The 57,123-nt window shown below is 47.2% G+C and carries 54 protein-coding genes, 1 tRNA gene and 2 pseudogenes; 22 read left to right on the forward strand and 35 right to left on the reverse strand.

The window, feature by feature from the left end:
- Window positions 1-130 precede the first annotated feature (130 nt).
- The 3 genes from PSHG_RS31175 to PSHG_RS08600 all read right to left on the reverse strand — a co-directional run bounded on the left by PSHG_RS31175 (window position 131) and on the right by PSHG_RS08600 (window position 2,358).
- Entirely contained in the window at window positions 131-817 is a 687-nt protein-coding gene (locus tag PSHG_RS31175; RefSeq protein WP_235782038.1) for a tyrosine-type recombinase/integrase, read from the reverse strand.
- Window positions 818-888: 71 nt separating this feature from the next.
- Window positions 889-1,236 carry a hypothetical protein gene (locus PSHG_RS31180; protein ID WP_210436465.1) on the reverse strand — a complete coding sequence of 116 codons (348 nt, stop codon included), beginning with the start codon at window positions 1,234-1,236 and terminating at the stop codon, window positions 889-891.
- Between the two features lie 543 nt (window positions 1,237-1,779).
- Window positions 1,780-2,358, reverse strand: coding sequence for an NAD(P)H oxidoreductase (locus PSHG_RS08600; protein WP_010271891.1), 579 nt, complete (start codon window positions 2,356-2,358; stop codon window positions 1,780-1,782).
- 244 nt (window positions 2,359-2,602) lie between these two features.
- On the opposite strand from PSHG_RS08600, the pseudogene PSHG_RS27010 reads away from it, so the two are divergent.
- Window positions 2,603-2,994: pseudogene (locus PSHG_RS27010) on the forward strand (winged helix-turn-helix transcriptional regulator).
- Window positions 2,995-3,123: 129 nt separating this feature from the next.
- Here PSHG_RS27010 and PSHG_RS08610 read toward each other — a convergent pair.
- Complete coding sequence (locus tag PSHG_RS08610) at window positions 3,124-3,693, reverse strand: GrpB family protein (protein WP_026021265.1); 570 nt, start codon at window positions 3,691-3,693, stop codon at window positions 3,124-3,126.
- A gap of 253 nt (window positions 3,694-3,946) precedes the next feature.
- Here PSHG_RS08610 and PSHG_RS08615 point away from each other — a divergent pair, with 253 nt between their 5' ends.
- Window positions 3,947-4,273: a TipAS antibiotic-recognition domain-containing protein gene (locus PSHG_RS08615; RefSeq protein ID WP_148497516.1), complete on the forward strand. Its 327-nt coding sequence runs from the start codon at window positions 3,947-3,949 to the stop codon at window positions 4,271-4,273.
- Between the two features lie 169 nt (window positions 4,274-4,442).
- Complete coding sequence (locus PSHG_RS27015) at window positions 4,443-5,255, forward strand: CPBP family intramembrane glutamic endopeptidase (protein ID WP_010271898.1); 813 nt, start codon at window positions 4,443-4,445, stop codon at window positions 5,253-5,255.
- Between the two features lie 22 nt (window positions 5,256-5,277).
- Here PSHG_RS27015 and PSHG_RS08625 read toward each other — a convergent pair whose 3' ends face one another.
- The 6 genes from PSHG_RS08625 to PSHG_RS08650 form a co-directional block, all read right to left on the reverse strand.
- Window positions 5,278-5,862, reverse strand: a complete 585-nt coding sequence (locus tag PSHG_RS08625) for a TetR/AcrR family transcriptional regulator (protein WP_010271900.1) — start codon at window positions 5,860-5,862, stop codon at window positions 5,278-5,280.
- Window positions 5,849-6,622, reverse strand: coding sequence for an alpha/beta fold hydrolase (locus PSHG_RS08630; RefSeq protein WP_010271903.1), 774 nt, complete (start codon window positions 6,620-6,622; stop codon window positions 5,849-5,851). Before PSHG_RS08630 ends, PSHG_RS08625 begins: the two co-directional genes overlap by 14 nt.
- A gap of 313 nt (window positions 6,623-6,935) precedes the next feature.
- Complete coding sequence (locus PSHG_RS27020; protein ID WP_010271906.1) at window positions 6,936-7,172, reverse strand: hypothetical protein; 237 nt, start codon at window positions 7,170-7,172, stop codon at window positions 6,936-6,938.
- 17 nt (window positions 7,173-7,189) lie between these two features.
- Complete coding sequence (locus tag PSHG_RS08640; protein WP_010271908.1) at window positions 7,190-7,717, reverse strand: hypothetical protein; 528 nt, start codon at window positions 7,715-7,717, stop codon at window positions 7,190-7,192.
- Window positions 7,714-8,583, reverse strand: coding sequence for an ATP-binding cassette domain-containing protein (locus PSHG_RS08645; RefSeq protein ID WP_010271911.1), 870 nt, complete (start codon window positions 8,581-8,583; stop codon window positions 7,714-7,716). The genes PSHG_RS08640 and PSHG_RS08645 overlap by 4 nt, the downstream gene beginning before the upstream one ends.
- The gene (locus PSHG_RS08650; RefSeq protein WP_010271913.1) at window positions 8,580-8,957 is read right to left on the reverse strand and encodes a GntR family transcriptional regulator; all 378 of its coding nucleotides are present in this window, start codon (window positions 8,955-8,957) and stop codon (window positions 8,580-8,582) included. Before PSHG_RS08650 ends, PSHG_RS08645 begins: the two co-directional genes overlap by 4 nt.
- Before the next feature lie 1,597 nt (window positions 8,958-10,554).
- Here PSHG_RS08650 and PSHG_RS27025 point away from each other — a divergent pair.
- Entirely contained in the window at window positions 10,555-10,881 is a 327-nt protein-coding gene (locus tag PSHG_RS27025; protein WP_010271914.1) for a hypothetical protein, read from the forward strand.
- Window positions 10,882-11,564: 683 nt separating this feature from the next.
- On the opposite strand, the pseudogene cydC reads toward PSHG_RS27025, so the two are convergent.
- The 4 genes and pseudogenes from cydC to PSHG_RS08680 form a co-directional block, all read right to left on the reverse strand.
- A pseudogene (gene cydC, locus PSHG_RS27030) lies at window positions 11,565-13,293 on the reverse strand (thiol reductant ABC exporter subunit CydC).
- Entirely contained in the window at window positions 13,290-15,308 is a 2,019-nt protein-coding gene (locus PSHG_RS31430; RefSeq protein WP_042121727.1) for an ABC transporter ATP-binding protein/permease, read from the reverse strand. Before PSHG_RS31430 ends, cydC begins: the two are co-directional and overlap by 4 nt.
- 154 nt (window positions 15,309-15,462) lie before the next feature.
- A complete protein-coding gene (locus PSHG_RS08675) occupies window positions 15,463-16,479 on the reverse strand; it encodes a cytochrome d ubiquinol oxidase subunit II (RefSeq protein ID WP_042121635.1) in 1,017 nt (338 codons plus the stop codon).
- A complete protein-coding gene (locus PSHG_RS08680; protein WP_010271924.1) occupies window positions 16,476-17,840 on the reverse strand; it encodes a cytochrome ubiquinol oxidase subunit I in 1,365 nt (454 codons plus the stop codon). Before PSHG_RS08680 ends, PSHG_RS08675 begins: the two co-directional genes overlap by 4 nt.
- A 481-nt stretch (window positions 17,841-18,321) precedes the next feature.
- Here PSHG_RS08680 and PSHG_RS08685 point away from each other — a divergent pair, with 481 nt between their 5' ends.
- The 3 genes from PSHG_RS08685 to PSHG_RS08695 all read left to right on the forward strand — a co-directional run bounded on the left by PSHG_RS08685 (window position 18,322) and on the right by PSHG_RS08695 (window position 21,005).
- A complete protein-coding gene (locus PSHG_RS08685) occupies window positions 18,322-19,389 on the forward strand; it encodes a fumarylacetoacetate hydrolase family protein (RefSeq protein ID WP_010271926.1) in 1,068 nt (355 codons plus the stop codon).
- A gap of 20 nt (window positions 19,390-19,409) precedes the next feature.
- Window positions 19,410-20,276, forward strand: a complete 867-nt coding sequence (locus PSHG_RS08690) for an MBL fold metallo-hydrolase (RefSeq protein ID WP_010271928.1) — start codon at window positions 19,410-19,412, stop codon at window positions 20,274-20,276.
- 153 nt (window positions 20,277-20,429) lie between these two features.
- On the forward strand, window positions 20,430-21,005 hold the full coding sequence (locus tag PSHG_RS08695; RefSeq protein ID WP_010271929.1) for a TetR/AcrR family transcriptional regulator: 576 nt from the start codon (window positions 20,430-20,432) through the stop codon (window positions 21,003-21,005).
- A 66-nt stretch (window positions 21,006-21,071) separates the two neighbouring features.
- On the opposite strand, the gene PSHG_RS29255 is transcribed toward PSHG_RS08695, so the two are convergent.
- Both PSHG_RS29255 and PSHG_RS08705 read right to left on the reverse strand, forming a co-directional pair.
- The gene (locus tag PSHG_RS29255) at window positions 21,072-22,892 is read right to left on the reverse strand and encodes an alpha/beta hydrolase (protein ID WP_010271930.1); all 1,821 of its coding nucleotides are present in this window, start codon (window positions 22,890-22,892) and stop codon (window positions 21,072-21,074) included.
- Between the two features lie 215 nt (window positions 22,893-23,107).
- Window positions 23,108-24,052 carry an LLM class flavin-dependent oxidoreductase gene (locus PSHG_RS08705; protein ID WP_010271933.1) on the reverse strand — a complete coding sequence of 315 codons (945 nt, stop codon included), beginning with the start codon at window positions 24,050-24,052 and terminating at the stop codon, window positions 23,108-23,110.
- A 468-nt stretch (window positions 24,053-24,520) separates the two neighbouring features.
- On the opposite strand from PSHG_RS08705, the gene PSHG_RS08710 reads away from it, so the two are divergent.
- Genes PSHG_RS08710 through PSHG_RS08720 form a run of 3 tightly spaced genes read left to right on the forward strand, consistent with a single transcriptional unit; the run spans window position 24,521 to window position 28,222 of the window.
- Window positions 24,521-25,240 (forward strand): ABC transporter ATP-binding protein, encoded by a 720-nt coding sequence (locus tag PSHG_RS08710; protein ID WP_010271935.1) that lies wholly within the window; start codon window positions 24,521-24,523, stop codon window positions 25,238-25,240.
- Window positions 25,209-27,689 (forward strand): ABC transporter permease, encoded by a 2,481-nt coding sequence (locus PSHG_RS08715; protein WP_010271936.1) that lies wholly within the window; start codon window positions 25,209-25,211, stop codon window positions 27,687-27,689. Before PSHG_RS08710 ends, PSHG_RS08715 begins: the two co-directional genes overlap by 32 nt.
- Window positions 27,690-27,703: 14 nt before the next feature.
- Window positions 27,704-28,222, forward strand: a complete 519-nt coding sequence (locus PSHG_RS08720) for a PadR family transcriptional regulator (RefSeq protein WP_010271937.1) — start codon at window positions 27,704-27,706, stop codon at window positions 28,220-28,222.
- 103 nt (window positions 28,223-28,325) lie between these two features.
- Here PSHG_RS08720 and PSHG_RS08725 read toward each other — a convergent pair whose 3' ends face one another.
- Complete coding sequence (locus PSHG_RS08725; protein ID WP_010271939.1) at window positions 28,326-28,805, reverse strand: spore coat protein; 480 nt, start codon at window positions 28,803-28,805, stop codon at window positions 28,326-28,328.
- A gap of 424 nt (window positions 28,806-29,229) precedes the next feature.
- Here PSHG_RS08725 and PSHG_RS08735 point away from each other — a divergent pair, with 424 nt between their 5' ends.
- On the forward strand, window positions 29,230-29,661 hold the full coding sequence (locus tag PSHG_RS08735; RefSeq protein ID WP_010271943.1) for an SRPBCC family protein: 432 nt from the start codon (window positions 29,230-29,232) through the stop codon (window positions 29,659-29,661).
- A gap of 231 nt (window positions 29,662-29,892) precedes the next feature.
- Here the strand turns inward: PSHG_RS08735 and PSHG_RS27040 are convergent, their stop codons facing one another.
- Together PSHG_RS27040 and PSHG_RS08745 are read right to left on the reverse strand one after the other, a co-directional pair.
- Window positions 29,893-31,185: a stalk domain-containing protein gene (locus PSHG_RS27040; protein ID WP_010271945.1), complete on the reverse strand. Its 1,293-nt coding sequence runs from the start codon at window positions 31,183-31,185 to the stop codon at window positions 29,893-29,895.
- Window positions 31,186-31,618: 433 nt separating this feature from the next.
- Window positions 31,619-32,425: a helix-turn-helix domain-containing protein gene (locus PSHG_RS08745; RefSeq protein WP_010271949.1), complete on the reverse strand. Its 807-nt coding sequence runs from the start codon at window positions 32,423-32,425 to the stop codon at window positions 31,619-31,621.
- A gap of 114 nt (window positions 32,426-32,539) precedes the next feature.
- On the opposite strand from PSHG_RS08745, the gene PSHG_RS08750 reads away from it, so the two are divergent.
- Window positions 32,540-33,754 (forward strand): MFS transporter, encoded by a 1,215-nt coding sequence (locus PSHG_RS08750; RefSeq protein WP_010271952.1) that lies wholly within the window; start codon window positions 32,540-32,542, stop codon window positions 33,752-33,754.
- A 395-nt stretch (window positions 33,755-34,149) separates the two neighbouring features.
- Window positions 34,150-35,262 (forward strand): MupG family TIM beta-alpha barrel fold protein, encoded by a 1,113-nt coding sequence (locus PSHG_RS27045; protein WP_010271957.1) that lies wholly within the window; start codon window positions 34,150-34,152, stop codon window positions 35,260-35,262.
- A gap of 359 nt (window positions 35,263-35,621) precedes the next feature.
- Here the strand turns inward: PSHG_RS27045 and PSHG_RS08770 are convergent, their stop codons facing one another.
- Both PSHG_RS08770 and PSHG_RS08775 read right to left on the reverse strand, forming a co-directional pair.
- Window positions 35,622-36,017 carry a hypothetical protein gene (locus PSHG_RS08770; protein ID WP_010271960.1) on the reverse strand — a complete coding sequence of 132 codons (396 nt, stop codon included), beginning with the start codon at window positions 36,015-36,017 and terminating at the stop codon, window positions 35,622-35,624.
- Window positions 36,018-36,381: 364 nt separating this feature from the next.
- Entirely contained in the window at window positions 36,382-36,897 is a 516-nt protein-coding gene (locus PSHG_RS08775; protein ID WP_010271962.1) for a hypothetical protein, read from the reverse strand.
- A gap of 267 nt (window positions 36,898-37,164) precedes the next feature.
- On the opposite strand from PSHG_RS08775, the gene PSHG_RS08780 reads away from it, so the two are divergent.
- Window positions 37,165-37,737, forward strand: a complete 573-nt coding sequence (locus PSHG_RS08780; protein WP_010271964.1) for a PadR family transcriptional regulator — start codon at window positions 37,165-37,167, stop codon at window positions 37,735-37,737.
- Window positions 37,721-38,701 carry a BtrH N-terminal domain-containing protein gene (locus PSHG_RS08785; RefSeq protein ID WP_010271966.1) on the forward strand — a complete coding sequence of 327 codons (981 nt, stop codon included), beginning with the start codon at window positions 37,721-37,723 and terminating at the stop codon, window positions 38,699-38,701. The genes PSHG_RS08780 and PSHG_RS08785 overlap by 17 nt, the downstream gene beginning before the upstream one ends.
- A 110-nt stretch (window positions 38,702-38,811) precedes the next feature.
- Here PSHG_RS08785 and PSHG_RS08790 read toward each other — a convergent pair whose 3' ends face one another.
- A complete protein-coding gene (locus tag PSHG_RS08790) occupies window positions 38,812-39,276 on the reverse strand; it encodes a GNAT family N-acetyltransferase (RefSeq protein ID WP_235782039.1) in 465 nt (154 codons plus the stop codon).
- 534 nt (window positions 39,277-39,810) lie between these two features.
- Entirely contained in the window at window positions 39,811-40,020 is a 210-nt protein-coding gene (locus PSHG_RS08800; protein WP_010271972.1) for a helix-turn-helix transcriptional regulator, read from the reverse strand.
- Between the two features lie 180 nt (window positions 40,021-40,200).
- Here PSHG_RS08800 and PSHG_RS08805 point away from each other — a divergent pair, with 180 nt between their 5' ends.
- From PSHG_RS08805 to PSHG_RS08815, 3 genes are read left to right on the forward strand one after another with little or no spacing between them, the layout of a single operon-like run.
- The gene (locus PSHG_RS08805; protein WP_010271974.1) at window positions 40,201-41,055 is read left to right on the forward strand and encodes an ABC transporter ATP-binding protein; all 855 of its coding nucleotides are present in this window, start codon (window positions 40,201-40,203) and stop codon (window positions 41,053-41,055) included.
- On the forward strand, window positions 41,048-41,701 hold the full coding sequence (locus PSHG_RS08810) for an ABC-2 transporter permease (protein ID WP_010271976.1): 654 nt from the start codon (window positions 41,048-41,050) through the stop codon (window positions 41,699-41,701). Before PSHG_RS08805 ends, PSHG_RS08810 begins: the two co-directional genes overlap by 8 nt.
- Window positions 41,701-42,066, forward strand: a complete 366-nt coding sequence (locus PSHG_RS08815; protein WP_010271978.1) for a GntR family transcriptional regulator — start codon at window positions 41,701-41,703, stop codon at window positions 42,064-42,066. The genes PSHG_RS08810 and PSHG_RS08815 overlap by 1 nt, the downstream gene beginning before the upstream one ends.
- A 229-nt stretch (window positions 42,067-42,295) precedes the next feature.
- Here PSHG_RS08815 and PSHG_RS08820 read toward each other — a convergent pair whose 3' ends face one another.
- Together PSHG_RS08820 and PSHG_RS08825 are read right to left on the reverse strand one after the other, a co-directional pair.
- Window positions 42,296-42,871, reverse strand: a complete 576-nt coding sequence (locus tag PSHG_RS08820) for a TetR/AcrR family transcriptional regulator (protein WP_010271979.1) — start codon at window positions 42,869-42,871, stop codon at window positions 42,296-42,298.
- An 89-nt stretch (window positions 42,872-42,960) separates the two neighbouring features.
- Window positions 42,961-44,955: a serine hydrolase domain-containing protein gene (locus tag PSHG_RS08825; RefSeq protein WP_235782048.1), complete on the reverse strand. Its 1,995-nt coding sequence runs from the start codon at window positions 44,953-44,955 to the stop codon at window positions 42,961-42,963.
- A gap of 603 nt (window positions 44,956-45,558) precedes the next feature.
- On the opposite strand from PSHG_RS08825, the gene PSHG_RS29260 reads away from it, so the two are divergent.
- Window positions 45,559-46,428, forward strand: coding sequence for a stalk domain-containing protein (locus tag PSHG_RS29260; protein WP_052310057.1), 870 nt, complete (start codon window positions 45,559-45,561; stop codon window positions 46,426-46,428).
- Between the two features lie 254 nt (window positions 46,429-46,682).
- Here PSHG_RS29260 and PSHG_RS08835 read toward each other — a convergent pair whose 3' ends face one another.
- The gene (locus tag PSHG_RS08835; RefSeq protein WP_010271984.1) at window positions 46,683-47,339 is read right to left on the reverse strand and encodes a TetR/AcrR family transcriptional regulator; all 657 of its coding nucleotides are present in this window, start codon (window positions 47,337-47,339) and stop codon (window positions 46,683-46,685) included.
- Window positions 47,340-47,469: 130 nt separating this feature from the next.
- Between PSHG_RS08835 and PSHG_RS08840 the strand changes: the two genes are divergently transcribed.
- Window positions 47,470-48,291, forward strand: a complete 822-nt coding sequence (locus PSHG_RS08840) for an oxidoreductase (RefSeq protein ID WP_010271986.1) — start codon at window positions 47,470-47,472, stop codon at window positions 48,289-48,291.
- 88 nt (window positions 48,292-48,379) lie between these two features.
- On the opposite strand, the gene PSHG_RS08845 is transcribed toward PSHG_RS08840, so the two are convergent.
- The 6 genes from PSHG_RS08845 to PSHG_RS08870 form a co-directional block, all read right to left on the reverse strand.
- A complete protein-coding gene (locus PSHG_RS08845) occupies window positions 48,380-49,543 on the reverse strand; it encodes a sensor histidine kinase (RefSeq protein ID WP_162137282.1) in 1,164 nt (387 codons plus the stop codon).
- A gap of 144 nt (window positions 49,544-49,687) precedes the next feature.
- The gene (locus tag PSHG_RS08850) at window positions 49,688-50,368 is read right to left on the reverse strand and encodes a response regulator transcription factor (protein WP_026021266.1); all 681 of its coding nucleotides are present in this window, start codon (window positions 50,366-50,368) and stop codon (window positions 49,688-49,690) included.
- Between the two features lie 141 nt (window positions 50,369-50,509).
- Window positions 50,510-51,184 carry a WD40/YVTN/BNR-like repeat-containing protein gene (locus PSHG_RS08855; RefSeq protein WP_010271992.1) on the reverse strand — a complete coding sequence of 225 codons (675 nt, stop codon included), beginning with the start codon at window positions 51,182-51,184 and terminating at the stop codon, window positions 50,510-50,512.
- Between the two features lie 618 nt (window positions 51,185-51,802).
- Window positions 51,803-52,165, reverse strand: coding sequence for a hypothetical protein (locus tag PSHG_RS31435; RefSeq protein WP_235782040.1), 363 nt, complete (start codon window positions 52,163-52,165; stop codon window positions 51,803-51,805).
- A gap of 585 nt (window positions 52,166-52,750) precedes the next feature.
- Window positions 52,751-52,823 (reverse strand) — tRNA-Ala (locus tag PSHG_RS08865).
- A gap of 445 nt (window positions 52,824-53,268) precedes the next feature.
- A complete protein-coding gene (locus PSHG_RS08870) occupies window positions 53,269-53,988 on the reverse strand; it encodes a carbon-nitrogen hydrolase family protein (RefSeq protein WP_010272002.1) in 720 nt (239 codons plus the stop codon).
- A gap of 572 nt (window positions 53,989-54,560) precedes the next feature.
- Here PSHG_RS08870 and PSHG_RS08875 point away from each other — a divergent pair.
- Entirely contained in the window at window positions 54,561-54,851 is a 291-nt protein-coding gene (locus tag PSHG_RS08875) for an alpha/beta-type small acid-soluble spore protein (protein WP_010272006.1), read from the forward strand.
- 176 nt (window positions 54,852-55,027) lie between these two features.
- On the opposite strand, the gene nrdR is transcribed toward PSHG_RS08875, so the two are convergent.
- A complete protein-coding gene (nrdR, locus tag PSHG_RS08880) occupies window positions 55,028-55,501 on the reverse strand; it encodes a transcriptional regulator NrdR (RefSeq protein WP_010272009.1) in 474 nt (157 codons plus the stop codon).
- A 107-nt stretch (window positions 55,502-55,608) separates the two neighbouring features.
- Between nrdR and PSHG_RS08885 the strand changes: the two genes are divergently transcribed.
- Window positions 55,609-55,827 (forward strand): alpha/beta-type small acid-soluble spore protein, encoded by a 219-nt coding sequence (locus PSHG_RS08885; protein WP_010272012.1) that lies wholly within the window; start codon window positions 55,609-55,611, stop codon window positions 55,825-55,827.
- An 84-nt stretch (window positions 55,828-55,911) separates the two neighbouring features.
- Here the strand turns inward: PSHG_RS08885 and PSHG_RS08890 are convergent, their stop codons facing one another.
- Entirely contained in the window at window positions 55,912-56,484 is a 573-nt protein-coding gene (locus PSHG_RS08890; RefSeq protein WP_010272014.1) for a lytic transglycosylase domain-containing protein, read from the reverse strand.
- A complete protein-coding gene (gene coaE, locus PSHG_RS08895) occupies window positions 56,481-57,077 on the reverse strand; it encodes a dephospho-CoA kinase (RefSeq protein WP_010272016.1) in 597 nt (198 codons plus the stop codon). The genes PSHG_RS08890 and coaE overlap by 4 nt, the downstream gene beginning before the upstream one ends.
- Window positions 57,078-57,123: the final 46 nt, after the last annotated feature.

The raw sequence follows: 57,123 nt of genomic DNA on the forward strand, positions 1-57,123 counted from the left end.
TATTTGCGAACTTCGCTAATACTCGCCAACCAAAACATATTACTGCACTTCGTAAATACCCTTGTATAACTAGTGTTCCGGCCGGCAGCTTTCGCGAATACTGTTCAGGTGTCGGGCTTCACGCCCCCTCCTACATTCGGTCCAGCGGACTCAAAATATGACGAATATCCTTTACACTAACGTGCGTGTAAAGCTCGGTCGTGGAAGTACTCTTATGACCAAGCAGCTCTTGAATGTAGCGAATATCTACCCCGCTCTCAAGCAAATGAGTGGCAAATGAGTGACGGAGAGTATGGACGCTCGCCTTTCTTTGAATTCCCGCTGCATGAAGTGTTTGCTCAAACACTTTTTGCACCGTGCGTTCAGTCAAATGGTTATTGGCCGCCTGGCCCGGGAATAGCCATTTTTCCGGTCTATACTGCTTTATATACTCCAACACAATGGCCATCGCGGTATCGGACAAAATCGAAAGACGATCCTTTCTCCCTTTCCCTTGGCGAATCACTATCGTTTTTCGTGCACTATGAAGATCCTCAGGGCGCAAACGAACCACTTCGCTAACTCGGAGTCCGGCGGAATAGGTAAGATACAATAGTGCCTTGTGTTTCAAATTTTGGGCAGCTTGCAGCAATTGGATGACCTCGCTCCGGGAGAGCACATTAGGCAGCTTTTTTTCCTTCCTGGGCCTGACATAAGCAACCGATTCACTCTGCCCCGCTATCTTCTGCATAAAGAACTTTACGGCACTAATGGCCTGATTGACGTAGGAGTGCGAACATCCTTTTTCAAGTAAAAACAAGCTGTACTCTTGCATCATCTGGCCATTTCCTGTTAAAGACTCCGTTGTACACCGGTTAAAAAACCGTTCCACATGACCGCAATAAGCCTTTACCGTTTTTTACTGTAGCCCCTTGCCACCAAAGCGTCACATAATCGCTTTTTCTGATCTTCGCCCCAGATTAGTTTTACTTCTACACTGTCTGACTCGGAGTTATCCTCCAACCAATCCTGCAAAAGCGTACATTCTTCAAGGAGGTGCGAGTCGAATCGGATTTGCTTTTCCCTAAATGTACTCACAAATGATTCAAGACCTGCTAAAGTGTACGGAATCAGCCATGCCTTCAGTTCAGGGTTCCACCAGCCTCCGCGAAGCTTTCGCATTTGCTCAACATCTTCCCATAGGAACTTATCGAAACGGATCCCTATTTCATTTTCATTCTGTTTGAATACAAACACACCCACAATACCACCTCAATTATACCATCAATGGTAATTTTTAATAACAAAAAAAGAGAACATCAGGTCTTTTTTACAGACCTGTGTCCTCCGATGCTTTCGGATGATTGACGTTTACATGCTAGATGAATAACTACATTCGCCCTTAATTCAATATTCCACTTTAATTCAATTTTCGCACTTTAATTCAACATTCACACATTAATTACGACACTCACACTTTATTACGACACTTGCACTTCATTTCTACGTTCATGCCCTACACTAGGAAGCGCAGGCGACAATACATACCTATATGGTACCACAACCATTCAAATTGTTGGTGAAAATACTAATCATTTCTCTATTATCTATATCTATCCATACACAATTCCATACACAATCATTTATCCGATTTCCCTTACCCGCCTTCGCGCCGTGCCCCGCAGACTTCGCTTCTGAGCTGCTGTGCAGATAAATGCTCAATCGCAATTTCGGCAAATCTCACTCATAGTGTTTTCTAGTGCAGACTTCCAGCATTTTATCTCGCAAACTGCTTGAAGCTTAAGCTTCCTTGGCAAAGTTCAAACCTAAGCGATAGGCTTGGTCCAGCAGCATGTCGTAATGATCAGGCTGCGAATCCAGTGTCTCATACAAAAATTCCACCTTGGAATGGGGAATCCCGCAATAATCTGCAATACCCGCATTGAGCAGATGAGTGATTGTTTCATCATAGCTGCGTTTTTGCATCTGCTCTTTCGAAACTCCTGCCAAACCCAGCCACAACACATGCTGATGATGAAGGTGATTCGCACCATAGGCAAACCCGTTGTTCCATACACGGTCAATATACCCCTTGAGCATAGCCGGCAAATGCCACCACCATAGCGGAAAAATAAATGCCAAAGCATCATGCTCCTTCATCCGCTTGATTTCCATCTCGACTTCAGGGGAAAAGGTCTGTTCCGCCACTGACCAATCCGGTTCATCTGCCCCTTGTAAAACAGGATCAAAACCAATCCCGTGCAAATCCAATATTTCATAGTCGTGGCCAGCCTCCGCAAGACCTTGTACGAAGCGGCCGGCCGCCTTAAAGGTTAAGGAATCTTTTCTCGGATGTGAAACAACGACTAGTACTTTCATCTGTATCTTCACTACCTTTCTTGTGCTGCTCATTTGTAGCCAGGATCCATGGCTGATGCTATTATAAACAGTAAGAAAATGATCTGGAAGTACGCACTTTGAAGTGCTATAGGAGGATACAGGTGCCATAGGAACATGGAAGTACCTTAGTGTACCTTTCCCCATAAACGGACCTGAATAACGAATAGAAGTGACGGTTGCCCTCGGTCCGGGCAAACTCGGCCTTGTAACGGAGGATGAAGAGATGACTGAACAGAGGAAAGATAAAAAAAGCGTTCCAAAGAAGTATCAAGTTGGAGTAGAGGCGGCATTAGAGGTAATGGGAGGAAAATGGAAGCCTTTAATCATTTATCATTTGATGACTGGACGGAAAAGAACGTCTGAACTTCGTCGCATAATTCCCGGTATTACTCAAAAAATGCTGACCACCCAGCTTAGAGCCCTGGAAAAAGATGAGATCGTGGCACGAAACGTTTATAACGAAATCCCACCCAGGGTAGAATATGAATTAACGGCCTACGGCTGGGGACTAAAGCCTGCACTCGATCATTTATGTTATTGGGGAGAGGAGCACCGGACAAGATTTATGGTGACAAATCGAAGGTTTTGGAGGAATTTCAAAGCTGTCCAGAGTAAATTTAAACACTTACCTCCGGCAAGGCATCATAACAACGAGCTTGATCCTTCCCGAAGCTTTTAGCTTACTTGCTATTCGCATGAGTCACATGAGTTTTGCGTGAGTATCGCATGAGTGTTTTGCGTGATTTATGGTCGATATCTTCCGTCATATTCTTTTCTAGCCAGGGCTGTATATTTTTGAACAAACGCTCCCTTTGCCCGCGTATATCCGTCTCTGTCATGCGAATACTGTTCTTTTAGTAAAAGTTTGAGCCTGGCATATTGTGCGGCTGCGTCGGGATGAGCGCTCAAATAATCCCGAAAATACAGCTCGCCCCAATCCCCACTATGACGGACATGAATGTGAACAGCTTGTCCGCGAAAACCTTCCGGGGTATAACCCTTCAAATACATGATCACATCATTCTCGGGCATATTGACGACATAACCGGCCTCTTGCATCGTTTCCGTTATGCTCTCGATATCCGTATCACCTTTCACTTCAACCAGAATGTCAATGGTCGGCTTCGCAAGAAGTCCGTTAACAGCGGAGCTCCCGATGTGATTGATTCTAATTATTTTATCGCCGAAGATGTGCTGCAAGTAAGTCTTCTCTTCGAAAAAATACTCCCTCCACTGTGGATTATGTTGTTCAAGCAAAACAGGAAACAGCTTGGCTAGCTGCTCACCTGTAACATTAGAGAAATCCTGCTTCATAATCAATACCTGCTTTCCACTCCTGAATTCTTCCCTTACGATTCATTTAAATTGAACTCCCCTTATCCTGTTAATTAAAGCGAGTAGTACGAGAATAATAAAATATATATAAGACAAACAAAATTAGCTTGCGACCCGGAGATATATACTTATAACCGAGTTACATATAGATAGACTGCTTTACAAATGAAAATGTTACTTTGCAGCCGATAAGTTCTTCATAATGGTTAGCTGAAATAATGCAAAATTACGGTTGACCCTGCCCTTAGGTTGGGGACTTTCCATAGACGATGCCGCAGTCGAAGAACTGGATGAATCCGCGAAGGAAGCTCAGGAATTTATGGGCAAAATGACTTTTGCCTTACAAGAAGGCTGGAGCGTTGATGACCAGAGTATTCAACAGCTCGTTGCTGACCATATCCGCTATATTAATGATAAGATTATGACTTTGGATGCGAAGGGCTTTGTGGAGTCTGCGTGGTTCTTTATTACAGACGAGTTTCACAAAACGATACTGGAGGAGCAGCAGATTGGATTAACCTATTATCTGTATGCGGCGGCAGTCCATCACGCACAATAACGGGCCATGTTTAACGGGCACCACTTCAAAAAGTTACATTTGTAACTACTCCCATCATTTCCCCATTTCTATAATAGAAATAGTTGTGTGGCAGCCGTGATATTACTCAGCTGTGGTAGTGGATATTTAGAAATAGCTAACAGACTATTAGGAATGGGGATTTTTTCAAATGACGAATACTTCGCAAAGCCGGCTCCATCTGGTATGGAGAGTCATCATCGTTATGGCCGCAGCATCACTCGTCTGGATCGCAAACGGTCTATTGTTTAGCGTGGAGGAATACAGCAGACTGTGGCATTTTCTTTCTGCAGGCTTCGTGCTGCTTTTGGTGGTGCCAATTGTTGTTATAGCCCGCCGTTATCTCGACCGGCGCCTGTGGGAAGGGCTGCGGCTCACCTCACTCGCAAAAGGCTGGAAGGCTTTGATCGTGGGGGCGCTGTGCTATCTGCTGCCTGCTTTTGCAGGTCTCCTTATTTTTATTCTGATGGGCTGGATTCAGGTCAGTATCCAGATGGCAGCAGGCGATTGGCTTATTGCGGTGCTGACGGTGACGGCGCTTGTTTTCATTTATGAGGCATTGCCGGAAGAGCTGTTGTTTCGCGGGTATCTCTACCGCAATCTGAACAGCGTGCTCCCTCATTGGCAGGCAGTCATTGGGCAAGCTTTTCTTTTTTTACTATTCGCTTGGATAATAGGAGCCGCCCCGAGCTGGAATCGCATCGTGTTCTTTTTTGGGTTTGGCATCGTGGTTGGCATTATTCGAGTGGTAACCGATAATGTATGGTCGGCTATCGGTTTTCATCTTGCTTTCCAGACGATGCAGCAGTTTTTTTCCAATCGGGGAGGCTATGAGATCTCTTCGAGTAATTCCGCTCTTATGGAAATGGTCATTCTAGGCGCCATTCCGTTTACGTTCGCCATCCTGACTCTTAATATTCTAGTGCGTAAACAGCCTGACTGGAAGGCCGTTAATCCCGAGTAAGAGGCATAAAAATTCAGCAGCATCAAGAACAGAATTGCTCTATGATCTGCTTCTTCATTTGCTCGACCGGATAATGCTCCGTATAAGTAGCGATCATCAGCATCATGCCATGCAGCGCGGAGGAAAAATATAACGATCTGATCCGCGGTTCATCAGCCCCGAGCTCTGTAAACATTTGGCACTGTGCTTCGAATTGCTCGGACATCGCATCCTTCAGCTGCTGACTATACTTGAACAATACCTTATCTTCCTCCGGCTGCGTCTGCAGATGCAAATAAAAACGGTACACATCCGGCCGCCGCCGCACGCCGTCAAGCGCCCCTTCAACAATATACCTCAGCTGTTCGGAGGGAGAGCTTAAAGCAGCCGCAGCTTCCATCACCTCGCTGATTTCAGCAATCCGGTGCTGCACCATTTTCGCGAGGAGATCTTCCTTACCTTTATAATAGTTGTATAATAATCCTTTTGAAACGCCCGCTCGAGACGCGATATCGTCTATCGAAGCGTCATGATAACCGCGTTCGATGAATATTTCCATGGCAGCTGTGCGGATCTTGTCTCTGGCTGCTTGGCGGATGCGGTTATTTTCTTCTTTAGTCCGTGGCAATTTCCTGTTCTCCTTGCATAAATTTGTGAATGTAACCGGCAAGCTCTGCTCCATGGGTCAGGGTGAGATAATGATCTCCGCCTTCAATCTCCACAAATCGAATTGCCGGAACCCGTCTATAATGCTCTGCAATATTCAGCATGTCCGGCCATTCTATTGTACCATGAATAAACAGGGTGTTCACCGCTATATCCTCTAATCGGCGGATCGCCGGGGGATCAGGCCAGATCACGTCAAAGCTTTTCCACTCTGTAAATACTCTCGTCATATACCGGGTTGTCATTTCACGTACAAAATCAGCATGGGAACTGGCCATCGTTACGCGATAATTCAGCCCGGACAACGATTGGTCAACCAGCTTTTCGACATCCGGGGCATAGGAATTGACCTCCGCCATCCACTCGTTGAATTCCTGTGAGTACGTATAGCCCGTCAAAGCCGGAGCAATCACGACTAGCCGCTCAACCATCGAAGGATAGGTTAATGTAAAATCAGTTACCGCCTGCCCGCCCATGGAATGGCCTACCAGTGTGACCCGCTTTAGGCCAAGATGTTCAAGCAAATGACGCAAATCCTCCACCAGGCTGGTCGGTGCTTGTGGGGCCGGTGAACGTCCTATTCCCCGCGCATCATAAGTGATGACCTTCCACGATTTAGCCAAAACCGGCACGATCTCCCTCCACTCCCTTGAATCGATGCCAGGACTGTGAAGCATAACGATAGGCGGGCCTTCCCCTTGAATTTCATAATAAAGATCCATGAATCCATCCTCCTCATCGAAAGTTCGCTAATTATTCCTTTCTTCGCCATTATATTTTATGACTGAACGTACAGTCAATACAAAATTTCATCTCATCTTACCTTACCTTCAAATCACCAACCCGTATCCCGATCTAGCAAAAAACCACCAGGTCCGTCGTGCGGAGCCTGATAGTTATAGGAGACTGCTCATACGCTAACTTGATAGTTATAGGAGACTGCTCATACGCTAACTTGATAGTTATAGGAGACTGCTCATGCGGAAATTTGAAGGTTATGAAGACAACTCAATGAGCTAAGCAGAACAGCAAAGACTACATGCGGATAGGCATTCTTTTTGTCAGGAGGCGGATGACCGCAAGAGGAATCACGATTAGCAGAAAGATTCCTATTCCGGCTGCACTTAACGGGAAGCCCTCCAACAATGCAAACCTCTGAAGCACAGGTAAATCCAATGATATTCTTAATAAAGTATCCTGCAGCATGAGAATCAGAATGGCCAAGAGAGTGAACCCGACACCAATAACCGTACTGAACCGGTAAAAAGACACACTGACGAACCAGCCAATCAGTAATAGATAAGCATATTCAGGCCAAATACGATCACGGCCAATCCCCCATTGCTTCCGGGATCAACATAGGGCGACAGAATGATCGACTGAACTAATTCAGCAACGACATGACTATCGATCTCTAACAAAATGGAATTCAAATCCGTTACTTTAAAACTAAAAGTAGTAAAAGAATGGACGATCCATTGCTGCAATACATAGATCCCGATTGTCAAAATGGGAATCACAGCAGATATTCCTATGGCTGCAATAAGCGTACCCTTGAAATAAACTTTCCTGGTCACACCCAGGCTCACATAATGCGGCAGAAAAAACACCGAAATAATGCCGATTACCACCATGAAAAGATTCGCGGGGATAAACACAGCAGCAAAATAATGATCGGTCGTGCCGTCTTGAAAAAAGGCCCTGGCCATCTTAACAACATTTACGATCAATAAAAAGCCGAGAAACCATAAGGCCCAAGACATTTGAACAAAAAACATATCCTTAACAACTTTAGGAAATTGCGTTGGCATCTTCATAAGTGCGTCTCCTCTGTAAGATGAATAAACAGTTCCTGAAGCGACACAGGGGCCAGGTCAAGTCCTTTTTCCCGTGCAGCCCTGCGTTCGTCATCATGAAGCTCTCCATATACCATAACGGATTTGGTATCCCCTAATTGCTGGACATGAATCAGGTTCATGGACTGAATGAATTCATCGACCACAGCTGCATTCCCGGTAATGGCGGCGCCTCTGGAGAGAACGGAATGACTGTCTTCATGAAGCAAAACCTCACCCTTTTTTAAAATGATCACTTCATCAAATAAATAGTCCATCTCCGAGACAAGATGCGTGGACAAGATGATCATTCTTGGATGCTCTTCCTGATCCTTTAGCAGCTCCTTGTAAAAAATTTCCCTAGAAGGAGCATCCATCCCCAGGTATACTTCATCGAATATAGTGAGCGGGGCTCTGCAAGCCAGACCCAGAATAACATTTAAGGCTGCCTGCATGCCTTTGGAAAATTGCTTGACCTGCTTCTTTGGATCCAGTTTAAAGCGTCCGACAAGATATTCAGCATAATCCATATCGAAATGGGGACGATAGCGATGCATATCTTTTAGCACTGCCATAACATTGTCGGATTCATCTTTATAATCCTTGTTATAAAACAAGGCAACCTGCTGCATGATTGCGGAATTTTCAAACGGAACTTCTCCGTTAATGGTTAAGGAACCGGAAGTTGCTTCACGAAATGAGGCCAATATTGACAGAAGAGACGTTTTCCCCGCACCATTCCTCCCGAGCAATCCGTATATTTGGTTACGGTTCAGCTCGAATGTTACATCTTTAAGCACCGTTTGGCTGCCATAGCTTAAACACAACTCTGATACCTTTACATTCATTGCTTATCACGCCTTTTTACTTGTTGGATTAACTGAATCATTTCATTATCCGTAATCCCTAACTTGTCAGCCTCATGTACTAGCTTAACCACGTAATCCTCAATAAAAGAAGCTTTTCGTTTTTGAATCAGTTTTTGTTTGGCCCCTGATGCTACGAACATGCCGATTCCCCTCTTTTTGTACAAAATTTCTTCATCCACTAAAGAATTAATTCCCTTCGATACCGTGGCATGGTTAATTTTATAAAAGCTTACCAGCTGATTGGTGGAAGGGGCCTGATCGCCTTCTTTAAGCTGATCATTAATAATTTGATCCTCAATCCTTTCTCGGATTTGCACATAGATTGGTTTGTCTTGATCAAAAGGTTTGCTCATGTCTACATACCGCCCACTATTCTAATCTCGGCTGCTAAGGCCGGGTTGATATGAGTTTAAACGGATATAGGTTGGTTAGTTTGATAAGTGTCACAGTTGAGTCTTAGGTATTGCGATCCGTACCGCACGAAGCTTCCAGCGTTCGGGCGTTCAGCGTTCGGCGTTCAGCGCTCGGCGTTCGGCGCTCAGCGCTCAGCGTTCGGCGCTCGGCGCTCTGCGTTCAGCGCTCAGCGCTCGGCGTTCAGCGCTCTGCGCTCGGCGTTCGGCGTTCGGCGCTCGGCGTTCAGCGCTCTGCGCTCGACGTTCGGCGCTCGACGTTCGGCGCTCGGCGTTCAGCGCTCGGCGTTCAGCGTTCGGCGCTCAGCGCTCGGCGCTCGGGCGTTTAGCGTTCGGCGCTCGGTGCTCTGCGCTCGGCGTTCAGCGTTACATGGGTGGCGGGCCAGTTGGTTGATTAGAGTTACTTAGGGTGTTACGCTGTTCGCTTGGCTTTGTTAGTGCTGCTTAGGGTGCTACGCTGTACAGTCGGCTTTGTTAGTGTTGCTTACGGTGTTGCGTTATGGTCGCTTAGTTAGAGTAGCGTAGGGTGTTATGGATATATGGTTATACAGTTATGTATATAACCATATCACCTGCTTCTTCATTCGTCAACCTGCTTTGCTCATTTCTTTTTTTCTCATGTCGCAAAAAGGGCTTGTCTCTGTTGTCTCTGTAGCTTCTGCCGCCTCTGTTGTTGCCTGTTGCCTATGTTACCTCTGTAGCTTCTGCCTCCTCTGTTGTTGCCTGTTGCCTCTGTTGCCTCTGTTGTCGCCTGTTGCCTATGTTACCTCTGTTGCCTCAGTTGCCCTATTGCTCCTGCGTAGATGGTATTCGATGGTACAGCCATATAAGCAACACATAAAGTGCAATATCGAAAAGATCACAAGTACCAGGGAGGAGGAGTGCACAACGAAGAAGATCGCATCATCTACTCAGTTTCGCGGCAGTAAAAAACACTTTTTGCTTTTTGTACATTTATCGTTCAATCTTACCGTTGACCAGCCGATTTCAACTATTTTGTATGATGAATCGTTCAAAGTCCGGTGATTTCTATTTAGCTCCCTAATTGAATTAGAGAACAGCTTAAGTTTATGAGGCCAACTCACTTAATTTTTGAAAATTATGTAAAAGAAAAAGAGGATTCATGTCTGAGGAGGGTGAAATAGACGGTTAGGAGGATCAGAGAGCACTTCCAGTTTTTTTTGTTGGGGCGTTCACTACGAACATGAACGCTCGCTGGCTGCGGACTCAATCGTTTTACTGCGAACTCTAACACTCACGTGGAGCTATTTGCCTCGAAAATGCAAGCCATTATAAACACTTGATCGAAAGGAGAATGAATCCGGTCAGGTTCAACAATTGCTGCCTATAAGGTAATCAGATTATTGAGGAAGCCGGCATTTGCCAAACATAGGATTCACGAAAATGCTGATGAAACATTTCAAAGAAATCTTCGAAGAAAGAACCTTTTGTATGATTTTCAGGCAAGCCAGGCTAACGAGGATTGTCAGAGCTGGATTGGCGGTAGAGCTCCATCGTTCTTTGATGACAGCCTGAACGTATGATTTCGATTTTTATTCCTGAAGATTATGAAGAGTATTTACCAAATGATATTTATCCGAGCTGTGCCTCCTCCGACATCGCCGCTACAATTCTTGAACGCGCCTCATTCGAGCAAGTATTTGACCACCCGCACGAAGAGAGCGCGCTAGACTTATTGACCCATCCAGGAATAAGTAAGCATTCGATTATAAATGGCGGGATCATTAGGGACACCGATTCTACCGAGCAGTCTTTTTTTATTAAACTCGGAGGAACTGCAAGGCTGATTCAGGACGAAAGCTATTATTTTGCAAAATCTCAAAGAAAAATAAAGCCCCCCGCATGATGAGCAATCTCAGGTAATCGTACCCCTATCACATGATTTGGAGCTTGTACGAAATTGCGTCTGAAACACTGGCTGGAGCTCCTTAACAGCTTAAAGCCCTGCATTTGCATTTGTACGATTCGTCATACAAATCTCGGTAATCGCACCTCAATCACGTGCATTTGTACGATTTGTCATACAAATCTTGGGTAATTGCCCTTCAATCCCCTGTATTTGTACGACGTTTCATACAAATCTCCGGAATTCGCACTTCAACCCCATTCATTTGTACGACATTTCGTACAAAACGCAGGCCACAAGCCCGCGCAGCCCTCGGACCCCGCCAACCTTGGCAATTTTCATATTGGAGTTGAGTTGTGCCTGAGAACTCAATGACATAACTGTTTTCGCATACTTCCCATACACTTTCGCATACACTTTCGCACATACAATTCGCCTCAGGTCCGCTGCTTGGGGGTTGCTTGTTCCAGCTATCGGGCTGAACGGCCACTTTTCGTACAACCCCGAATATCCCGCCCGTATATATCACTCATCTAACCACGTGATTCCTCCACCAACAACCTGTTCGCGCGTTTCACACCTTATTAGCTCCGTACGGTAAGCTCAATCCTGCTCTCGCCACCTTTTACTCCGCCCATCACCAACAATCCCGCTCTCGTCACCCTTTACTCCAATCATCACCATCAATCCCGCGCATCACCGACCACTTGCCTTTCGATCTCTTTCATTTCATAAAAATATCCCTTCCGCTCCATCAGCTCTGCAAACGTTCCGGCTTCGACAATCCGCCCCTGATCAATGACAATAATCTGATCCATCTCCTCCAGACCAGTGAGCCGGTGACGAATGAGCAGCAGCGTATCGTTCTCGGCCTGGGCGAACAGGTGCCGGAAAATGTGCTGCTCGGTAACTGCATCCAGCGAAGACGTCGGTTCATCCAGGAGCCACAGCCGGCCTCCCTTCAACATTGCCCTGGCCAGTGCAAGGCGCTGCTTTTCACCATCTGACAGGTTCTCCCCTTTTTCATACACAGCATCGTCCAGCGACAGGTACGACAGCTGCACTTTGCCCAGCGTATCCGTCAATGCTTCATCGCAATGCTGGTCTTCCTCCAGCAGCAAATTATCGCGGATTGTCCCTTGGAAAAAATGGTTGTGCTGCAGCACGACATTAGCAGCCCGCCAAATGCTGGTCTCATCCAGTTCTTCTACCGGCGTGCCATTCAATCGCACCTGACCGTGTGTCGGTGCCAGCAGCTTGAGCAGCAGCTCGAAAATCGTCGTTTTGCCCGCGCCGCTTGGACCGACAATCGCCGTCTTCGAGCCGGCTGGGATGTGAAGCTCGATATTCTGCAAGGTCGGGCGCCATTCATCCGCATAATGAAAGGTAACCTGGCGCAGCTCGATAGATACAGCCTGTTCCGCCGAGAGGACCCCGCTCGGCTGAGGCGGCCGGGAATCGGCAGCCTGCACCGTTTCCGCGAGCCGCCCGGCTGCATGCCCGCTATCCTGCTTGTAGGCAGGGAGCGTTGCCATCGCTGCCGCTTCATCAAATACCGTCATCGCAATAAGCACAAGCATGGCCAGAAATACTCCCGCCAGCTCTCCGCTGGCGATCAAATACGCGCCTAAACCGAGCACACCCCATGTAACGAGGAACGTGACAAAAGCATGCAGCGATTGTCCGCGCAGCAGCTGCAAGCCTGCCGCCTTTTGTGTATCCGCCAGCATGGCCGAGGCCCGCTGTAGCTTTTGCTCGTGCTCCTCCAATCGTCCATATACTTTCAAGTCCCGAAAACCGTAAAGCAGCTCGGTCATATCGGTGGAGAGCTTGGCGCGCTGCTCGCGGGCGGATCGATAAGCCTGCCGGTGTCCAAGCTGAGAAATCGCCGGGACCACAAAAGCTGCTATCAGCATCCCCAGCACGAACAGACACGCAATCCAGAATGAAAAGGCGGAGGTAAACAAAATCGTCGCCAAAAAAACCAATGACCACTATAATCGGAGGATAGACAACGCGCAAAAAATAATGCTGCAGGCTCTCAATATCCCCAACGATCCGGGACAGCAAATCCCCGCTCCGCTGTTTGCCAAAGAGCTCGGAGGTTAGCGGAACTAGCTTGGAGAAAAAGGAGACGCGCAAACGGCTGAGGATGGAGAACGTCGCCCTGTGAGAGTATAAGCGCTCTCCGTAGCGGCTTGCTGCGCGCGCTAGACCGAGTATTTTGACAATCGAAGTCAGTACGATCAAGGTATACAGCGGCGGAGCAAACACAGCCTGGGAAATCAGATAGCCGCTCGCGGCAAAAAGCCCTACGCCGGCTGTTCCGGCAATGAAGCCACCGATAATGGAGATGGCGATATCCTTTCTCTCACCAAGCATCGCCTTCGTCAGCAAAGCCAGCTGTTTCATCGGACTCCCCCTCTCCGCTGGACATCCACCATCTCGGCGTACTGCGGAAGACGCCGAAGAAGCTCTTCATGGCTGCCGCTTTCCAGGAGCACGCCATTTTCCAGGAATAAAATGACATCGGCATGGCGAATGGTGTGAAGACGATGCGCTACGGTAATCATCGTCGCCTTCCGGGCCAGCTGAGCAATCGAGCGCTGCAGGACCCGCTCGGTGTGCAAATCCAATCCGACCGTAGGCTCATCAAATAAGAGTACCGACGGCTGATTGAGAAAAGCACGCGCCAGAGCAAGCCGCTGCTTTTCACCGCCGGATAACCCGCGCCCTCCTTCACCGACCATCGTATCATAGCCCAGCTCCAGTCCGGCAATCACCGCCCCTAGTCCGGCTGCTTCAGCTGCCTCCTCGATTTCCGTTCGGGACACATCGCGGCCGGCTCCTATGGCGATATTAGCGGCGAGCGTCCCGGCAAAAATATAGGGGTGTTGGGTAATGTAGCTCACATGTTCGAACCAGGAGCGTTCTTCTTGATGCTTCAGCTCGCGGCCGTTGACAAGCACTTCTCCCGAAGAGGGCTCCAGCAATCCGGCGATGAGATGCAGCAGTGTCGTTTTCCCGGAGCCGCTTTTTCCGACGATAGCTGCCTGCTTCCCGGGCGGGATTGTCAGCGTACCGGCATTAAGGCTGAACGCACCCGGCGCATACTGAAAGCGCACATCCTTCAGCTCGATTAGCGGCGGCATTGTGCTCAACTTCAAATGCCCGCCGCCCACTACTTCCGTCTTGTCCGGAACTTCGCCTGCCTCCGTCCTGCCCGGAACTTCGCCAGTTGCCGTGCTGCCTGGAACTTTCACACTGCGGCCAGCTTCCTCGGCTTCGTCTGCTTTTTCCAGCCCTCTCTTCACTTCGACTGCCTCCGTCCTGCCCGGAACTTCGCCTGCCTCCGTCCTGTCGTTGACCTCTACCGCTCTATCCCGCATCTTCGCACCGCCGTCCCCGGCCATTGTATTAAGCTTATGCTTGCCGGGATCGGTGCTCTTATCCGTCTGGCCAGCGGCAGCATCGGTATGATCCGTACTGTGAGGCCCCTCCAGCGGATTCTCCAGCATATCCTCCACTTTGCGGGCGGCCCCCATGCTCGTGCGTCCGCTGTGAAACGCGGTGCCGACATTTTTCAATACAGTGTAAAATTCCGGGACGAGCAGCAGAATCAAGAACGCGGTTGCAAACGAAAGCGAATGGAAAACAAACAGCTGAAAAGCAAGCTCCAGCGCGACAAGGCCGATGCTCAGCATGACGATTAATTCAAGCATGAACGTGTTCGTAAAAGCAATCCGCAAAATGCCCATGGTCGCATCCCGGAAGCCAAGACTGCTGCGCTCGATCTCCTGCTGCTGGCGGCTGGTCTTGGCGAACAGCTTTAAGGTGACCAGCCCCTGCAGCGAATCCAGGAAAGTGCCGGAAAATTCGGCTAGCTGCGCAAATTTCTCCTCCGACTTTTTTTTCGTTTTCAGCCCGACTAATATCATAAAAACAGGGATAAAAGGGGCGGTAACGAGCATAATGAGCCCGGAGTTCACATGCTGGCTGAATACAACGATCAATATCATTGCCGGGATCACAGCCATCTCCAGCATCCGCGGCATATATTGGCTGAAATAGCTGTCCACTTCATCGACCGCATCGAGCACAAGGCTCACCTTGCCGCCGGTTTGCCCGCTCAGCGATGCCGGGACGGAATTTTGGATCAAATGGCTGATCGCCGCTTTTCTCATAGCCGTCTTGGCATCAGCTGCCATCTTTAAGCCAATACGGCCATTCCAATAGGAAAACAAAGTGCGGGCCAGCATGACGGCCATCAATGCCCCCAGCAGAGTAACAATCGCGGAAAAGGAGGCACTCTGCACAAAAATCCGCTCCACGATCGCGGCGAACAAAGCGGCTTGGCCGACAATAGCCGCCCCCAGAGCAAAGGAAACGACACCTAACAGCATAAGACGTTTCCTTTGTACGGCCATCTGTGCGGATAAAAGACTTCTTTTTCTTCCCCTCACGCCGCCCCGCCTCCTTGTTGTTAACTGGCTGTCTTTCGCTGAATGCCCTGCCATACCGCTAAGGCACTGTGCAAAAATGAAAATAGAGTTTTCCGATCACGCTAAAACCTTCACCGTTTTATTTGTTGCCTTTCACATAATCCGCATCAAACAGGAACAGCTTGAAGACGAGAATCAGCGAAGGAACTAGCAAGCACAGCCCGCCGATAAAGGCGATCACCAGCGCGATTCCCATCGATTCGTGCGTGGCCCCGCTTTGAATCGTAATGTAAGGATCGAGAATGTAGGGATAGTGGCCGATGCCATAAGCGAAAAAGGCGCAGAAGAACTGCAGCATAACACATATAAAGGCCCACCCATAGCGGCGTCCGTTGTAGAGCAGCCACATGGACAGCATGAAAAATCCAACGGAAAGCGCAAGCAGCCACCACAAATCCATCATGTTTTGAAAATGGCGTTCATTATGCTGACTGAGATAAATAAACGCGGTTAAAGCGGCAATAATCGTCGGTGTGCTCCAAAAAAGAGCATACGTCCGCATCAGCTTCAAGGCCGGCTGATCGTCGGCGCGCGAAGCGTAGAAGGTTAAGAACGTCGCGCTAATATACAGCACCGATACGATGGCCAGAGCAACGATGCTCCACGACAACGGGCTCGTGAACAGCGTCAAATATTCCAGCGAGACGACGCCGTTCTGCTCCACGATAAATCCGCCCTCGGACAGAGTCAAAGCTACTGATAGCGAAGCGGGAATCAGCAGCCCTGTTGCCCCGTACAGAAATAAATATACGGTGCTTTCTTTGGATCCGTAATTCTCAAATGCATAGAAGGAACCGCGAATGGCCAGCAGGACAATCGCTATACTTCCCGGAATCAGCAGCGCCGAGCCATAATAATAGGCCGTATCCGGAAAGAAGCCGACAATGCCGACAAAGAAAAACACGAAAAACACATTCGTAATCTCCCACACCGGCGATAAGTAGCGGGAGATCAGCCGGTTGATCAGGTGGTCCTGTTTAGTCGAACGGGCGTAGAAGGCGAAGAATCCGGCGCCGAAATCGACGGAAGCGACAATCAGATAGCCGTATAAAAACAACCATAATACCGTGATGCCAATCAGCTCATAGCTCATCATGACGGCTCACCCTTTTCTATAGCTTGGTCCTGCATCTCCTTCATATAGCTCTCCAATTCCGCCTCTGCCGGATTGTTGCGGAATAAGCGCCGCAGCACGATAACACACAGCGTGCCCAGCACGATATATAAAAGCAGGAAGAAGAAAAACAGAGGGACTACATTCGGCGATGAAGTGGCCGCTTCTTCTACACGCATATAGCCGCGGATAATCCATGGCTGACGCCCGACTTCCGCATAGAACCAGCCCAGCTCAACAGCCAGAAAGGCCAGCGGTGTGCAAATGACAATAGCCCGCAGCAGCCATTTGTTAAGCTCGTTGCGCTTTTTCCAGAATAGGAAGAGGAAATACAGCAGCGCGACACCAAACATAACAAAACCGAAAATAACCATCATATCAAACAAATAATGGACAACAAGCGGGGGCTGCTCGTCAGGCGGAAACTCCTCCAGCCCGATCACTTCCGCATTGAAATCCGCAAACGCCAGGAAGCTTAAGGCCTTCGGAATACGGATCGCTCCCCGAACCTCCTGCTCATCCGTCAGCCAGCCGAGAAGAATCAGATCAGCCCCGCTTTCCGTTTCAAAATGCCATTCGGCTGCGGCCAGCTTTTCCGGTTGATGCTCAGCCAAAAACTTGGCGGACACATCGCCGGCTATAACCGTCAGAAAGCTGAATACAAGAACGACGACCATCATCAGGTTCAACGATTTTTTGTAGTAGGGAGATGCACCTTTTTTCACAATCGTATAGGCAGCAATTCCCGCCAGCAGTGCAGCACCGGTTAGATAAGCGGAGGTCAGAACATGAAACACTTTCGATGGCGACGCCGTATTCAGCATGGCCGCAATCGGATTAACCGCCACAAAATGGCCTGCTTCCATAACAAAGCCTTCCGGCTGATTCATGAAACCATTCACTGATGTAATAAAAAAAGCCGACATGCCTGCTCCGATCACAATAGGAAACGTCAGCAGCCAGTGGGTATAAGGGTTGCGGAATCGATTCCACGTATACAAATAAATGCCCAAAAATATCGCTTCAAAAAAGAACGCAAATACTTCCATGAATAAAGGAAGAGCGATGACATTGCCCGCCAGCTGCATAAAATTAGGCCACACCAGAGCAAGCTGCAGAGCGATCGCCGTTCCGGTTACAACCCCTACCGCTACGGATATGACAAATCCGCGCGTCCATCTTTTGGCCATGAGAATGTAGTGAGGGTCTTTCTTGCGTATGCCGACAAATTCCGCAATAGCAATCATTAGCGGAACTCCCACTCCAACCGTGGCGAATATAACATGAAACGTCAGGGTCAATCCTGTCAGCAACCGACTCCATAGCACCGGATCTATATCCACGTTAGTCTGTCTCCTCTCATCCCGGGTTCTGATACACCGTTTATTGCTATGACTATAGTTCCCTCTCCTATACTTAATCATGAATGGATTATAGGTAATCACTATTGGATAATCACCTATTGATTGATCATTATATCCCAATTAGGTAATCACTATTGGTAATCACCATTAAGTAATCGCTATTTAAGTAAGTAATCACTATTAAGCAGTCACTATTAGATCATCACCACAAGTGTATTTCTATTAGGCAGCCTGCCATCATGACCGAATATAGGTTTTGCTCTCATGACTTTTATTATAGTTAATCACCGCCGCTTTATCGGCTGAAGCATCCTGCTTTCGAAAAAGATTCATATTGTTTTGACAACTTGATGAAGAAAGTCACTGCAGACATTTTTTTGTTACATTTGCACGCAAGTGCTTGCTTGCATTTCATGTTTAGTGTACGATTAAATCAAAATGAACGGGGAGGAACTTGTGAATGAAACTGGTCACCTTTCAACCGGATGGCAGCAGAGCTGCGCTCTTTGGAGCTATTTTGGAATCAGGGTTTGCTATTTCTTTTTCCGCCATTATGCAGAAAAGAAACAGGCATACAGACAGACTGGACAGCATGGACGCTTACCTTCATCATCTGCCGGAGAGCGAGGGCGAGGCCAGAGAAATGCTTCGTTATGCCGCCGAAAACGAGGACCAATTCACCGCTCATGAACGCTTTCCGCTACCCGAGGTTAGACTGCTCCCTCCTATTCCGAACATTCCGGCCCTCCTTGATTTTGGCTTGTCGCCAAGACATTTGCAGAACGCCGCTTACCGTATAATACAGAGAGAGGTTAAGCCTCCATTGCGCGGCTTGCTGCAAGGTATTGTAAGAAGAAAACTGCAGCGGGAATACAAACAGCCGAATTTCCGCTATTATAAATGTAACCATAATGCCATCATCGGAGATGGGGATACGATTAATTGGCCGTCCTTTACCTCCTATCTTGACATTGAGCCGGAGCTTGGGATTGTGCTTGGGAAGGATAGCCGGATTGCCGGGTACGTCATTTTCAACGATTGCTCCGCGAGGGATGTCCAGCTGCCCGATTTTTTATCCCTGACCGGGCCTGCACGTTGTAAAGATTTCGACCACAGCAAAGGAATAGGTCCCTATTTGGTCACTCCGGATGAAGCGGGAGACCCGCTGGATTTGAAGGTTGAAGTGAAAATTGGCGAGCGCCTGCGCTGGAAGGGCAGTACGTCCGAATATACCGCGCCCCCAGAGAAGATTGTGAAGGAGCTTTGCTCTATCTTCCAGCCGCTGCCCGGAACTGTTCTTGGGATGGGGACCATTCCCGATTGCTGTGCTATTGAAACGGAGGAATGGCTGCTGCCGTCAGATAAAATAGAGATTACTTTCGATAAATTAGGAACGCTGACTCAATTTGTACCTGATCATATTGAAATACGGGAACAGAGCCGTTGGAGGACGAGGGAGGATCTGCCCGTCCTTTCCTCCGGAAGAGTCCTGCCAGAGCAGCCAAGCGCATGCTTACCGTATGAATGAACATCCAGGAGGATCTAGACATGTCCATGAAACTGCCTGCACTGCCGGAAGCACATCCCCGCTGTAAAGTGACCGTGCTCAATGCAGGGTTTTACCAAGCTTCTATGCACCTGTTGAAGAAGGGGAATCCCAAACGAAAAATATGGGGGCCTGCCCTGTTTTATTTAATTACTCATCCGAAGCACGGCCATCTCTTGTTTGATACCGGCTATTCCACCAGGTTCTACGAGGCTACGCATGCTTATCCGTATCGTTTGCTGCGTAGCGCGATTCCTGTCAGGATCACGGAGCAGGATAATGCCATCCGGCAGCTTAAAGCAATGGGAATCAGCCCCGATGAAGTAACCGTTATTTTATCCCATTTGCATGTTGATCATGCGGCCGGCATCCACGATTTTCCGAATTCACGTACGATCATCAGCAAGACCGAATGGGAATTCACCCGCCAGTCTCCGTTAAAGCTGCTGTTTCATTCCTATCTTAAATCGTTATTTGACGGTATAGCTGCTGACCGGCTTCAGCTCATCGATTTCGAGCATTCCGCTTCCTACGGCCCTTTTACTCACGCTTGCGACCTGTTTCAGGACGGGACACTTATTCTCGTACCGCTGCCCGGACATGCTATCGGCCAAATGGGATTGCTGGTGAATTGCTCCCCGGAGGAAAGATATTTTTTGATCGCAGATGCGGCTTATGTAAGAGGAAACTATCGGCAAAATAAAACCGGGGCCTGGATGAGCAGGCTGGCCCATCATCACTTTTCTCAGTATAAAGCCAATTTCCCGCTGCTTAATCAACTGGAGCAGGACAACCCGCGGCTGGTAATCCTCCCGTCCCATGATCCTGACGTTTACGACTATTATGTGAAAAATAAGCCCGCACCCTGAGCGGGTACATTCATTTCTAATTAACAGCACAGACAGATTCAATACGGGGATCGATCTTAGAAATATAATTTTGAAATCGAATTTCGGAAATCGAATTTTAGAAATACAATATTGGAAATTTGGAAAATGCTTATGCTTAAAAGGAGAATCCACGTGCAAACAGCAGACAAGATCATTTATGCCACCACCTCTTTATTAAAAAACCACGGGTACCGCGGAGTTACCACTAAAGCTATTGCCGCTGAAGCCCAGGTGAATGAAACGACGATCTTCCGCCATTTTGGCAGTAAGCAGGGAATTCTGGAAGCTATCGTGGACAGGTTTTCTTATTTGCCCCAATTTGAGAAGCTGCTGAAGGAGGATGCAGCCGATAATCCCCGCATTGATTTGATGAAGGTGTGCGAAAATTATTTGAGCTTCTTTCGGCAAAATGCCGATATCATTCTGATCGGCTTCCGCGACAAGGGCCTGCTGCCCAAACTGGACCAAAAATTGAGCGAGCTGCCCCTGCATCTGCATGCTCTGCTCACTGAGTACTTTGAACGCCTCAAGCAAAAAGACATCATCGTAGTAGAGGATTCTGATCTGACGGCGATGTCTTTTCTCTCGATGTGCTACGGCTTTCAAATGGGGATGCTGATGCACGGCGCCTCTGCGCAAGTCGAGGAGCGGAAGTTCTACGAGCACAGCGTGGAATTATTTATAAGAGGGCTCGCCTTTAAAGGGTAGCCGCAGCTGGACGCTGCCGTTTTCTACGGTGCTTGCTTGATCTCGCTCCTGCGGTGCTGTCCGTTTCTACGGTGCTGCCTGTTCCTGTTGCTCCAGTGCATGCTTCAAGGCATCCGCCCACTCCTCGGCATGATCAAAATAAGATAGATGGTGACCCGGAAATACCGTCAGCTCCTGATCCAATTCAAGAGACAGAAGTTCAGCGGTCCTTGCAAAATACTTCTCTTTATGAAGCGACAGCTCTCCAGCAGCAAAGATGACATCTACCCGGCCGCTTTTCAGCTTCCGAAGATTCGGCTGGTATTGGACAAATGCAGGCATTTCTTCATTAATCAGGATATCGGTATTCAAGGCATTCCGGGCTTGAAAATCTTTAGGCACATCTGAAAATACACTTATGGGAACGCCCACTGAAAATGTAAATTTCATATTTCCTGCCTGGCTTCCCAGGCGAGCCGCTGTCGCTTGAATGCCCGCAAAGAATGTCTTCCATTTGCTGCTGTCCGGCAGCACACTGACTACTGGCGGTTCATGAGCAATCACTTTATCCAGCATTTCCGGATATTGGGCGGCGAGCTCCATCGCTACGATCGCACCGGAGCTATTGCCGAATACTTGGACATTCTCCGCCTTTACTGTTCGCAGGACGGCAACGGCGTCACGGGCCTGCTGGCTAATTTCCACATGATGCGCCCCTTCCCACTTACTTCTCGAATTCCCTCTCCGGTCATAGGTAATCACTTTATAAGTATCGGCCAAACGATCCACCACACGGGAATAAAATCCGGCATCCCCGCCTCCGCCGGGAATGAGTAATAGCGGCTGTCCTTCTCCTCTGACCTCATAGTAGATAGTAGCTCCCTCATTCAGAACATAGCCAGCTTCAACCGGAATACTCTCCGGCCAAGCCGAATCCCGCTGCTGGTTAATATGAATATTCGTGAGGACAGCTCCAGCTGTATAAAGAATAACGCTCCCGGCTACAAGTACGATGGAGAGCACAAAGGATACAAAGGCTCGCCCTTTGCTATGGCCAGCTTTAGAACTAACAGGGACATTAAGAGGTTCTGAGCTTTCAAGGCCGGCCTCGTTCCTTCTAAACTTTGTTTCGGTGCTTTGGAAATCTTCCTCACCATCTTTAAGCCCTGTTTCGGTGCTTTGGAAATCTCCCTCACCATCTTTAAACCTTGCTTCGGCGCTCTCCAATTGTTCCCCGAAGTCTTGACGACTTTCTTTGGAGCCTTGGTAGCTTTCCACAGTATCTTTAAACCTCGCTATAGAGCTTTCCAAGCCTTCACCGATACCCAGGTGATTCTTCTTGGAGCTTTCCAAGTCTTCCCCGATACCAAGACGGCTCTTCTCGGAGCTTTCCAAGCCTTCCCCGATGACTTTTTCCTTTTTGCCGTTTAATTGTCCTTTAGTGCTTTTCAAATGAGAGGCCTTGTCACGAGTATAGGCAGCATTTTTAACAGACAGGAATATAAGCGATAACAGAAGTGTACCGCCTAACACGACATAATCGACTATGCGGAGATAGCCGTAAGGAAACAGATAAAAGACCACATCAGCCAACAGCAGAACCAAGCCCCACTCGAGTACGGTCCGGGTCCACACTCGCTTAGTTAGCCATCCCATACTTTCCATAGCTATAACGATTGTAGCCAGCATAACCGGCAGCATAAGCAGCAGCATATGAACCGGTATTCGGGGAGCCTCCGCATAAAAACTATAGTCAAACCAAGTAAGCACGGCAGCTCCTGAAGATGAAACCCAAAGCAGCAACAGCAGCCCCCATTTGGTTTTACGCAGGTTAACGACAAGCAAGAACAACCAGAGAAGCAGATTCAATCCAATCAGGGGGGTATCCCATCCATACCAAAAACTCATTTAAGTCCAGTCCTTTCGTTTCACACTCGATAAGGACTATTTTAACTGTCATAGATTCAAGCCAGAACCACCGCCAGTACAGGTTCATCCTGGACCTTAGAACGGGTTGTACCCAAGACCCTCCTCCTTGCTCTCTTTTCTCAACCCAAATTAGGCCTTACGATTCGCAAGACCTTAGAAGTGAAGCTGTATTTGCTTAATCTCACTCTCCTGCCTTAATTGGCAAATCCTCCGGCCAGTAGTTCATAAGAACGCTGGCGCTTGTTATAATCGGGAATGTGCGTGACGAGCATGAATTCATCCGCGTCGTATAACTCAGACAACTGACTGATTCGTCCGTGAATAGATTCGGCTGTACCGACAAGCAGCTTGTCCTCCGAGTAGGGCAGAGCTGCTTCCTGTTGCTTCTCATCACGGTACAGAGCCGCAGAAGAGTCTGCCCACTGGCGTGCCTCTTCATCTGTTTCCGCGCATATGGCTCCCACCGTCAGAATTACTTTGGGTTCCTCCAGCTGGGCTGAAGGAACAAACGCTTCCCGATAAGCACGAAGCACTTCCCCGGCATCGGTGTCACTCATAAATTGGCCGAACACATAGCCCATGCCGGATGACGCTGCATATTCGGCGCTTTTCCGATTCGTGCCCAGCAGCCAAATCTCCGGCTCTTCTGGAGGGTTAGGGCGGGCACTGACCGCTTCGCCTTCATAAGTGTAGCTATCCTGTAAAAGCTTAACTACCCCCTCCAGCTTATTCGGCATCTGCCGCACATTCTCCAGAAAATTCCCGCTTAGAGCCATACTCGCATGCGCCTTACCGCCAGGGGCACGGCCAATACCGAGGTCCATCCTTCCCGGATAAAGGGCGGCGAGCATACGGAACGATTCCGCTACCTTAAGGGGAGAATAGTGAGGCAGCAATAATGCGCCGGAACCAAGCCGAATCCGCTCAGTCCTGGCTCCTATATGCGCTAACAGCACTTCGGGAGACGGACAGGCCAAATGCGGCATATCATGGTGCTCCGCAGCCCAATAGCGGGTATAACCCAGCCGCTCTGCTGCTTGTGCCAGCTCTACTGCCCGTTGCAAGGCGTGCGAGTCACTTTCATTTTCGTAGACTGGAACCAAATCCAATACGCTAAGCTTGTACGGGTTTTTCTTCATTGTTCTCCCTCTTTTCCAACTCTTGAGCGCTCATTTGCTTTTCCATTTCCATAAGCTCCACAAGTCTCGGGGCTGTCGATCTATCGTGGATATCCATTGCTGCAAAAGTTTTTGCGCGTTATCCTGCTGGTGGCCAAGTGATAGCTTGCGATGTTCTGCTGCGATGGGCCTGCACCAGTTATGGCTTTTATCCTCATTTTTTCTACATTTTAATCATCCTCTTCATTCTAATTCCTCTCTTTCCGGATGTAAAACAAGCTGTAACGCCATAAGCAACACGCTACACACGTCCACGCTACACCCAACGCACATCCGCTACACCCAGCACACATCACGCTACACGCATACGTATCACGCAACACCCAACACACTACAGCCGACAACTGGCGCTGACCGCTTGCTTATTTGGAAAAACAAATATATACTAAGTAAGTATTTACTGAGTATATATAATAAAGGAGCATGATTATGATCAAAGCCGTGCAAGTGAATAAAAGCTTTCGGGTAGGCGAGCAGGAGATGATGGTTCTTAAAGGCTTGGACTTCTCTGTCAACAAAGGGGAATTCGTCGCCATTATGGGGCCGAGCGGCTCAGGAAAAAGCACCTTGCTGCAATTGCTGGGCGGCCTGGATGTCCCGACTGCCGGAGAGATACAAATTGATTCGACGGCGATCAATCGACTGAACGAAAAAGAACGCACCATTTTCCGAAGAAGGAATATCGGCTTTGTTTTTCAAAATTATCAGCTGCTGCCGACGATGACCGTGGAAGAGAATGTTGCTTTTCCGTTAAGAGCAAACGGCGAGATGCTCCATACATCGCGGGAGAAGGCAAACCAATATCTGGAGGCGGTAGGTCTGGCCAAGATGGGACAACGCTTTCCAAATGTTTTGAGCGGAGGGCAGCAGCAAAGAGTGGCTGTCGCACGGGCGCTTGTAAATGAGCCTAAGCTGCTTCTGGCCGATGAGCCAACCGGGAATCTCGATCGCAAAATGGCGGAGGAAATTCTGGAGCTGCTATCCCACTTTCATGAACACAACCGCCAAACGATCGTAATGGTCACCCATGACATCTTTGCGGCCGGCTATGCGGATCGGATTGTCCTATTCAAAGACGGGGTGATTGAAACAGAAGTGAACAGGGAGGACGAAGATTATGCGCGATTTGTGGCTCATTTCATGGCGTAACGTGACCCGCAACAGGAAACGCTTCCTGCTAACGCTCATCGCAATTGCATTAGGTGTTTCACTCACATGCGGGATGTTGATCGTGAAGGAGACTACAGAGCGAACGTTTGAATTTCATGAGAGGCTCTATACCGGTGGCGCTGATTTTTGGGTGTTGAGCCATGAACACACGTTCCCGGCAGATGATATAGCCATGATCATGGAAGACAATCAGGTGCAAAACAGCTTGTCTGTACTGGATAAGCAAGGCTTTGTTGAACTCGAGGGCGTCACCGGTCCTGCATTGACATCCGTCCGATTATCCGGTGTGAGCCGATTGGATCATGAATTGCTCGTGCTGGAGCTTCTGGAAGGGGATTTGAGCCGGGACGGTCTGGTCTTGCCTGAGGACGCAGCCCGGCTGTGGAATAAGCGAGTGGGCGATACGGTTGTTTTTCGGGATATGGGTTCTATAGAAGTAACGGCAATCGTCGGTTATACGCCTATTTTGCGCAGTCCAAGCGACTGGGAGGAAGCGGAAAGACGCCATTTTCGCGTAATGCTTCCGCTTGCGACCTTGCAGGACTGGACTAACCGCGAGGAGCAGATCAGTTATTTGAGATTTCAGGTCAATCCGCAGGCGGACAAGAACGAGCTGCTCGCCCGGTATGAACAACAGCTGGCAGGATCCGCCCAGTATGTACAGCCGGTTGTCATTGATGACAGACAGAATAACTCCGGTATGGACGGGTTGTATTTCACGCTCTATACCGTTGCAATTGTTGCTCTTTTCATCAGCGGGTTTATCGTATTTAATATGATTTTTGCCAGCGTGATGGAGCGCAGAAAAGAGTTTTCGATTATGAAAAGCCTGGGCTACACCAATATACACATTTATAGGCTGGTGCTGATGGAGGTCTTGCTTCTCTCGCTGCTGGGTATTCTAATCGGCATTCCGCTGGGGGTCTGGTTCGGGGATCTGTTCCAGTATATGCTATTAGGCATCTTCGAGCCCCGCCTGGATTATATCCTGCACTGGCAAGCCCCGTCGCTTATCTCGATGGCCATAGGGGTGTTGTTTCCGGTAGCGGCTTCCTGTATACCGATGTATATCGCCGGAAACACACCGATCCTGCAAGCGATGCGCAATATTGCAGGCAGCCCGACGAAAAAAACGAAGCACCTGCGCTGGATAATCGGCTTGCTTTTGCTGGGCGGATTACTGATCGGCCATTCCATATCGCTGCTTTTTTTGTTCGTCGGCACCGTGCTGCTCTATCCTTACCTTTTTACCATGATAAAAAAGCTGCTGGCTCCCCTGTACCGGCAAACCCTGGGCTATCCCGGAGAAGTTGCTGTACAGAACATGGAGCGCAATTTGAACCGAAATGCTAACACCTCTGCGATGCTGGCCTGCGGAATTGCGCTTGTGCTCTTTCTCGGCGCTTCCGTCCAGTCACTTCCCGAAGGATACGAGCAGGAAATTTCCGCTACGTTCGGCGGGGACTTGCGCGTGCATTCCGAAAGCCCGTGGGAGCCGGAGGCTATTGAAAGGATTGCGCAATTTTCCGGTGTCGCCGCTGTGCATCCGTACCGGGTCGCCCCTGAGGTGGCCTGGCAAACCAAGGATGGAGACATGCGCAGATTTCCGCTCATCAGCTTTGATCCGGAAGCAGGCGAACCGTTCCAGCTGTTTTCCGTACGCACAGAAGATAGTTCGGCTGCGGCCTGGTCACAGCCCGGGAGCATTTTGCTCGGTGAATGGGCTTATCTAGAGTGGGGCGGACGGATCGGAGATTCTATCCATTTGCACACGCCTAAGGGCTTAACTGCATTTGAAGTTGCGGGAATAGTCCAGACCTCTCATCATGACGGCTATGTTGCTTTTATGGATGTATCGCTGTTTACAGAACAGGTTAACTGGCCGCATGCCTATCACCTGCTGATCGACTCCGAAAGTAACGATCAGCTCCCTGGAATCAGAGACCAGCTATGGCAGCATTATGGGGACCGCCTATCTTCAATCACATCTATGCAAGAAGCTGTCGCTTCCGCCCAACGCGGGTTTGACGGAATCAATGAACTGATGCAGGGCCTGCTTATCCTCGTTATATGTCTGTCCAGTATCGGAATCGGGAATACACTTCTGATGAATACCATAGAACGCATTTCCGAAATCGGTACGATCCGCGCAACCGGGTTTACAAAAGGTCAGGTGAAGTTGATGATCCTCGGTGAAGGGAGTATGATTGGTATGGTAGGCATCGCCGTTGGTTCCCTGCTGGGGCTCGGCTTAATCTACTATATCTCGATCTCTGAAATGGCTGGCAGCTACATGTTCTTCACTATCCCCTGGGCTAATTTAGGACTTGCAGTATGCGCCGGAATCGCGTTAAGCTTGTTTGCCTCATGGCTGCCGGCGTCTGTAGCTGTTAAAGTGAACGTTCACGAAGCGTTGAAATATGAATAAAGTAGGGATTCCTTATGTCTGTGAAACACGCTATCCTCTCCCTTTTATACGAAAAACCGCGTCACGGGTATGAGCTGAAAACAGGCTTTGACCATCTCGTGCAAAAAAAATGGGCCATTAACCCCGGCCAAATCTATACAACGCTGGACCGTTTAGTTAGGGATGAATGGGTAGAGTCTCCAGGGCAGGATGATAAAGACCGCAAAATTTATTCGCTTACAGCTAAAGGACGGGAAGAATTGGTTCAATGGCTCGCCAAGCCCGTTGACCGCTTATTAATAAGAGACGAAATGTATTTCAAATGGCTTTGCGCCGCTAAAGTTGGTTATGATCATAAGAAGCAAATTATTACCCAGCAGCGTGAACTTGTGATTAAAGAGATCCTATATTTGACCCGCTTTAAAAAGGAACTGAAGCAGGATAATCAAGAAGAGATGCTCGATTTAGTCGAAGGCGCTTTACTACATTTGGAAGCAGATTTGAAATGGCTGGATCTGATGTCCAGCAAGCTGAAACCTCCCGCTTCTCTATGACCATACTCACAAATGAAGCCACAAAAACACCGCGCGCAGGGAAGCTTGCGTGCGGTGACGGTGGTAATGCGAAAAGCGGAACCGGGATTTTGGGATAACCGATTTATAATTGCAGAGCTTGTTTCGCAATTTGCTGGTCATTTTGCAAAAGCTGGTTCAAGTTATAGGAAGGGTACAGGCCTCTGCTGTACATAAAATAATAGATGTCTGCGTGCAGCTGAATAGCTTGATTTAATTGCTTTTGCAAAAGCTCCCGCAGGCTCGGAGTAGCGGTTTCGGTAATTGCGATTGCATAATTGCGGACAGCGGTTTTGGTAAAGATCAGCAGACGCATTGCATAAAAAGCTGTGAGATCCTGATCGTTCCGGCTTTGGCTTACCGATGGCGCGTACTGGTAGTAGGGCAATAGCTCCCTCAAGTTTTGCTCCAAGGCGCGGATGGTTTGCTCATAAAGCTTTTTCAATTGGGGGTCGGTAACATGGTGGATATCCATCTTGAACCCCATTAAGCCATTTGACTGAAAAGCGACTAATTCATGCATTTCCAATGTTTCGTGCCAAGCAAGATGCGCAGTTTGATTCATGTGATAACTTCCCTCCACGGATTTTATTTTGCAGCATATGCCCAGGAGGGGTTAGAAGAGACTGTCTTAATTAACTAAATCTCCTTTTTTTAGGGTATTTTCTAGTTAACGTACAAAAAAACCGGATTTCCGACAAACAAAATCTCTACTGCAGGAAAGGCCTGATCTAAAGTCACCAAATCTTAATTTAATTGCTTCCGGATCGATGTCTCGTAGAAGCTTATCTTTATTCTCGTTGTAAACTTCTTCATGGAAATGTTCCATAATTTGTCCGGCAAATGATCTTTGCAGGCGCAAGTTCCGAAAGGAATCGCAAATCATAAGAAATCCCCTTCTCCTCGATATGCTATATTGGAGTTGTTATGACTTAATCTAAATATTGGAGTTGTTATGATCCTTAATCTAAATAAGGGAGCGGGACTGCGTGGCAAATATTGAGCACTTGCAAATGATTAACAAGCCGGCCATTGAAGTATATGAAGCACTGACAACAGCCAAGGGGCTGTCCGAAATATGGACCCGTGAGCTTACGGTTCATGACAATCAAGTCGGTGCCGTTAATGAGTTCCATTTCGGCAGCGATGATTTAACCAAAATGCAGGTTACGGAATTAACAAGCCCTAATAAAGTCGTTTGGTACTGTACGGAATCGGATCCTGAGTGGGTCGGTACTACCCTATCCTTCGATCTGACAGAGAAAAACGGGAAAACCACTCTCATCCTGCGCCACAGTAACTGGAGAGAGGTTACCGATTTTTACCGTTTCTGCAATTACAATTGGGGGATGTTTCTTTACAGTTTGAAAAGCTATTGTGAGGATGGTATCGGCATGCCTTATCAGACGCGTAAATTTTAAGTCTTTCCTTCATTTGGACGAGGGACCGCCGCAAACCAGGGTGTCCGATAAGCAGTTGTGCAGTCCGATAACCAAAAAAACAAACCCTCAAGAATGCTGTAACATCAACATTCTTGAAGGTTTGAATTGTGGTGCACTTTACTCGAAAAAGAACTTTCCGGATAGCCCTTGTATAAAGCTAGCCTAAAGACACATTTCCGTTCACATTCGGGGCCTGAAACAAATCAAGAGTTACTCTGTTTTAATATGAAAGCTCTGGTCTCCAATTTGCACATAGATACGCCCTTCCGTGGTTTGAGGCGGAATTGCAAAGACGTACCGTTCCACCGTTCCATCGTCATAAGTCAATTCGATAGTATTGGCTTCAATTTTATAGGTGCCCTTTACCGTTTCCGCATTGGACGATGAATCGGTTCGGGCATTCCCTGTATCAAGTGATGCCAGGGAGCTTTGATCGCTGGTAAACGTTCCATCTGGGTAAAAAGTCATATAATTAGTCCAGGAGGACGCGTAAGGTGTAACCCCGACCAAGCCGTAGTAACCTTGAGAAATATACTCACCGCCCAGCTTTGTCCCTTCCGGAACTGGCACTACCTTCCTCATGGCAACGTCATCAATCTCTAAAGCGCCATCTTTATTGACACCAATGGAAAGCGGCTCTTCACCGTCTATAATCAGCATACCATCTTTTATAGAGTAGGATAGACAGGCATCGTGCGCGCAATCAATGGTTTCGGGCCCGCCGCCCTTGGGCTGTCCAACCACTATTTTTTGATCCGGCAAGAATGTATAGAAAAGCCAGCAAATTCCGCCACACTCATACCCGCCGTAATCAAACTGCCCTCCATAGTACATACCTTGCAGTTGATCTAACTGTACGGCATCAGCTTCATCAACAGCAGGAGGCAGCACTATTGACGGATCGGGAGTCTCGGCCTCTCTCTCAGCCTCTTTCTCGGCCTCTTTTGCTGCTGCATATTCCGCATCGATCTCTGCCTGAAGCTGGTCTAACATTTCCTTTACTTCCGTAATATTAGTTCCATAATAGGACAAAAACTCAGGTGTATAGACAATAATCTCTTGATGTACGCCATTCCAATGAACCAAGGCGCCTGTAGATTCGCTCACGAAACGAAGAGGCACCATCGTATGATCGTTGACCAGTACAGCCGGACGCTCCAGCTGTACCGAGCGTCCGTTAACCTCGGCTTCATGGCTATCCAGCACCAGCAGGATCGTTACCCCTTCCTTAACTGCAGAAACCGAACGGCTCTCCCCATGCCATTTAACCTCCATGCCAAGGGCTTCGAACAGAGGACGCATTTGCACAACCGTGGTTCCGTCCTGGTTATCCGGATCAATAGCAAACGTTAACTTCTCATCATCAACATAAACATCAATGGGCTTCGCTGACGCATGGGAGGACTCCTGGCTTACTGCAGCAAGCAGGATGATCCCGAGCATGACCAATCCGGCAACCGCGATCAGCTTCAAACGGGGACTGCGAGAAATAAAATAATGCATGTGTCCACTCCTTTTCCATTTCAGCATTTGCATAAATCCGTATAAACTAATAAGTCGAACAAGAAATAGAGTATCAGGCTTAATTTTGTCTATAACTTGTTGTCTTCGTAGACGCGTTGATGTGTTAATTTCCGTTGATGCATTGATGCGTTGGTGCGTCGATGCGTTGTATTGGCCCTATGCAAAATGCCGTTTATAACCATTTCAGTTTATCACAATATAAGCCGTTCGTTATCGCACTAAAGTCACTATTTTATCGTTGAAAGCAAAATGGTCCTTTAAGCACTTAAATGATCTTCGGCAGTTCTGTTGATAGGGGATACTCGGCATTTTGTCGCTTGCTCCAGGAAACCAGCAAGATCAGACCTACCGGCAGATGCCAGGCCCCATTCCCGTAGTGAAGCTCACTCAGTGCGCTTCACTACCGCTCTTTTTAACTGCTTAGGTTCCGGTATTGCGTCGGGGTCATGCCAACCATTTTGACAAACGCCCTTTGAAATTGACTGACACTTGAAAATCCGACGCTAAAACCGATTTCCGTCACCGATTGGGCAGACCTCTTCAACAGCCGTTTCGCCTCTTCCATCCGCAGCTGAAGCACGTACTGATACGGCGTGACACCGATCATCGCTTTAAAAGACCGTATGAAATGATACCGGCTTTGCAGAGCCGTGGCAGCAAGCTCGTCAATCTGGATTTCGTTTCGGAAGTTCTCACGAATATATTCCAGAACCGTTGCCATATGCGGGTCCAAGCAAAGCTCCGGGATTCTCCAGGACGAGTGGAACCTATTTTGATGATTGCCAGCCAAAGCACGAAGCAAGTAAAAAAGCACTTGAGACTCCAGTTCATCCTGTGCAATACGATCTGCCTTGCTGCACGCCAGAAGCGCGTTCGTCCAGCTGCGGAACTTATCCCTCAGCAGCCGCGGATCGAACTTCTGCAGCACCGCAAACTCAACATCGTCTTTTCCGATGAGCTCCTTAATGCTATGTTGGTTGACCTTGAGAATGAACACGCCCGATTGCGAGCCAATCTCGAAAAAATGCCGCTCTTTAGGATGCTGAACGATTCCGCCACCATCTTCTAAAGTATAATGGCGACTTCCTAGTGTAAATTGGCATTCCCCGACTATCGGAATGGTTATTTGGAATTCGTTCTCATGAAAATGCGGCTGATTGGAAAATTCACCTTCAATCTGCCATAGCTCCAGATGGGGTGTAGAGACTTGAATGATCATATGTTTTCACCTAGCTTTCATTATAGCAATTATTGCTCGATTTCAAAGCAACAATCGCGGTGACGACTCTAATCTGTCCTCGTTAAGATAGAAGAAAAAAAGGTGGTGAAAAGGATGTCTCAACCCCAAACTGTTGGAACGGCCAGGCAAACCGCCAACTTCATGCTTCTTAGAGTCAGTATGGCACATTTGCTCAATGACGCCATGCAGAACATCGTGCCAGCCGCATTTCCAATTTTTCAACAAACGATGCAGCTCAGCTATACCCAAATCGGGTGGGTCGCCTTTACGCTTAACCTGACGGCATCGGTGCTGCAGCCGCTAATCGGTTATTACACAGACCGCAAACCAATGCCGGCTTTGCTGCCTCTAGGTATGGTTTTCACGCTGCTTGGCATGATCGGACTTGCATTGTCGTCCGGGTTATGGATGCTCATTATTTCCGCCGCACTTATTGGTATCGGTTCCTCCGTGCTTCACCCGGAATCCTCTCGTGTGGCCCATCTTGCAGCTGGCAGCAGCAAAGGTCTCGCACAGTCAATCTTTCAAGTAGGCGGCAACACCGGTCAGGCTCTTGCCCCGCTGATGGCAGCCTATATTATTGCTCCGAAGGGGCAGCTGGGATTTCTGTGGTTTACGATTCTGGCCCTCATCGGCATCCTGATTCAGCGCTATGTAAGCCGATGGTACAGGGAGCAGGTTTACCCGAGGAACGAGCCCGTTCACCGCTCATCATGGGAAAGCGGTACTGCGAAACCAAGGCTCTTCCTATTCTTCGTGCTGGGCACGCTGATCTTATTGCTGTTTTCCAAGTTCGTATATTTGGCAAGCATGACCGGGTACTATTCGTTTTATTACATGGAACGCTATCAGCTGCCCCTGGAACGCGCCCAAATGTCCCTGTTCGCTCTGCAATTTTCAGGGATGGCTGGTACTTTGCTGGGGGGGCCGCTGGCAGACCGGTTTGGCCGGAAAAAAATGATCTGGTTCTCGATTCTCGGCACGGCCCCGTTTTCTTTGTGGCTGCCTTATGCCGGTCCTGCTGCTTCATTTGTTCTGTGCCTTGCCATCGGAGCTATTCTCATGTCAAGCTTTTCCGTCATCATCGTATACGCACAGGAAATGCTTCCCGGCAAGGTGGGTACGATAGCTGGCTTGTTTTTCGGTCTTTCATTCGGCATGGCCGGACTTGGCTCGGTTGTGCTCGGCTGGTTGATGGACCTGACCGGGGTAGCCTTCGTCATTCAGCTTTGCGCGTATTTGCCGCTGCTTGGCATATTCGCCTTTCTGCTGCCAAAGGACTCCAAGCTGATGGGGCACAGTAAGTGATAAAGGCAAAAAGTTACTGCGGTTTGCCTTTAGCCCGCGGACCTTCGTCTCTACATTCTTTAGTGCTCCTTTTAACTTGGAAGAGGACTCTATTGGACAGCTTCTTCCTGGACAGCTCCAAACAACACCGCTTCAACAGTGGAAAAAATGATCTGTTCATGTTGATGAAAGCCACGCCGAAACTCGAATAACAGAATTGAAACCCGTCGATTTGACCAACAGCCTTCCGAATTTCGGGAGGCTGTTTATGATAGACTTGGTTTACAATCAGTTTTTTGAGCAGGCCAAAAAACTCGGCTCTGACGAGCTGCTGGACATGTACAATACGGCTTACAAACGCACATACGCTCAATGACGGCATACGGACGAAGAACAACGGAAAGGAGGAGGAGGCCATGACAGAGCTTGGACAGTCGATTTATCCTACTCTGGGCATCCCAGAGGCTGAACGGCAGTTGGAGGAAGCGATTCGTGCCGGATGCCGCCATTTGTTCACATCGCTGCATCTGCCTGAAGCGCATGCGGACGATTGGCGGGAAGTATGCCAGCTGTTCACGCGTGCGAATCACGCCGGCATGAGCGTTGCGGCCGATGTGAGCCGCGAATCGTTGAAGCGGTTCGGCGCAAGCCTGGATGATCTGTCCCCCCTTGCGCAGACCGGCATCGGCCAATTGCGTCTCGACCACGGGTTTACGCTGGAGGAAACGGTACGCATCATCCGTGGCGGCGAACACCGCTTCGCGTTCCAGATCAATGCGGGCACGACAACACGCGATGAAGTGGAACAACTTATTGCGCAAGGGGTCGATCCGGAAAAGCTGATCGCCGTGCACAACTTCTACCCGCGGCCGGAGACGGGCGTTTCGCTGGCCTTCTATCGCCGGCAAAACCGGATGTTCCGGCAATTCGGTTTGAAGACCGCGGGATTTATTCCGGCGTTCCGGGAGCCTCGAGCGCCTCTATTCGCCGGTCTGCCGACCGTGGAGACGCACCGTCGCGCTCCGGTCGCCCTGGCCGCCGCTGAGCTGGCAGCCGAAGGACTGACGGATCTCGTCTATTTCGGCGATCCTGCCCCGGGCGAGGAGGCGTGGACGTCCGCCCGGCTGGCGGGCGGCGGCATCATCCCGCTGCAGGTGCAGTGGCTCGAGCCGATCCCGGAGAAGCTTCGGCCGCTTTTGGCTGACATTCACACTTGTCCCCGCGACGAAGCCGAATTCGTTCATCGCAGCGCGCACAGCCGCTCGTATGTGCAGGAACGCGGCCTTGTACAGCCTCCGCGAAATACGTTCGAACGCCCGGCAGGCACAGTCACGATCGATAACGAACGTTACCCCCGCTACGCCGGAGAACTGCAAGTCACGCGCATCGATCTGGCGGCGGACGAGCGGGTGAACGTCCTTGGCCGGGTCGTTGCGGAGGATCTTCCGCTGCTTCAAATGATCGGGCCCGGCACGCGTTTCATGTTTGTTTCGACGTTCAAGGGGATGTCCAATAAGTCCCCAAAATAAAAAAACTGGGCAGAAACCTTGTTGAAGTGCCCTTCTCAAGCAGACAGTCTAAAAAACAAATACATTTGTATAGTAGTCCCCCTCGGTGAAGGGGGATTATCCTTTGTCAAGCAGCTCATCGATATTCGTTCGGGGATAAGCCGTTTAGTCGTTCGGTGTAGCTATAATCATTCAATGGCAATGGCTTGGTAATCCCAACACCGGCTTATACGAGACCTGCTTGAGGTAAACTTATACGGGCCCATTCTCCATAATGTAGAGGATAGCTTTCTCGCTATTTAGTTACTATTTGGCGAGTATCTTGGCGAGTATCTTGGCAAGTAATTTAGGCGATTATTTTGCGTGTATTTTGGCGAGTCTTAAACTTGGTCTTTTTCCGTAAAAAAAGTAATGAGGGCAAACAGCAGGAAAGCAAGCAAAAGGAGCGAACCACCGACAATAAACAAAATCAAAACCAACGTATCATTAAGCTGAAACGGATTCAAATTGTACATCCACATCCCGAACGTTAAACCAAACGCCCCAAGTATTGCGAGCCAGCCGTGGATAGCAACCAGCTTTTTATACCTTATTCGGTAAACCTTGTAAAAGATTCCCCATGCAAATACCGACAGCCAGCCGACCAATAAAATGTGGGCGTGGATCGGCCGCAGGGAATAGTCCATTTCGCCGGACATCTTAGATCCGAGATAGGTTCCAACAATGCCAAACAGCGCAGCATATTGGATTAACCGCAAACTCCATTTTTGTTCCATGTTTCATTCTGTCCTTTCTTTTAGAAAGATAACGGCAGAGGTGAGTGAAGATTAGCTGAATATGAATGACAATTGGGAGTGGACAGGGGCACTTTTCAGGTCTGAGGTTTGAGTTGCACACCGGGTCACCTTTGGCTTCCTCGCCGGCCAGCCCCCTGCACCTCAGTGACTAATGCTTTATTCAAGCTCAACACCTTTTGTTGCACTTCTCATATTATATATGAAAAACAAAATTGGACAAAGCGTGTTTCAACTATTGTTTCTCCCACTATAAATTAATGTTTTTTCGCATTTGCTCACTCATCCTTGTGCAAATGGACTTGTGGCAGATCGGGTTTTCCTGGACCCAAATCAATCACGGTACTCATCGCTCTTCCACTTCTTCTGTCAGTCTCATTTTCAGTTCGTCCACCCGTCCGCAATCGATCTCATCAAGGACCGTATCGAATATCCAATCGATCCGCTCGTCACAGTGCTGAAGTGCCGCAGCGACTCGAGTTAATCGCTGCTCGGCCGTTCTTTCCTGATGAAGCTTCCGTTTTTTCTCCCGGTAAGGCTCTATATCTTCCTCATCGGCTCCCTCCTCTTCAAGCTGCGCCACCTTCTGCTCCAGCAATAAAATATGGAGATTAACCTTCGCCAAAGGCGTCAGCGGTTTTACAAAGTTACTGCTATCAACGAACACCTCCTGATTAACCCCGAAATAATCAACAAGCGCCTGAAGCCGCTCTTGCGGAATCGGCCTGCGCTTCTTGATCCAGTCCGAAAATTGCTGCGGTGTAATATGAAGCTGGCGGCCAATCCCGGAATAGGACTGCTCGTTAATCATGACCAAATACTCCAGTACTGTTTTGGATTCGACTAGTTCACGTTTACTCATATAAATGACCACCTCTTCGGCATAATTTATGTCAATTATACTTAAAGACATAATTTATGTCAATAGCATTTAAAGACATAATCACACTTCAAGCAAATCCAAAAACATCATTTATGTCAATCACACCTCGAGACATAAATGATATCAAATATCGGCACAGACAATTTCAGGGTAAGTTAAATGTTTGAATGGCAACCATCTATTTGTTTTACTATCCCACCCATGGTATATTACATATATGAAATATTAAATCGAAAGGAGCTTCCAATGAATACACTTTCTAATGTCGAATTCATGCTCCTGCAAATTATCGCGGAAAGCGGACAAGCTTCCGGTTACGATATTAAGAAGCTTGTCGATCAGCGAGGTTATAGATCATGGGCGAATATCGGGACGACTTCGATTTATGCAGGCTTGAAGAAACTTAGCAATAAAGGATGGATTGTACACGAGGTTTCTGACGAGAAATGCGGTAAGGGACCTATGCCGACCCGGTATGCCCTCACCGAAGCAGGGAATCTTGTGCTGAAACATGAAATTCTTGACAGCCTGTCGTTTTCTCGGGAACGTGACAACCGCTTCGATCTTGGGCTGGCTGCTTTGACCCTTATTCGGAAAGAGGAAGCCATTCTTGCGTTACGGAAACGGCTCGATTTCCTTGAACAAGTCTCGCTAAGAATAAGACAGAAATACGAATCACAAGGCAGCGTTAACTTGCCATTGAACGCAAGATCGCTGTTCTTACATCCGCTAAGCTTAATCGAAGGCGAGCAAGCCTTCGTTGTCCGTTTAATTAATGAACTGTTGGAGGGGACAAGCGAATATGAGCAAAATAATTAAAAATTTCATTCCTTACCAGGGCGAGCATTGCGAAACGACTGCCCTGGGCAATTTACTGCAATATTCGGGAATCCACTTGTCTGAACCGATGCTGTTCGGACTCGGGCAAGGACTTGGCTTCATTTATTGGGATTCGAAAGGAATGGATTTTCCGTTCATTGGGGGAAGAGTGAAGCCGGATGAACTGACCGCGAACCTCGCCGAACGACTCGGCTTGACCGTTCGTACTCAAGAAACATCCTCCATTAATAAGGCATGGCTTAACGTAAAGAGCTGCATCGAACGCGAAATTCCGGTTGGGCTGAAGCTAGATTCCTATTACCTGGATTATTTTAAGAATAAGGTACATTTTGCCGGTCATTATGCGGTACTTTACGGTATGGACGGTGAATATGCTTACATGGCAGACACCCATCAACAGGGAGGACGAGTCAAGACACGTTTGACAAGCTTGGCCGCGGCCAGAAACGCAAAGGGACCCATGAGTTCACGCAATCGCTCCTTTACGCTTGAATCCGTCGATGCATTGCCTCCGCTCATTCCTGCAATACGAGAAGCTTTGCAAATGAATGCATATGCCTACTTGAACCCGCCCATTCGCAATATTGGTAATAAGGGGATTATCAAAATGAGCAGCGAAATCCTGAAGTGGCCTTCGCGCTGCAATCATTTCGCACATGATCTATGCCTGATCGCCTTGTTAATGGAGCGGGCGGGAACCGGCGGAGCTTTATTTCGGAATCTGTACAAGGATTTCTTGAAAGAATGTGCTGATCTGCTGGGAGATGCGACGATCGAACAAGCCTGCCGCTTGTTTACAGTAGTCTCTCCAATGTGGGTCAGTGTCTCTGCTTCGATCGAACGTGCGGGCAAGACGGGTGACAGCAAAGAGCTCGAGCGAGCTTCAAAGCTTTTGCTTGAGATTGCAGATATAGAGCGCAGAGCCATGGAGTTGTTATTGTAAAATCATTCCCTTTTCTTAAGAATAAATCAGTATTTTTCTAAATATCCACAGACAGGGAGCGGGATACCAGGTTCTGAAGGGAAATGCATCAACCGATAGCGTAAGATCGATTAGAATTGCACGATAGGAGAGGAACTCGCTGCCTGCAAAAAGAATACCGGTGCTTCAGTTATCTGAAGCGATTGATAAGCTTGAGGTGTCATATACTCGCGCAAGATTGGAAGGCATTCCTCCAGGTCGTTTGTTCTGGTGCCAATAACCGGATCACTTAACAGTTGAAATCCAAAATCCGTATATAATTTGATCGCCCGGTAACTCGATGGCTGTGTATGAAGAAACACGGGGTAATCCTCATCAGATAAGCTTTGCATGACAATAGATAACAACGCCCTGCCGATTCCCTGCCCTTCGTATTGCCTCAATACTTTCCACCATTGGATTGTGGTAATGGCATCATACGCCTTCCAAGCGAAGCAGGTTGCTACAGGACGATCATCGGAATCACAAACAAACAGACATTTTTCATAAAACTGATCCTCTTTGTCCGCATATACCTCTTGAAAATAGGATTCCATAAACCCCCTGTATTGCTTTGCCTCTATGGGGTTATCGAAAGGGAAATCCATCCAGATTCCCAGTTCGCTTTTACGGCAATTCCGAATATGAAACCCCGCCGGGAGGCTACGCAGTGCTTCAAGGTTTAAAGCCGTACACATCATAAATAAGTTCTTATCCGGGATTTCATTTAACAAGCAGATCCCTCCAAAAAAATATAATTGAACTATTAATTTCCAAACCCTGTCTAGAATTCTAATACCTTTTTTGATAGAAGTAGGCCGACAATGTCCAGCCCCCTAATTGAACGAATATAAGGATCCCTAGTGCGGCCGGGACTGAAAATTGCACACCTAATAGATATAAAATAAACAAACCATAGATTGATCCTAATGTAATAAACCAGGAAGTACAGTGCGATTTGGAAAAAATGGCCTTTTGCCTTTCGTCCATCCCTCTGTTCCTAGCTGCTTTTTGGAGCCCCCGCCATATACCAAAGCCTCCTAAGGAAATGCCAACAAGTATGCCTAGCAAGCCACTAATCTGTTCCATATTCATGACTTCTCACTTCCTTCCTCAAAAATAAATACATCTTCGATTCTACAACGAAATACTTTGGCAATTTTATAAGCCAATTCCAATGACGGATTGTACCGGCCACTTTCAATGGATATGATCGTTTGCCTTGAAACTCCAACTTTCTCAGACAAATTTTCCTGCGTCCATCCATTTTCAGCCCTTAATTCCTTCAAACGATGCTTCATCCTCTCCCACCCTTCATGTAAAGCACCCTTTACGTAAACTATATTTTACATTTGTGTAGTATGTCAAGTTACCTTTACAATTTATTTCATACTAAACCATATTTGAAATTGACAAAAGGATCGTCTAAATGTTATATTGTGCATGCACAAGATACACAATTTTGGAGGGGAGAGAACAACATGTTGGCTTTAGACATTAAAAATTTGAATAAAAACTACGAGCATTTTCAACTAAAAGATGTGTCTTTTCAACTGGAAAAGGGCTATATTATGGGATTTATCGGAGCCAATGGAGCAGGAAAAACAACGACTATCAAATCAATATTGAATTTGATTCACGTGGATAGCGGAGAGATCCATATTTTCGGTAAGAACATGGCCGAGCACGAGCTCGAATTGAAACAAGAAATTGGCTCTGCATTTGGAGACATCAATTTTTACACCCGAAATAAAATCAAAACGCTGACGAATGTGATCAAAGCATTCTATCGCAACTGGGATGATGAAACCTATTCTAAATATTTGAAAAAGTTCAACTTAATTGAAGATAAAAAAATAGCCGAATTATCGACCGGAATGAAAGTAAAATACAATCTGGCGCTTGCATTGTCCCACGGTGCTAAACTGCTTATTCTGGATGAACCGACTAGCGGACTTGATCCCGTTGCTAGAGACAACCTGCTGGATACTTTCCGAGAGCTGGTGAAGGACGGAGAAATCAGCATACTTTTTTCAACTCATATCACATCCGACCTGGAAAAGTGTGCCGATTATATTACCTATATCCATAACGGACAAATTATTAACAGTTCCGAAAAAGAAGAATTTATCGATACTTATCGTTTGTTGAATGGCAATAATGAACAACTGGCAAGGATTAAAAACCAGTTAATTTCCTACAAAACAAATTCTTTCGGCTTTACAGGCCTGATTCATACAAAAGATTTCGACCCGTCCTGGGGCATGAAATCGACGCTGCCAAATCTTGAAGAGATTATGATCTACTTTTCGAAAACGGAGGGTACGTATGTATAACTTATTAATGAAAGAACTAAAAATAGGCGTAAATCCTTTCTTTTATATATTGCCCATTTTGACAGGATCCTTAATGTTAATCCCAGGATGGCTCTATTTCCTTGTTATCCTATACTTTTGTTTTATTACAGTACCGAATATGTTAGGCGGATATAAAAGTCAGAACGATCTCATGTTTACAAGCATGCTTCCTGTATCGAAAGCAGACATCGTAAAAGCGAAGGTTGCCTTTATTGTCATCCTGGAATTACTGCACGTTGTTATCGCATTTATCTTTGGCTTGATAAGTGTTCGTTTATATCCGGATCTGACCTATTATTTCTTTTCGCCATCCTTCGGTTTTTGGGGTTTATGTTTCGTCATGCTGGCGATCTTCAATATCATCTTAATCCCCATGTATTTCAAGACTGCATATAAATACGGGGCAGCCACGATTGCTTCCACCATCGCTGCTATCCTGTTTGCGGGGGGCGCAGAATGGCTCGGCGTGCAAAACTCATACATGTTTGATCTTTTCAAGGGAAATGGCGCTGATAACTTCGCGGTTCATTTATTTATCCTGGCTGCGGGCATCGTAATATTTGCAATATTTACGGTAATCGCTTATCATATTGCCAACAAACGGTTCTTGAAAGTGGAAATATAATGAACATTGCTATTTCAAACACATCCGAAAAGCCTATCTACCAACAGCTCTATGAACAAATCAGCGCACAAATTCTTAAGGGCGAGCTGCAGAGCGGGTATAATTTACCCCCCATCCGACAAGCGGCCACTGAGCTCAGAGTCAGTATTATTACTGTCAAAAAAGCCTGGGAAGAACTTGAACGACTTGGTTTGATCTATACGGTAACCGGCAAGGGATGTTTTGTGAGCGATCTCTCGCCAAGCGACATGCTTCAAAAACGCAAAGAAATAATCCTTAAGCAAATGCTTATTGACACTTCCTATTACAAATCCTTCGGTCTTACTCTAGAGGATGTTGTCGAGCTGCTGAAGGAAATTTATTAACATGCTGTTGATTTGGGGATGGACCGGGGTTCTAGAAGTAATCAAAACCACCCGCCATGCAGCGAAACACCGCACACTGGAAGCTGCGCGCGGTGCGAAAACTGTGAACGGGTGGTTTGCTATACGATTGAATTTCCTTTTACAATATGCTTTTGGCCATACGAGATCACGTTATTTATTTAAAGCAGCCCAACCAGGCTGCTTTTACTGCTTTTACCATACATTTGGATTAATCCCCCTGCTTGCGCAATCGGGCCGCGATCACAATATCTTCCGCGACGCTGTTCGAAATTTCATTCATTTTCTTCAGGTCATACTCAGCCGGAAGCAGTCCGTTGGCAACCATAATCGTCAGTCCCGTTTGAAAAGTCCTCATCTTGAATAAAATCATCATGAGCTCCTCATCCGTAAAGCCTTCAAGCTCCGGATCGGTCTTCATATGGCCCACTAGCTCAGCCCCCATTTGCTGATCATAACTTTGCATATATTCATTCGGCTTCATGACAAAATCCCTAATCAGCACCGGGTACTCCTTGGCAAATTGCAGACTTGCGGCTCCAATATCGCCGAATGGACTGCCCGTATTTTGCTCGCCGATCAATTGATGGCTCAGTTGGCTGACTTTGTTAATTACAGCACGTTTGAGCTCCTCCACATCCGTAAAATTCACATAGATCGGGGCAATGGAGCTTCCCAGCCGCTCCGCCACTTTTCGGATTGTAATGCTATCTATCCCTTCCGATTTCGCGATATCAAATGCGGCCTCTACCACTTGTTCCTCCGAAAATTTCTTTTTGGGCGGCATGCAGACCCTCCATTCTTAGTTCATTGTTTGCTGCTCATTGATTGTATGAATTGCATTATGATTTACATTATGATTTACATTATGTTTGCTTATATCATATTCCAGAAACTGAAGATCCACAGCAAGATCAGGCTGGCACCGGCAAATCCTGTATAATGAATGCGGCCTGGCATTCTCCAGTATCTTCTCCACCAGGCCAACCCTGTAAAAATGACAGTACCCAATCCGATGATAGCCATCAAGTGCGGCACGAACTTCGTCCACGCGCTCCATCCAGGGGCTTCCCCATAAGCGATCGCCGGCAGCTGATAGACAGGATGCGGCGTACCCGCCAGCAGAAATTCCAGCATAAAAATAATCGCAAGCAGTCCATACACAATCGCGAGCCCTTTCCCCACAGACGCCGCTTTAGGCTGACCGTTTGCTTCTGACTGCCCGCTTGTTGTACGGCGAACTCGGTGCATGATAGCCTTAATTCCCCAATAAACCAGGCTGCCGATAACGACAAGAACAGACAAGGCGATTAGCATCATATTAAAAGCGGCCGTTTCATACCAGGCGGCCTTGGAATAACTCATCGGCCCATCTGTCATCAGCATCGTTTTTCCAAACGAGTCCGAGCCGAACACAATAGTCCGGAAATCGCCGCTAAAATCCGGTGTTCTTCCTTCTCTCAAATTGTAATAAACCCCCGGCTCTATTTCAATAAAACGATTCGTCTCGCCTAAAAGAGTGACCAGCAGATAGCCTTCTTCATCAGCGGCAACATGAATCACATTGTTGACAAGGCTGAGAAGTTTATCGTCTGTCGTGTACGATCTCCGGTTTTGCTGATACTCGCCAACAAACTGGCCCGAACGCTCCAGCATGCCATCGGGAGGAGACAAAGCTTTCATGCCATTGGAAGGAAAATATCGATCCATGAATGCTTGAAATACTTCATTGTTGATGAAATGGTTTCCTCCGCTATGAGAAATAAATAAGCCGGTTCTTTCCTCGGGCAGTAAATATAGAGCTGTGTTAAACAGCATCGTACTGCCTGGGTGAAGAAGCACGTGCCGCTCATTAAATGTCCCCTCAATAAAGCCATAGGCCATCCCATTTAAGCTTGGATGGTGGCTGAATAATGGGCTGAGCATCCTTTCGACCGTTTCCGCCTCAAGGATGAACTCTCCATTGGACTCACCGCCTTGCAGCAAGGCCAGCATAAATCTAGCCATATCCGCTGCCGAACTGCTCATGCTGCCTGCAGGCTCGGGTACATACTCAAACTCACCCTGCCGATATTCACCATCCACATAGCGGTACGCCTTAGCCATGTTTGCGGCCATAGCTTCGGGCAGCGGCTGACGGAAGGTGCTGTGCCTCATGTCCAGCGGCGCATAAAGATGGGTCTCCACATATTCGGCAAATGGCAGCCCGGTCACTTGCTCTACGATATAACCGGCTAAAGCTGTGCCGTAATTCGAATAGGCAATCATTTCACCGGCTGGAAAAACACGCGAAGGCCGGTAATCCCGCATATATTCAGCGAACGAAGGCATCCGCTCTTGATTCAACAGAAAGATTGAGGTTGAATAATCTTCGAAGCCCGGGGTATGACTCATCAGATGCTTGAGTGTGATCGGCTGCAGCTCCGATGATCCCGAAGCAATTTCCAGCTCGGCAGGAATTTCAAAATCCAAATACTGATTCACATCCGTGTCCAAATCAAGCTTCCCTTGCTCCACAAGCTGCATGACAGCCGTCCATGTGAAAAGCTTGGACGTCGATCCAATCCGAAAAAGCGTCCTTTCCGCATCTACAGGCTCCAGTTTATCCAGATCCGCATAGCCATAGCCTTTCGCCAATATCACTTCCCCGTCTGCAACGACAGATACAGTCGCATTCGGTACATGATGCTCCTCCATCTGCTCCTTCATAATAGCATCCAATAATTGCTCCACATCTCTGGCATCCAGGGATTGGGCCGGAGCCTCTGCTGTTAACTCACTTGCATAACTAACAGATGAAACATTTGAAAACAACACGATACCTGCAAGCAAACTTAAAACTAATCTCATGTTCAACGTTTTCCCTAACATTGTTCTCACGCTGCTCCCCTCCATTGAACCGCTCCATCCTTGTTCTATCACCTGCCGAAACACTTAGCGGATGTCGCTGAATCCATTAAACGTAACATATCATATGATACATAATATATGTTATGTATCATATGATATGTTAAATTTCTGTCCCTGTAAAGTCCCAGAATTAATTAAATCGGAGATCAAGCTCATCCGCATACAGTATGACAAAAACACACACTCCTTATGGAATGTGTGCGAATAAGAAATTTCCGCATTCTTCAATTCATCTTACACATCCCTAAGGATGAGTTAAACTGTGTGCTGAATAAGCCGAGCAACGCCCCGTTAAAAGTACGATTGCGGAAAAGATGTAAATCTAACAATGGTTCCTTCACTTTTTGCTGTTGGCGTATGAATAGGTAGCCGGCTCCCAGTCCGAAGGCTATTGATAGTAACGTGTTCAAACAGAATTGCCTTCGCTGAAACAACTACCCCATAACGGTCTTTGCAAAAAGGAATTAATACCTATATTCATTAGGTGAATATATTGCTATCATAATTATGTACGCTTTTTAGGTATTTTATTTTTGTCAATATATTAAAGAAAGGGGCAATAAATTGAACAAAAGAATATGGGCAGGGATAGTTGCATGCATGGTGTTCTCCTTCAGTGCTGGATGGGCGGTATCGGCTTCATCGCTGCTTGAAACCATCAGCGCTTATTTGAACAAAGAGGTCAAATTAATGCTTCACGGCTCACCTTGGGAACCAAACATAGATGGAAAGACCGTTTATCCGATTACATATGAGGGCACAACTTACCTGCCTGTCCGTGCTGTAGCGGAAGCGTTGAATGTATCGATTCGATGGGAACAGGCCACCAAAACGGTCCATATTGCAGAGCCAGTGAAAGCCGATGCTGTATATGCCGGCTCTGTGGAGGCTCAGACTGTCGCCCCTGGGCAAACAGACGTAGAACGCGAGTACGGCTCCGGCAGCGTACGTTTCGTACAGGAAGCGGATGGCCGCCTCACCTTTGTGTTGCATGGAAGTGTACGCGAGGAGGGTGACGCGAGCATTAGCCTCACCGGAAGCCAAAGCGCGGACGGCTGGTCAAGCAGCGAACCGGTTGAAGTCAAGATTGATCCTAGCGGCAATATCATGGGTGGAGGGGTCACCAATCAAGGCCTCCCGTCGCAATATCGGATAACGTTCGATGGAAAAATGTTGCCGGAGACGCTGCAGCTTCGGGTTGAATTGGAGCCTATGAATACTGGAGACGCGAGCTACTCATTTGACTATGATTTACAGCGGATCACTTCCGTTCCGCCTACTGATGGAAACAGTGATAATACCGTGACAGAACAGCCTGACGATTCCGGCGGGGAAAACACATGCAAGAGGATCGTATGGAGGGTGCAGAACATCGCTAACTTTTCTGGCGGACCGATGCAGATGATTCAAGTCCCGACATGTGTCAACTATTGATGGTTGAAATTGCTATGAATCGTAAATTACTGGATATTGAAATTTCTGGGAAAGAAAACTACGATACTTTGTTTTTATGCATTAACGAAACCCGCAGGCTCACTGCGGGTTATTTTTCTGGTTTTGGCTGGAGGTTTCCCTACAAATCCAGTACGACCCTTGATTCTCCACTGTAACGGAGCGAAGATCAGATTCGGATGGATTTGCGAAACGGCATCTCTGCCGTTTCCGTTTTTGTGTGGCGTTGGCGGAGCCTAAGGGATATTGAATTCACTATTCAAATAACTTGCCGTGTAGGCAATGAACTCGGAAAAATCGTCAATAAAATGAATCGGTTTGTAACTCATTCCGGATTGTTCCATGGCTTGTTTTTGTATCGGTGCAGGTGATGTATAAGGGAATAATCCGATCACATAATGGGATTGAAGCTGAAGAAATTTATCAACGGTTTTATCGTCCCAGGCTGGGAACACAACCTTCACGACGCCATTCACCTCGGTCATTGCAGCAAGATATTGCTTTTTAAAATCTATAAGCCTTTCCAGTGAAACATTTCTCTCAATCATTGTGAATAGCATGGAAACAAGCTTTAAAAACCGTGGATGACGATCTAAAACTTGAGCCCATTGTCGTGCAAAATTGTGTATATCGTGAGTCATTTCAGTTACAAAAGTCCCCTTAATGTCACTAACCCAGTCTTTAATTTCATCCAATGCTACCAAAAGATAGATTTCTTCTTTTGAAGAGATATATTTATATAAATTTCCGCGTGTAAATGTCGTTTCGTTAGCAATTTTGGCAAGGTCAATTTCATGAAATTGCAATGTATCAAAGAGCTTAATCGCCGCATTTTTAATTTGCTCTACTCGAATCTTTCGTTGTTCTTCATTCCTGACTCGATCGAATTCCATCTTTCATGTCTCCTTTCGACAAAAATTATAACACAAAAAACTTGCGAAACCCGAAATTACAATCTATAATCAATTTTAAGTAACGTGACGTTACGTCAATTAAGTGACTTGGAAGCTAGGAGGAGTAATAATGAATATAAAAAAAGGAAAAGTTGTCTTGGTTACAGGGGCATCGGCAGGAATTGGTAAGGCTACTGTAGAGTTGCTTCTGAAGGAAGGCTACATTGTATATGGAGCAGCCAGACGCATCGAACAGATGAGGGATATTGAATCGAAAGGCGCACATATTCTCGCAATGGATGTAACGGATGATCGGTCCATGAGAAATGGCGTTAACCGAATTATAGAAGAACAAGGCAGAATCGACGTGCTATTTAATAATGCGGGTTACGGCGCTTACGGAGCGGTCGAAGATGTGCCGATGGAGGAAGCAAGACGTCAATTTGAAGTCAACCTTTTTGGATTAAGCCGTCTGACCCAATTGGTTCTCCCTTATATGAGAACACAACACTCTGGAAAGATCATTAATACTTCGTCTGCTGGCGGAAAAGTTTATACACTCCTAGGTGCTTGGTACCATGCTGCAAAAATTGCGCTGGAAGGATTCTCCGATTGTCTGCGCGTGGAAGTCAAGCCATTCGGAATTGACGTCATTATCATCGAGCCGGGGGCTACCGAAAGTGAATGGGCAGAGGTTGTATTTGAACACGTGCGGAAAACATCCGGGAATACAGCATACAGTAAGATGGCCGATGCTTTTATAAATGCATTAAAAAAACCTGGTACTGTTTACCCCCCTATGCGAATCGCAAAATTGGTTTCAAAGGCGATTCGATCCAAAAAACCAAAAACAAGATACGCGGCGGGAAATGCCATACCCGTTTTACTTATCCGAAAAATATTGTCTGATCGAATGTTCGATCGTATTCTCCTTCAAATGTTTAAGATATAGTGAAGTCCATATAATTGTGTAAGATGGTAGCTTTGAAAAAAGGAGAGCCATAAATAAAACCCTTGCTTAAAATGAAGTTGTCGCGTTGTTATCCAAACGTACAGGTAAATGTGGTCCATGCGCCTGCCTGGCTGCGAACGGTAATGCGGCCGCCCGCCTGTTCGATTATACTTTTGGCTATCGCCAAACCGAGACCAAAACTGCCGTCTTCATGCTTTCGGGAAGCATCCGCCCGATAAAAGCGGTCGAAAACATGCGGCAAATCTTCCGCTGAAATGCCTGGTCCGGTATTTGCAATTTCTATTTGAATCTGCGATTTGATTTGGGTTAGAGTGAAGTTAATTTGGCCTCCTTCATTTGCATATTTCACGGCATTATCCAGTAAAATCAAGAGCAATTGCCGAATCTCCTCTTCATCCCCTTTTAGCAGAATACCCGCAGCGATTGAGTGTGAAAAGGCAATCTGTTTCTGGGCGGCTGCCGCTTCAAATGGGGCCAAAACATCGCTTGCAATGAGGCTGAGGTCAAGCGACCGCAAATGAGGTTGGTGATGCCGGTCTTCCAACCGGGCCAGCCTCAACAAATCATGGATCAAATACGTCATGCGATCAATGCCTCTTTGCATATAATCCAGCCATTTCAACTGGCTTTCTATCGTTTCTTGCCGATTTTCCAAGAGTACCCCCATGTTTGCATTCAAAATCGATAGCGGCGTTTTCAGTTCATGCGAGGCGTCTGACACGAATTGCTTTTGTTTAACCCAGGCATCCCGGATGGGGCGTACAGCCCGATTCGCAAAGCCGTAGCTGATAAGAAAAAGTACAATAAGCACAGCCCCGCCTACTGATAGGAGTGTGGTTCTTAACCGGGTCAAGGAGGCGTAGCTCTCCGTCACATCTAAAAATGTGATTTTATGCGATGCTTCAACCGACGGAGTAGCCCGCTTGTATGGTACATTATTATCAAGCTTCATCTGAGCGATTGTATAACGCCACTGCCTACCTTGCCAGCTGATAGGGGAACGGCCATTCTTTTGGTTCAGAGCTTCCCTTGCGGCTAGCTCGTAGACATGATCGGACAACCCGAATGTTGAATGAACGGCTACTATACCACCGTTCGAATCGATGTCCAGACTAAACATTTCAGAAGTCTGAACCACAATTGAGCCGATCGGAGACAGCGAATCGGACACTTCAACTTCAACATGTTCAGTAATGCCATCCTCGCCTAGGGAAAACTCAATTGTAGGCAATGACTTTAATTTGCTATCGATATCCGATGAGACTTTACTAGAGGTACTCCAGTAAATTGCAACAAACGCCGCGGCTATCACAGCACCTGTAACTGATAAATTAAACCATAACATGGCGTTTCTCAGCTTATGAAACAATTCCGCTCATTCCTTTTCGTTGCGCAACACGTATCCGACATGACGAACCGTTCGGATCGAAGCCTGCGTGGGTAGGTGAACTAATTTCTTGCGCAGCAATGAAATATGGGTTTCTACGCGATTGCCCTCCGCTTCTGTTTCGTATCCCCAAAGTTTCTCAATGATATTAGCCTTAGACACAATACGAGGACTGCTCTTGATAAGCATTTCCAAGATTTGCGCCTCTTTCAGCGGCAGCAAGATGTCTTGATCGTAACAGGAACATGTGAGGGTCTGCATATCGAGACACAAGTCTCCATAGGTCAAAATGCCATCCGGAATCAATGCCGGCGTTCTCCTTCCCAATGCACGTATACGTGCCAGCAATTCTCCCGTATGGAAAGGTTTTGCCAAGTAATCATCAGCACCGTTATCCAAGCCTTGTACTTTTTCTTCCGGCGCGTCTCTGGCTGTTAACAAAATGACAGGAATTGTGATTCCTTCGGCCCGCAGCCTGCGCAGCACCTCAATCCCATCCAGTTTGGGCAGCATAATGTCGAGAATGATCAAATCATAGATCCCGGTGATCGCGCAATCCAGTCCGTACTCGCCATCATGAGCCAAATCGACGCTGTAATGGTGTTTTCGAAGTACTTGCTTAATGGCTTCGGCCATATAAATTTCATCTTCAATCATAAGTACTCGCATCGTTTCCATTCCTTTTTGATCATCTCTTCATTGTAAATCATTTGCACTATAAAACCCAATTTTCCTGATTGCCAAACAGTTATAAGATGAAAAGGCTGTACTCAGCCTCTTCATCCTCATTATATCAATTAACTTTAGACCCTAATTTTGGGAATTCCCGGAAAAGTCTACAGTGACAGTTCCCTCATTATCGTCGAAGCTTGCCTCATATCCCTCGGGAATTTCCAAACTCCAGGTTTTTCCGCCATCTGTCGAGTAATATGTTTTGCCGTCCTCACGAGCTTCTACTGCAATACTGCCTTCTGTCCCTGCGGCCGGTCCTTCAGTTACTCCCTCGGAAAACACACTATGGTTTCCCTCTCCATCATTGCTCATCTTAAATCCTTCGGGAACTTCCAAGCTCCAGGTTTCTCCACCATCTGTAGAATAATACGTTTTGCCATCCTCACGAGCTTCTACCGCAATACTGCCTTCTGTCTCTGCGGCCGGTCTTTCAGTCATTGCCTCGGAAAACACACTATGGTTACCCTCTCCATCATTGCTCGTCTTAAATCCTTCGGGAACTTCCAAGCTCCAGGTTTCCCCGCCGTCTGTCGAATAATACGTTTTGCCATCCTCACGAGCTTCTATCGCAATGCTGCTCTCTGCCGGAACTGTTCCCGCCAGCTCTTCCTGCAATTGGTTTGAGGCAAAAATATTTTTGCCCTCGGATGCGAAAACGGCACCAGCACCTAATGTTGCCAACAGGGCGGTCGTTGCAATCACCTTCATAGTTTTGCTTTTAAGTACACCTGCTTCATTTTTATTCTTTTCCATAATTGAGTACCCTCCATTTTTTTGTTTTATTTTTTTGTAAGCGGCCGTCTTACAAATCCTACTATATCACCTGCAGCTTTAGTGAACCTTTAGTTGAACCTAAATTACGAAAACCCATAAAAAAAGTCTTTTGAGAATTTCAGACTTGGAGATTGTACCCAATTATGGTGGCTGGATTTAAAACTTAAGCCAGTTGGGATGAAATAAGCCGTCACTTCTCCCTCTCTCTCCAAATGAAGGGGCAACGGGATTTCCACTATGCCAGCGTTTGCCGCTATAACCTGTTAAATTAGGACCAAGAGATTAGTCGGATATCACAGTTCAAATGGAAAAATGGATCCCAGAAGCTCATATATATAAATTTTCTTAGAGCTCCCGGCAGGAATCGGCCGAAGCTTTCCCTTGCCTACCAGCTCTCGGCATACTTGATGACCGTTTGTTTGTGCAGATCAAGCTCGATGGCCGCTTCCGCTGGGCGGATTACACGGTTATGACATGATGCATATCGCATCAGCATTCGCTCTATTTTTGTGAACGATGCCAATATAGGCCTTCCGGAAATGAGATAAGAGGCCAGCATATTACGCAGAATGGATTGAATGAACGCAGGATTTTCTTTCATTTCATCAAGCGAAATATTAGATGACATTGTTGTGACTGAAGGAACAGACCGCGATTCAGATCCATCCGATATTTTGTACGGTCTTTGCCGTGTGAGCCATAGTCCATAATCTCAAATGCAAACCGAAGCACTCCCAAGATCCACATGAAATCCACATAATACGACCGCCCTCGCCAATCTAACACCTCATATTCAGGATGGAGGCCTTGAAAATGCCCCGTCAGCGGCCACCAGATTTTTTCAGCAAACAGTTGGTTTCCGTAGCCGTGCCCTCGCTTTAATGCGTCTTTTCGTTCCCCTTGCCGTTGATTCAAGTGCCACTTGATCCACTTTTCATGCTCCGTTTCAAAACTCATCATTTATGCCTCCTTCGAATTAAAAAACGCCCCGAATATTCCTGCTCAAGCAGAAATAAGCGGGGCGTGCTTCGCCACAATATCATGTTTGTACGATTCATCACACAAAAAATGTGCTTTAACCAATATTTAAGACGTTTTGTACGATTTATAAGATTTATAGTATAAATCTAATCGTCTAACTATTCAAGCCTCTGATTTTGTACGATAGATCGTACAAAACAGGCAATTTCACTGGATGAGGACGCAACTTGTACGACAAATCACACAAATAGGAGCTTATAGTATAAAAAACAGCCTGAATAGCTGCTGTGATGAGTCAAAAAGATGGCAGAGCCTAAGCTCAACCTTCGGTTGGGCTTTTTTCTTTATGGAGCCTAGGGGGATGTCTAATTCCTGATTATCTTTCCGAAGCAGCCCATTCCCCGATGCAGATCCTGGCGGTGGAATTAGACGCCGTGCTCGTCCGTTGCAGCGGTTGCTACGAAGCAATCCTCCCACTTCCTGCGCGCGGACGAACCCCGGGGTTCTGCTCCCTGCTCCTGCAAATGAAAAAAAGCTCAACCTTCGGTTGGGCTTTTTTCTTTATGGAGCCTAGGGGGATCGAACCCCTGACCTCATCGCTGCCAGCGATGCGCTCTCCCAGCTGAGCTAAGGCCCCGCAGTTGTTGTTTAATTTTGGCGACTTCTTGATTATATAATAATCAGCAGCAGAAATGCAAGAGCAAAATATGCTCTTGTCCAATTTTTTTATGGTGGTTTTTATGTTTGTATTTGACCATGTACACATACCCCTTCCAAAGCGGGCCGGCCATGTCAAACCATTGGCAAACATAACTCACAGGTAAGACTCGGGGATCTCTCAATAAGACATTATTTGTCCCTAGTTGACATCGCTGCAAGCTCCAGAATCGCTTCACAATTAATGTCCTTTGCGCCGGAATCTAACAATCATGCCCCTAGATGTTCCTTCCTAGAGCACGAAAAATTGAAATTCATAAGCGGTTGGAACTCCCGGTTTGAACTCCATTATGCAACAAACCTCGCTGCAGTCTGGAAGCTGCGCAAGGCGCAGCAATACGTGGGAACTGAACCACCGTAAGTCCCTACTTTTTAGCAAAAAACATCCCGTTTGGGGTAAATAAATATCCTCCACCCGGAAAATCTTCATCCACCGTCCTACCCGCTTGAGTCGACACTCCTATATAGAGACCATATGCTTTAGCATAAGCCGCCAGCTGATCATGGCATTTGCTTCTCCACCAGTTATACCCGCTATGCCAGTTACGGCTCGATTGTTCACCATACAGGCCTGGGGCTGCACATTCTAGCACAATTTGGACTCCGTGCTTTGCATAATGCTCGAACAAGCTGCTGGCATCGATATCGGCACAAATCGCCAAACCGAACGAGGTTCCTTGAAACGTGAACATAGCCGGCTCTTTTCCAGGAGCAAACCATTCCCTTTCATCATCGGCAACATGGATTTTTCGATAAATAGCAGCAGGTTTTCCATCGATAGCAGCAACTTGGGTAATATAAGGCTTGCTAAAAGGGGAGCGTTCTACAAAACCGAACACAACTGCCATAGAATAAGCCCGACTCCAATCGATTACTTCGCGAACAGGCTCGCTATCCAGCTGCAGTATGGCATCCGGGCGCTCAACCGGATTAATGTAGCCTGTCAGATTCATCTCTGGAAAGGCTACAAGCTGACAGCCCTTCTCGCCCCCCGTCTTTATGTATTCTTTCATTGCCTTAAGATTCAAGCCAATCGCGCCTTTTTCGCATCTCATTTGCACTAGAGCCATGTTAAAAGACAGCACCGCCTATCTCCTCCTGGCGTCAATGTGCTTGCTAAATATCTTCCTATTTCTTTCTTTACCTACTTAGTTTAACTTACTTAGCGTTACTTACTTTGCTTTACTTACTTTGCTTTACTTTCTTTACCTTGCTTTCTGCTGCTTTCTTTGCTTTACTTTCTTTTATTTACTAATTGCTTGCATCTCAAGAGTATGACTATATTAGAGCAATGCTAGTGATCTTTTTTAATTTAGGTTTACTTTTACTGTACTTGTCAATCGAACTTTTTTAATTGTGTTTTCTACTTTTCGCACCTGTGCCCCGCGTGGCTGTGATTCGCAGCGGCCCATAACGCGGCAGCTATTGGCTTAAGGCTGCAGCAGCTCATCGGGTTTAGTTTAAGCCGGGCCGTAAGCGTTAAGCAGCAAAAACTCCCCTAATATAGAGTATTTTTTACTCGCCAAGGGGTATTTTATACGTAAACCTTTAGCACAATGCTAAGTCGTTATGATTGTGGAAACTTCATGCCGCTATAATTAAGCACACTCTTGTCGTAATGATTTAGGAAACCCACTCAATGCAAAGGAGGACAGTCATGGCTAGAAATCGCAGAAGAAGACCCGTTCCAGCGGCCGGCTCATCCAACTGGATTAAGCATTTTAAAGCCGATGTGATGCGCAAGGAAGGATATACCGTCGATCCGGCGAATCCGGACAATGTAAAGTTTGAAGTAGCGCGAAGAGCTGGCGTACCGCTGCGGGAAAGTGACAACGGCTCGTTGCCTACCCAGGCGGCCGGTCGAGTTGGCGGCAGGATTGGCGGCCCTATGGTAAGAGAAATGATACGGGTGGCCCAGGAGCAGCTGATCAAACAGCAAAATCAATAGTTCATTTATTAAATAAAGAGGCGTCTGCCGTCTAGAAAAACCATTTCGAGTGAACTGCACCGGAATTTAAACCCCAAGAATGCTGATATCCGTATTCCTGGGGTTTCCTTTTTTAATTATCGGACTGGACTACCCTTTTTTGGCCAGTCTTTTGGGCAGCCTCCGACCCTTGCCTGTTAAGAACCCGCATCTTTATCATTTTTAGTTAAAATCTCCGTTAATTCCTTCATGAACATATTAATATCCTTGAATTGGCGATAAACAGAAGCAAACCGCACATAAGACACCTCATCCACATGGTAAAGCTGGTTCATCAGAAGCTCTCCGATTTCCCGGCTTTCCACCTCCGTATGGGCGGTATTGCGCAGCTCTCTTTCTACCTCAGATACAATCTGCTCGAGCGTTTCCATCGACACGGGTCTTTTTTCACAGGCCCGGATCAATCCGCGCAAAATCTTCTCACGGTTGAACTCTTCGCGGCTGCCATCTTTCTTAATCACGACTAAAGGAGTTTCTTCCACCATTTCAAACGTCGTGAACCGCCGGGAACATTTCTCACATTCTCTCCTGCGGCGAATGGACTTATTGTCATTAGCAGAGCGAGAGTCTAACACTTTCGTTCCGTTATGGTCACAAAAAGGACATCTCAATGATGATCACTCCTCTTCTAGGTTCCTCTATTCCCAAACGTTACCTGTTATGAAGTTGCTTAATCCGAAACATAATACAAGTACCAACCGACAAGGAGGTGAACAACATGGGTGCAGGACAATCTCGCAGCAGCAACCAATTGGTTGTACCACAAGCTAATCAAGCTTTGGATCAATTAAAATACGAGGTAGCTCAAGAATTGGGTATCGCTATCCCTCAAGACGGTTACTATGGTAACATGGCTACTCGCGACACAGGTGCTATCGGAGGTCACATTACTCGCCGCCTGGTTCAAATCGCTGAGCAACAACTGGCTGGTAAATAAGCCATCCTCTTCTTAACTTGTATCTTAAACAACGGACGGGCTCTTCGGAGCTTGTCCGTTATCTCTTTTTCAATAAGCTCTAGTTTAACGCCCTTTGGCGTAAATCTCCATATACTTTTTATAGTAGTAATCAACAGATGTTACATAATTACGGGTTTCTTTAAATGGGATTCTGTCTACATCTTGAAGGGTACCGTCCCAGATTCCCGCTTCCCGCCACTTCATTACATTTCCTTGGCCGGCATTGTAAGCCGCAATGACTTCAAACCGGTTGCCTTGAAAATAATCATATAGAAAATTTAAGTATAGTGTACCTGCTTTTATGTTCAGATCGGGATCACGCAAATCAACCGCTTGCAGCGTACTAAAACCATCGCGCTGCAGAATCCAGTCAGCTGTTTCCGGCATTAGCTGCATTAATCCGATCGCCCCTTTACGAGATTCGGCATCGGGATCAAATTTGCTTTCGACCCGGATCATGGCTGCTACAAGCATAGGATCAATTTCATTTTGTATCGAATATTTGTCAATTTGGGCCCGATACTTGATCGGATACATCCATTTACCCAGCCATTGGGAATTGTAAAACAGCATTAACAGCACCAGCATCATCGGCAAAATCAGCAGAAGAACTCTTCTTTTTCTGATTCGGATCATCGGAGCCCCTTCCCTTGCATATACTCTTCGATCTGACGCGCCGTTTGCTCGAGACTTCCGCTGTTATCAATGACAACATCCGCCTTTTGCTTTTTAAGCTCAATGGGCATCTGCGTCTCAATTCTCTGCAGAGCTTGCTCTTGCGACAGCCCGTCCCTGGACATCAGCCTTTCTATTTGAATCTCTACCGGGACATACACGACGATAACCTCTTCAAAAAGATGGGCAAGATCCGACTCGTATAATAGCGGGATATCAACCACCACAAGCTTGTCCGGCTGGGCTGCTTCAGCATCTTCCATACGCTCTCTCATAAGCTTGCGTATGGCGGGATGCAGCATGCTTTCCAGCTTTTTCCGCTTGGCTTCATCGGAGAATACGATGCTGCCTAATTTTTTGCGGTTCAGCGAACCGTCCGCCAACAATATTTCTTCTCCGAAGGTTTGCGCTACTTCGCTGAGCAGCGGAGTGCCGGGAAGAACTACTTCCCTGGCAATTTGATCCGCATCCACGATAATCGCCCCTCGGTCCGCCAGCAATTTGGAAACCGTGGATTTGCCGCTGGCAATGCCCCCGGTTAGTCCCGTATTCATCGTTCCACCACTTTCTTAAAAAATCTTGGCTGCCGCACACGGCAGC

Origin of the sequence: Paenibacillus senegalensis JC66 (assembly GCF_000285515.1) — a bacterium.
GTDB classification, from domain to species: domain Bacteria; phylum Bacillota; class Bacilli; order Paenibacillales; family NBRC-103111; genus Paenibacillus_L; species Paenibacillus_L senegalensis.

What these genes read in the sequence shown, in the direction of transcription:
- PSHG_RS27045 (WP_010271957.1), top strand. Translation starts at nt 34,150, where the DNA reads ATGACAGAGCTTGGACAGTCGATTTATCCTACTCTGGGCATCCCAGAG.
- PSHG_RS08720 (WP_010271937.1), top strand. Translation starts at nt 27,704, where the DNA reads ATGTCTGTGAAACACGCTATCCTCTCCCTTTTATACGAAAAACCGCGT.
- PSHG_RS08810 (WP_010271976.1), top strand. Translation starts at nt 41,048, where the DNA reads ATGTATAACTTATTAATGAAAGAACTAAAAATAGGCGTAAATCCTTTC.
- PSHG_RS08600 (WP_010271891.1), bottom strand. Translation starts at nt 2,358, where the DNA reads ATGAAAGTACTAGTCGTTGTTTCACATCCGAGAAAAGATTCCTTAACC.
- PSHG_RS08875 (WP_010272006.1), top strand. Translation starts at nt 54,561, where the DNA reads ATGGCTAGAAATCGCAGAAGAAGACCCGTTCCAGCGGCCGGCTCATCC.
- PSHG_RS08610 (WP_026021265.1), bottom strand. Translation starts at nt 3,693, where the DNA reads ATGAAGCAGGATTTCTCTAATGTTACAGGTGAGCAGCTAGCCAAGCTG.
- PSHG_RS31430 (WP_042121727.1), bottom strand. Translation starts at nt 15,308, where the DNA reads ATGGCCGTACAAAGGAAACGTCTTATGCTGTTAGGTGTCGTTTCCTTT.
- PSHG_RS27025 (WP_010271914.1), top strand. Translation starts at nt 10,555, where the DNA reads ATGATTTCGATTTTTATTCCTGAAGATTATGAAGAGTATTTACCAAAT.
- PSHG_RS08645 (WP_010271911.1), bottom strand. Translation starts at nt 8,583, where the DNA reads ATGAATGTAAAGGTATCAGAGTTGTGTTTAAGCTATGGCAGCCAAACG.
- PSHG_RS29255 (WP_010271930.1), bottom strand. Translation starts at nt 22,892, where the DNA reads ATGAGTTTTTGGTATGGATGGGATACCCCCCTGATTGGATTGAATCTG.
- PSHG_RS08745 (WP_010271949.1), bottom strand. Translation starts at nt 32,425, where the DNA reads ATGATCATTCAAGTCTCTACACCCCATCTGGAGCTATGGCAGATTGAA.
- PSHG_RS08780 (WP_010271964.1), top strand. Translation starts at nt 37,165, where the DNA reads ATGAATACACTTTCTAATGTCGAATTCATGCTCCTGCAAATTATCGCG.
- PSHG_RS08850 (WP_026021266.1), bottom strand. Translation starts at nt 50,368, where the DNA reads ATGCGAGTACTTATGATTGAAGATGAAATTTATATGGCCGAAGCCATT.
- PSHG_RS08675 (WP_042121635.1), bottom strand. Translation starts at nt 16,479, where the DNA reads ATGATGAGCTATGAGCTGATTGGCATCACGGTATTATGGTTGTTTTTA.
- PSHG_RS08790 (WP_235782039.1), bottom strand. Translation starts at nt 39,276, where the DNA reads ATGGAATCCTATTTTCAAGAGGTATATGCGGACAAAGAGGATCAGTTT.
- PSHG_RS08710 (WP_010271935.1), top strand. Translation starts at nt 24,521, where the DNA reads ATGATCAAAGCCGTGCAAGTGAATAAAAGCTTTCGGGTAGGCGAGCAG.
- PSHG_RS08825 (WP_235782048.1), bottom strand. Translation starts at nt 44,955, where the DNA reads ATGTTAGGGAAAACGTTGAACATGAGATTAGTTTTAAGTTTGCTTGCA.
- PSHG_RS08630 (WP_010271903.1), bottom strand. Translation starts at nt 6,622, where the DNA reads ATGGATCTTTATTATGAAATTCAAGGGGAAGGCCCGCCTATCGTTATG.
- PSHG_RS08785 (WP_010271966.1), top strand. Translation starts at nt 37,721, where the DNA reads ATGAGCAAAATAATTAAAAATTTCATTCCTTACCAGGGCGAGCATTGC.
- PSHG_RS31175 (WP_235782038.1), bottom strand. Translation starts at nt 817, where the DNA reads ATGATGCAAGAGTACAGCTTGTTTTTACTTGAAAAAGGATGTTCGCAC.
- PSHG_RS08800 (WP_010271972.1), bottom strand. Translation starts at nt 40,020, where the DNA reads ATGAAGCATCGTTTGAAGGAATTAAGGGCTGAAAATGGATGGACGCAG.
- PSHG_RS08685 (WP_010271926.1), top strand. Translation starts at nt 18,322, where the DNA reads ATGAAACTGGTCACCTTTCAACCGGATGGCAGCAGAGCTGCGCTCTTT.
- PSHG_RS08805 (WP_010271974.1), top strand. Translation starts at nt 40,201, where the DNA reads ATGTTGGCTTTAGACATTAAAAATTTGAATAAAAACTACGAGCATTTT.
- PSHG_RS27015 (WP_010271898.1), top strand. Translation starts at nt 4,443, where the DNA reads ATGACGAATACTTCGCAAAGCCGGCTCCATCTGGTATGGAGAGTCATC.
- PSHG_RS08715 (WP_010271936.1), top strand. Translation starts at nt 25,209, where the DNA reads ATGCGCGATTTGTGGCTCATTTCATGGCGTAACGTGACCCGCAACAGG.
- PSHG_RS08815 (WP_010271978.1), top strand. Translation starts at nt 41,701, where the DNA reads ATGAACATTGCTATTTCAAACACATCCGAAAAGCCTATCTACCAACAG.
- PSHG_RS08775 (WP_010271962.1), bottom strand. Translation starts at nt 36,897, where the DNA reads ATGAGTAAACGTGAACTAGTCGAATCCAAAACAGTACTGGAGTATTTG.
- coaE (WP_010272016.1), bottom strand. Translation starts at nt 57,077, where the DNA reads ATGAATACGGGACTAACCGGGGGCATTGCCAGCGGCAAATCCACGGTT.
- PSHG_RS08890 (WP_010272014.1), bottom strand. Translation starts at nt 56,484, where the DNA reads ATGATCCGAATCAGAAAAAGAAGAGTTCTTCTGCTGATTTTGCCGATG.
- PSHG_RS08690 (WP_010271928.1), top strand. Translation starts at nt 19,410, where the DNA reads ATGTCCATGAAACTGCCTGCACTGCCGGAAGCACATCCCCGCTGTAAA.
- PSHG_RS08750 (WP_010271952.1), top strand. Translation starts at nt 32,540, where the DNA reads ATGTCTCAACCCCAAACTGTTGGAACGGCCAGGCAAACCGCCAACTTC.
- PSHG_RS08840 (WP_010271986.1), top strand. Translation starts at nt 47,470, where the DNA reads ATGAATATAAAAAAAGGAAAAGTTGTCTTGGTTACAGGGGCATCGGCA.
- PSHG_RS08855 (WP_010271992.1), bottom strand. Translation starts at nt 51,184, where the DNA reads ATGGAAAAGAATAAAAATGAAGCAGGTGTACTTAAAAGCAAAACTATG.
- PSHG_RS08770 (WP_010271960.1), bottom strand. Translation starts at nt 36,017, where the DNA reads ATGGAACAAAAATGGAGTTTGCGGTTAATCCAATATGCTGCGCTGTTT.
- PSHG_RS08725 (WP_010271939.1), bottom strand. Translation starts at nt 28,805, where the DNA reads ATGAATCAAACTGCGCATCTTGCTTGGCACGAAACATTGGAAATGCAT.
- PSHG_RS08885 (WP_010272012.1), top strand. Translation starts at nt 55,609, where the DNA reads ATGGGTGCAGGACAATCTCGCAGCAGCAACCAATTGGTTGTACCACAA.
- PSHG_RS08820 (WP_010271979.1), bottom strand. Translation starts at nt 42,871, where the DNA reads ATGCCGCCCAAAAAGAAATTTTCGGAGGAACAAGTGGTAGAGGCCGCA.
- PSHG_RS27040 (WP_010271945.1), bottom strand. Translation starts at nt 31,185, where the DNA reads ATGCATTATTTTATTTCTCGCAGTCCCCGTTTGAAGCTGATCGCGGTT.
- PSHG_RS08835 (WP_010271984.1), bottom strand. Translation starts at nt 47,339, where the DNA reads ATGGAATTCGATCGAGTCAGGAATGAAGAACAACGAAAGATTCGAGTA.
- PSHG_RS08650 (WP_010271913.1), bottom strand. Translation starts at nt 8,957, where the DNA reads ATGAGCAAACCTTTTGATCAAGACAAACCAATCTATGTGCAAATCCGA.
- PSHG_RS08705 (WP_010271933.1), bottom strand. Translation starts at nt 24,052, where the DNA reads ATGAAGAAAAACCCGTACAAGCTTAGCGTATTGGATTTGGTTCCAGTC.
- PSHG_RS08640 (WP_010271908.1), bottom strand. Translation starts at nt 7,717, where the DNA reads ATGAAGATGCCAACGCAATTTCCTAAAGTTGTTAAGGATATGTTTTTT.
- PSHG_RS31435 (WP_235782040.1), bottom strand. Translation starts at nt 52,165, where the DNA reads ATGATGAGTTTTGAAACGGAGCATGAAAAGTGGATCAAGTGGCACTTG.